56 protein-coding genes and 2 pseudogenes (1 of these 58 running past the window's edge) are annotated in these 57,671 nt (G+C 42.4%); 36 read left to right on the top strand and 22 right to left on the bottom strand.

Annotation, left to right across the window (positions count from 1 at the left end):
• The 6 genes from ACX0G9_RS23315 to ACX0G9_RS23290 form a co-directional block, all read left to right on the top strand.
• Positions 1–660: the 3' portion of an alpha/beta fold hydrolase gene (locus ACX0G9_RS23315; RefSeq protein ID WP_459067375.1), read on the top strand. It extends 162 nt beyond the left edge of the window; the window shows 660 of its 822 coding nt (coding positions 163–822); its start codon lies off the left edge, out of view; the stop codon is at positions 658–660.
• 265 nt (positions 661–925) lie between these two features.
• Positions 926–1,372 (top strand): response regulator, encoded by a 447-nt coding sequence (locus ACX0G9_RS23310; protein WP_459067374.1) that lies wholly within the window; start codon positions 926–928, stop codon positions 1,370–1,372.
• 1 nt (position 1,373) lies between these two features.
• Positions 1,374–2,639 carry a sensor histidine kinase gene (locus ACX0G9_RS23305; protein ID WP_459067373.1) on the top strand — a complete coding sequence of 422 codons (1,266 nt, stop codon included), beginning with the start codon at positions 1,374–1,376 and terminating at the stop codon, positions 2,637–2,639.
• A gap of 172 nt (positions 2,640–2,811) precedes the next feature.
• Positions 2,812–3,816 (top strand): GlxA family transcriptional regulator, encoded by a 1,005-nt coding sequence (locus ACX0G9_RS23300; protein ID WP_459067372.1) that lies wholly within the window; start codon positions 2,812–2,814, stop codon positions 3,814–3,816.
• A 20-nt stretch (positions 3,817–3,836) separates the two neighbouring features.
• Entirely contained in the window at positions 3,837–4,841 is a 1,005-nt protein-coding gene (gap, locus tag ACX0G9_RS23295) for a type I glyceraldehyde-3-phosphate dehydrogenase (protein ID WP_459067371.1), read from the top strand.
• 41 nt (positions 4,842–4,882) lie between these two features.
• A complete protein-coding gene (locus tag ACX0G9_RS23290; protein WP_459067370.1) occupies positions 4,883–5,605 on the top strand; it encodes a class I SAM-dependent methyltransferase in 723 nt (240 codons plus the stop codon).
• A 44-nt stretch (positions 5,606–5,649) separates the two neighbouring features.
• Here the strand turns inward: ACX0G9_RS23290 and ACX0G9_RS23285 are convergent, their stop codons facing one another.
• Both ACX0G9_RS23285 and ACX0G9_RS23280 read right to left on the bottom strand, forming a co-directional pair.
• Positions 5,650–6,603, bottom strand: a complete 954-nt coding sequence (locus ACX0G9_RS23285) for an alpha/beta fold hydrolase (protein WP_459067369.1) — start codon at positions 6,601–6,603, stop codon at positions 5,650–5,652.
• Between the two features lie 34 nt (positions 6,604–6,637).
• Positions 6,638–6,928, bottom strand: coding sequence for a hypothetical protein (locus tag ACX0G9_RS23280; RefSeq protein WP_459067368.1), 291 nt, complete (start codon positions 6,926–6,928; stop codon positions 6,638–6,640).
• An 85-nt stretch (positions 6,929–7,013) separates the two neighbouring features.
• On the opposite strand from ACX0G9_RS23280, the gene ACX0G9_RS23275 reads away from it, so the two are divergent.
• The 3 genes from ACX0G9_RS23275 to ACX0G9_RS23265 all read left to right on the top strand — a co-directional run bounded on the left by ACX0G9_RS23275 (position 7,014) and on the right by ACX0G9_RS23265 (position 9,975).
• Entirely contained in the window at positions 7,014–7,502 is a 489-nt protein-coding gene (locus ACX0G9_RS23275; RefSeq protein ID WP_459067367.1) for a VOC family protein, read from the top strand.
• Positions 7,503–7,613: 111 nt separating this feature from the next.
• On the top strand, positions 7,614–8,654 hold the full coding sequence (locus ACX0G9_RS23270; protein WP_459067366.1) for a family 43 glycosylhydrolase: 1,041 nt from the start codon (positions 7,614–7,616) through the stop codon (positions 8,652–8,654).
• A gap of 130 nt (positions 8,655–8,784) precedes the next feature.
• Positions 8,785–9,975 (top strand): metallophosphoesterase, encoded by a 1,191-nt coding sequence (locus ACX0G9_RS23265; protein WP_459067365.1) that lies wholly within the window; start codon positions 8,785–8,787, stop codon positions 9,973–9,975.
• On the opposite strand, the gene ACX0G9_RS23260 is transcribed toward ACX0G9_RS23265, so the two are convergent.
• Positions 9,972–10,346, bottom strand: coding sequence for a winged helix-turn-helix transcriptional regulator (locus ACX0G9_RS23260; protein ID WP_459067364.1), 375 nt, complete (start codon positions 10,344–10,346; stop codon positions 9,972–9,974). The genes ACX0G9_RS23265 and ACX0G9_RS23260 overlap by 4 nt on opposite strands.
• 84 nt (positions 10,347–10,430) lie before the next feature.
• On the opposite strand from ACX0G9_RS23260, the gene ACX0G9_RS23255 reads away from it, so the two are divergent.
• From ACX0G9_RS23255 to ACX0G9_RS23220, 8 genes are all read left to right on the top strand, one after another.
• Positions 10,431–11,378 carry an NmrA/HSCARG family protein gene (locus ACX0G9_RS23255; RefSeq protein WP_459067363.1) on the top strand — a complete coding sequence of 316 codons (948 nt, stop codon included), beginning with the start codon at positions 10,431–10,433 and terminating at the stop codon, positions 11,376–11,378.
• A 163-nt stretch (positions 11,379–11,541) separates the two neighbouring features.
• Entirely contained in the window at positions 11,542–11,778 is a 237-nt protein-coding gene (locus ACX0G9_RS23250; RefSeq protein WP_459067362.1) for a hypothetical protein, read from the top strand.
• Complete coding sequence (locus tag ACX0G9_RS23245; RefSeq protein ID WP_459067361.1) at positions 11,778–12,578, top strand: Fic family protein; 801 nt, start codon at positions 11,778–11,780, stop codon at positions 12,576–12,578. Before ACX0G9_RS23250 ends, ACX0G9_RS23245 begins: the two co-directional genes overlap by 1 nt.
• A gap of 356 nt (positions 12,579–12,934) precedes the next feature.
• Positions 12,935–13,738 carry an SDR family NAD(P)-dependent oxidoreductase gene (locus ACX0G9_RS23240; protein WP_459067360.1) on the top strand — a complete coding sequence of 268 codons (804 nt, stop codon included), beginning with the start codon at positions 12,935–12,937 and terminating at the stop codon, positions 13,736–13,738.
• A 22-nt stretch (positions 13,739–13,760) separates the two neighbouring features.
• Positions 13,761–14,606 (top strand): RNA polymerase sigma factor, encoded by an 846-nt coding sequence (locus ACX0G9_RS23235; RefSeq protein WP_459067359.1) that lies wholly within the window; start codon positions 13,761–13,763, stop codon positions 14,604–14,606.
• A 52-nt stretch (positions 14,607–14,658) separates the two neighbouring features.
• Positions 14,659–15,186: a DUF3237 domain-containing protein gene (locus ACX0G9_RS23230; protein ID WP_459067358.1), complete on the top strand. Its 528-nt coding sequence runs from the start codon at positions 14,659–14,661 to the stop codon at positions 15,184–15,186.
• 102 nt (positions 15,187–15,288) lie between these two features.
• Entirely contained in the window at positions 15,289–16,146 is an 858-nt protein-coding gene (locus ACX0G9_RS23225; protein WP_459067357.1) for a hypothetical protein, read from the top strand.
• A gap of 137 nt (positions 16,147–16,283) precedes the next feature.
• Positions 16,284–17,108 (top strand): zinc-binding dehydrogenase, encoded by an 825-nt coding sequence (locus ACX0G9_RS23220; protein ID WP_459067356.1) that lies wholly within the window; start codon positions 16,284–16,286, stop codon positions 17,106–17,108.
• A gap of 11 nt (positions 17,109–17,119) precedes the next feature.
• Here ACX0G9_RS23220 and ACX0G9_RS23215 read toward each other — a convergent pair whose 3' ends face one another.
• Both ACX0G9_RS23215 and ACX0G9_RS23210 read right to left on the bottom strand, forming a co-directional pair.
• A complete protein-coding gene (locus tag ACX0G9_RS23215; RefSeq protein ID WP_459067355.1) occupies positions 17,120–19,309 on the bottom strand; it encodes a TonB-dependent receptor in 2,190 nt (729 codons plus the stop codon).
• A gap of 88 nt (positions 19,310–19,397) precedes the next feature.
• A complete protein-coding gene (locus ACX0G9_RS23210) occupies positions 19,398–19,859 on the bottom strand; it encodes a hypothetical protein (RefSeq protein WP_459067354.1) in 462 nt (153 codons plus the stop codon).
• A gap of 142 nt (positions 19,860–20,001) precedes the next feature.
• On the opposite strand from ACX0G9_RS23210, the gene ACX0G9_RS23205 reads away from it, so the two are divergent.
• Positions 20,002–20,145: a hypothetical protein gene (locus ACX0G9_RS23205; RefSeq protein ID WP_459067353.1), complete on the top strand. Its 144-nt coding sequence runs from the start codon at positions 20,002–20,004 to the stop codon at positions 20,143–20,145.
• Between the two features lie 105 nt (positions 20,146–20,250).
• A complete protein-coding gene (locus ACX0G9_RS23200) occupies positions 20,251–23,229 on the top strand; it encodes a T9SS type A sorting domain-containing protein (RefSeq protein ID WP_459067352.1) in 2,979 nt (992 codons plus the stop codon).
• Positions 23,230–24,220: 991 nt separating this feature from the next.
• Here the strand turns inward: ACX0G9_RS23200 and ACX0G9_RS23195 are convergent.
• The 5 genes from ACX0G9_RS23195 to tnpB form a co-directional block, all read right to left on the bottom strand.
• Positions 24,221–25,471, bottom strand: a complete 1,251-nt coding sequence (locus ACX0G9_RS23195) for a hypothetical protein (RefSeq protein ID WP_459067351.1) — start codon at positions 25,469–25,471, stop codon at positions 24,221–24,223.
• A gap of 464 nt (positions 25,472–25,935) precedes the next feature.
• The gene (locus ACX0G9_RS23190; RefSeq protein ID WP_459067350.1) at positions 25,936–30,003 is read right to left on the bottom strand and encodes a discoidin domain-containing protein; all 4,068 of its coding nucleotides are present in this window, start codon (positions 30,001–30,003) and stop codon (positions 25,936–25,938) included.
• A 461-nt stretch (positions 30,004–30,464) separates the two neighbouring features.
• Positions 30,465–31,028: a hypothetical protein gene (locus ACX0G9_RS23185; protein ID WP_459067349.1), complete on the bottom strand. Its 564-nt coding sequence runs from the start codon at positions 31,026–31,028 to the stop codon at positions 30,465–30,467.
• Entirely contained in the window at positions 30,998–31,480 is a 483-nt protein-coding gene (locus tag ACX0G9_RS23180; RefSeq protein WP_459067348.1) for a transposase domain-containing protein, read from the bottom strand. Before ACX0G9_RS23180 ends, ACX0G9_RS23185 begins: the two co-directional genes overlap by 31 nt.
• A gap of 64 nt (positions 31,481–31,544) precedes the next feature.
• Positions 31,545–31,739, bottom strand: coding sequence for an IS66 family insertion sequence element accessory protein TnpB (gene tnpB / locus ACX0G9_RS23175; RefSeq protein ID WP_459067394.1), 195 nt, complete (start codon positions 31,737–31,739; stop codon positions 31,545–31,547).
• 277 nt (positions 31,740–32,016) lie between these two features.
• On the opposite strand from tnpB, the gene ACX0G9_RS23170 reads away from it, so the two are divergent.
• From ACX0G9_RS23170 to ACX0G9_RS23145, 6 genes are all read left to right on the top strand, one after another.
• Positions 32,017–32,343 (top strand): ArsR/SmtB family transcription factor, encoded by a 327-nt coding sequence (locus ACX0G9_RS23170; RefSeq protein WP_459067347.1) that lies wholly within the window; start codon positions 32,017–32,019, stop codon positions 32,341–32,343.
• A gap of 4 nt (positions 32,344–32,347) precedes the next feature.
• Positions 32,348–32,833: an SRPBCC domain-containing protein gene (locus tag ACX0G9_RS23165; RefSeq protein ID WP_459067346.1), complete on the top strand. Its 486-nt coding sequence runs from the start codon at positions 32,348–32,350 to the stop codon at positions 32,831–32,833.
• On the top strand, positions 32,814–33,368 hold the full coding sequence (locus ACX0G9_RS23160; protein ID WP_459067345.1) for a hypothetical protein: 555 nt from the start codon (positions 32,814–32,816) through the stop codon (positions 33,366–33,368). Before ACX0G9_RS23165 ends, ACX0G9_RS23160 begins: the two co-directional genes overlap by 20 nt.
• A gap of 56 nt (positions 33,369–33,424) precedes the next feature.
• A complete protein-coding gene (locus tag ACX0G9_RS23155; protein ID WP_459067344.1) occupies positions 33,425–34,048 on the top strand; it encodes a dihydrofolate reductase family protein in 624 nt (207 codons plus the stop codon).
• Between the two features lie 590 nt (positions 34,049–34,638).
• Positions 34,639–35,208, top strand: coding sequence for a Crp/Fnr family transcriptional regulator (locus tag ACX0G9_RS23150; protein ID WP_459067343.1), 570 nt, complete (start codon positions 34,639–34,641; stop codon positions 35,206–35,208).
• Between the two features lie 77 nt (positions 35,209–35,285).
• The gene (locus ACX0G9_RS23145; RefSeq protein ID WP_459067342.1) at positions 35,286–36,023 is read left to right on the top strand and encodes an SDR family NAD(P)-dependent oxidoreductase; all 738 of its coding nucleotides are present in this window, start codon (positions 35,286–35,288) and stop codon (positions 36,021–36,023) included.
• A 351-nt stretch (positions 36,024–36,374) separates the two neighbouring features.
• Here ACX0G9_RS23145 and ACX0G9_RS23140 read toward each other — a convergent pair whose 3' ends face one another.
• The 4 genes and pseudogenes from ACX0G9_RS23140 to ACX0G9_RS23125 all read right to left on the bottom strand — a co-directional run.
• The gene (locus ACX0G9_RS23140) at positions 36,375–37,397 is read right to left on the bottom strand and encodes an LLM class flavin-dependent oxidoreductase (RefSeq protein WP_459067341.1); all 1,023 of its coding nucleotides are present in this window, start codon (positions 37,395–37,397) and stop codon (positions 36,375–36,377) included.
• Positions 37,398–37,604: 207 nt separating this feature from the next.
• The gene (locus ACX0G9_RS23135; protein ID WP_459067340.1) at positions 37,605–37,907 is read right to left on the bottom strand and encodes a HigA family addiction module antitoxin; all 303 of its coding nucleotides are present in this window, start codon (positions 37,905–37,907) and stop codon (positions 37,605–37,607) included.
• Between the two features lie 109 nt (positions 37,908–38,016).
• Positions 38,017–38,331 carry a type II toxin-antitoxin system RelE/ParE family toxin gene (locus ACX0G9_RS23130; RefSeq protein WP_459067339.1) on the bottom strand — a complete coding sequence of 105 codons (315 nt, stop codon included), beginning with the start codon at positions 38,329–38,331 and terminating at the stop codon, positions 38,017–38,019.
• Positions 38,332–38,733: 402 nt separating this feature from the next.
• A pseudogene (locus ACX0G9_RS23125) lies at positions 38,734–39,098 on the bottom strand (helix-turn-helix domain-containing protein); the annotation flags it as partial.
• Positions 39,099–39,421: 323 nt separating this feature from the next.
• On the opposite strand from ACX0G9_RS23125, the gene ACX0G9_RS23120 reads away from it, so the two are divergent.
• The 3 genes from ACX0G9_RS23120 (at position 39,422) to ACX0G9_RS23110 (ending at position 42,418) form a co-directional block, all read left to right on the top strand.
• A complete protein-coding gene (locus ACX0G9_RS23120) occupies positions 39,422–40,261 on the top strand; it encodes a chromate resistance protein ChrB domain-containing protein (protein WP_459067338.1) in 840 nt (279 codons plus the stop codon).
• A gap of 81 nt (positions 40,262–40,342) precedes the next feature.
• A complete protein-coding gene (locus ACX0G9_RS23115; protein WP_459067337.1) occupies positions 40,343–41,515 on the top strand; it encodes a chromate transporter in 1,173 nt (390 codons plus the stop codon).
• A 21-nt stretch (positions 41,516–41,536) separates the two neighbouring features.
• On the top strand, positions 41,537–42,418 hold the full coding sequence (locus ACX0G9_RS23110; RefSeq protein ID WP_459067336.1) for a DUF1259 domain-containing protein: 882 nt from the start codon (positions 41,537–41,539) through the stop codon (positions 42,416–42,418).
• Between the two features lie 738 nt (positions 42,419–43,156).
• On the opposite strand, the gene ACX0G9_RS23105 is transcribed toward ACX0G9_RS23110, so the two are convergent.
• From ACX0G9_RS23105 to ACX0G9_RS23090, 4 genes are read right to left on the bottom strand one after another with little or no spacing between them, the layout of a single operon-like run.
• Complete coding sequence (locus ACX0G9_RS23105; protein WP_459067335.1) at positions 43,157–44,626, bottom strand: class I SAM-dependent DNA methyltransferase; 1,470 nt, start codon at positions 44,624–44,626, stop codon at positions 43,157–43,159.
• 4 nt (positions 44,627–44,630) lie between these two features.
• Positions 44,631–45,497, bottom strand: a complete 867-nt coding sequence (locus ACX0G9_RS23100; RefSeq protein ID WP_459067334.1) for a hypothetical protein — start codon at positions 45,495–45,497, stop codon at positions 44,631–44,633.
• A gap of 4 nt (positions 45,498–45,501) precedes the next feature.
• Positions 45,502–47,076, bottom strand: a complete 1,575-nt coding sequence (locus tag ACX0G9_RS23095) for an AAA family ATPase (protein ID WP_459067333.1) — start codon at positions 47,074–47,076, stop codon at positions 45,502–45,504.
• A complete protein-coding gene (locus ACX0G9_RS23090; protein ID WP_459067332.1) occupies positions 47,063–48,772 on the bottom strand; it encodes a restriction endonuclease subunit S in 1,710 nt (569 codons plus the stop codon). Before ACX0G9_RS23090 ends, ACX0G9_RS23095 begins: the two co-directional genes overlap by 14 nt.
• Positions 48,773–49,642: 870 nt before the next feature.
• Here ACX0G9_RS23090 and ACX0G9_RS23085 point away from each other — a divergent pair.
• A complete protein-coding gene (locus ACX0G9_RS23085) occupies positions 49,643–50,605 on the top strand; it encodes a hypothetical protein (RefSeq protein WP_459067331.1) in 963 nt (320 codons plus the stop codon).
• 85 nt (positions 50,606–50,690) lie between these two features.
• Here ACX0G9_RS23085 and ACX0G9_RS23080 read toward each other — a convergent pair whose 3' ends face one another.
• Positions 50,691–50,843, bottom strand: coding sequence for a hypothetical protein (locus ACX0G9_RS23080; RefSeq protein ID WP_459067330.1), 153 nt, complete (start codon positions 50,841–50,843; stop codon positions 50,691–50,693).
• A gap of 190 nt (positions 50,844–51,033) precedes the next feature.
• Here ACX0G9_RS23080 and ACX0G9_RS23075 point away from each other — a divergent pair, with 190 nt between their 5' ends.
• The 5 genes from ACX0G9_RS23075 (at position 51,034) to ACX0G9_RS23055 (ending at position 54,191) form a co-directional block, all read left to right on the top strand.
• A complete protein-coding gene (locus tag ACX0G9_RS23075; RefSeq protein WP_459067329.1) occupies positions 51,034–51,381 on the top strand; it encodes a helix-turn-helix domain-containing protein in 348 nt (115 codons plus the stop codon).
• Between the two features lie 18 nt (positions 51,382–51,399).
• On the top strand, positions 51,400–51,708 hold the full coding sequence (locus ACX0G9_RS23070) for a hypothetical protein (RefSeq protein ID WP_459067328.1): 309 nt from the start codon (positions 51,400–51,402) through the stop codon (positions 51,706–51,708).
• A 450-nt stretch (positions 51,709–52,158) separates the two neighbouring features.
• Positions 52,159–52,512 (top strand): plasmid mobilization protein, encoded by a 354-nt coding sequence (locus ACX0G9_RS23065; RefSeq protein WP_459067327.1) that lies wholly within the window; start codon positions 52,159–52,161, stop codon positions 52,510–52,512.
• Positions 52,509–53,507 carry a relaxase/mobilization nuclease domain-containing protein gene (locus ACX0G9_RS23060; protein WP_459067326.1) on the top strand — a complete coding sequence of 333 codons (999 nt, stop codon included), beginning with the start codon at positions 52,509–52,511 and terminating at the stop codon, positions 53,505–53,507. The genes ACX0G9_RS23065 and ACX0G9_RS23060 overlap by 4 nt, the downstream gene beginning before the upstream one ends.
• Positions 53,508–53,537: 30 nt before the next feature.
• Positions 53,538–54,191 (top strand): hypothetical protein, encoded by a 654-nt coding sequence (locus ACX0G9_RS23055; RefSeq protein WP_459067325.1) that lies wholly within the window; start codon positions 53,538–53,540, stop codon positions 54,189–54,191.
• Positions 54,192–54,453: 262 nt separating this feature from the next.
• On the opposite strand, the gene ACX0G9_RS23050 is transcribed toward ACX0G9_RS23055, so the two are convergent.
• The 3 genes from ACX0G9_RS23050 to ACX0G9_RS23040 are packed head-to-tail and all read right to left on the bottom strand — an operon-like array spanning position 54,454 to position 55,451.
• Positions 54,454–54,678 carry a hypothetical protein gene (locus ACX0G9_RS23050; protein WP_459067324.1) on the bottom strand — a complete coding sequence of 75 codons (225 nt, stop codon included), beginning with the start codon at positions 54,676–54,678 and terminating at the stop codon, positions 54,454–54,456.
• 31 nt (positions 54,679–54,709) lie between these two features.
• On the bottom strand, positions 54,710–55,012 hold the full coding sequence (locus ACX0G9_RS23045; RefSeq protein ID WP_459067323.1) for a helix-turn-helix domain-containing protein: 303 nt from the start codon (positions 55,010–55,012) through the stop codon (positions 54,710–54,712).
• 31 nt (positions 55,013–55,043) lie between these two features.
• Positions 55,044–55,451 carry a hypothetical protein gene (locus ACX0G9_RS23040; RefSeq protein WP_459067322.1) on the bottom strand — a complete coding sequence of 136 codons (408 nt, stop codon included), beginning with the start codon at positions 55,449–55,451 and terminating at the stop codon, positions 55,044–55,046.
• Between the two features lie 412 nt (positions 55,452–55,863).
• On the opposite strand from ACX0G9_RS23040, the gene ACX0G9_RS23035 reads away from it, so the two are divergent.
• Both ACX0G9_RS23035 and ACX0G9_RS23030 read left to right on the top strand, forming a co-directional pair.
• Positions 55,864–56,187, top strand: coding sequence for a helix-turn-helix transcriptional regulator (locus ACX0G9_RS23035; protein ID WP_459067321.1), 324 nt, complete (start codon positions 55,864–55,866; stop codon positions 56,185–56,187).
• Positions 56,188–56,842: 655 nt separating this feature from the next.
• A pseudogene (locus ACX0G9_RS23030) lies at positions 56,843–57,671 on the top strand (hypothetical protein); the annotation flags it as partial.

Here is a 57,671-nt window from a genome sequence, read left to right as displayed (position 1 = left end):
CGCAGAGGACATGGAAGGTCTACCCAAGCTTCCAATGGACATGACATGGATACCTATGCAGCAGATGTTTCGGAGCTTACCAAAGCGCTCGATCTGAAAGAAGCCATCCATATTGGCCACTCGACCGGTGGGGGTGAAGTCATCCGATATGTTGCGAAACATGGGAAAGGCCGCGTAGCTAAAGCTGTATTGATAAGTGCGGTTACTCCGATCATGGTAAAAAACGAAAACAATCCGGAAGGTGTCCCTTTATCAATATTCGATGAAATACGTGAAGGTACAGCAACAAAACGCCCCCAATATTTTCAGGATTTTACTATTCCGTTTTATGGGTATAATCGTGAAGGGGCAAAAATATCACAGGGCATCAGGGATAACTGGTGGCGCCAGGGAATGATGGGCGGAATAAAAGCGCATCATGATGGAATTAAAGCTTTTTCAGAAACAGATTTTACAGAGGATCTTAAAAGTGTGGATTTGCCGGTACTCGTTCTCCATGGCGAAGATGACCAAATAGTTCCTTTTCAAATTTCTGCGGTAAAGGCTGTAAAACTTCTGAAAAATGGGAAACTTATATCCTATCCGGGTTTTCCTCATGGGATGCCAACCACGGAAGCGGCAACTATAAATGCAGACCTATTGGCATTTATTAAATCTTAACGAAATATACGTATTGGTTAATTAATTATATGTATTAGCCTATTAAGGATAAGAGATATAAAAGGCTGTCATCATTTTTGGTGGCAGCCTTTTTACTTACTACCATCCGGGGAATCATACATTATAAATGTGTGAATAATATAACCTTTTCATTTAATTATATAACATAAGAAGTTTAGTTCTGCGAAGGTGTTGTGATTGCGGTATTTTACACGGGAGTTATGTATATTTATAAGTTTTGCATAAGGGTTACTTAATTTTATATATGCCTTCCAACGAACTTCTGGTATTACTTGCCGATGACGACATAGATGATTGCCTCTTCTTCAAAGAAGCGCTGGAAGATCTGCCAATAGCCACAAGTCTTACCATTGTCAATGATGGGGATCAGTTAATGAAGTTGCTTATAAAAAATTCAAGCCAGCTTCCTCATGTCCTTTTTTTGGATATAAATATGCCTCGCAAAAATGGTTTTGAATGTTTAACTGAAATAAAGCGTAACGACAAATTAAAAGCGATTCCTGTAATAATGTATTCAACCTCCTCCCAGCAGGATGTAATGGACCGCTTATATCAGGAAGGTGCCCGGCATTTTATCCGAAAGCCGTTCGATTTCCAGGAATTCAAAAGAGTAATCCATAACTCACTTTCCCTTATAATGCAGGAGAACAGCTTGCCCGGAACAAAAAATAATTTTATTCTAACAGCATAAAATGGATAGAGTAAATAAATCATTTGAAGAGCAGTTAATGCAGGTTCGTGAAGAACTGTCCTTTGAAAAAGATGAGAAGGCGAAGTTATTCGTAGAGCTGATAGTGGCCCGAAATGAACTTTCCTTTCAAAAAGAAGAGAGAGGAAAAAGGGCAGCTGAGCTTGGCGTTGCTAATATAGAACTTGCTTTTGAAGATGGGGAAAAAGAAAAGCGGGCAGTGGAGCTAAGCATTGCGAACATAGAACTTGTCTTTCAAAACGGAGAAAAGGAAAAACGAGCCGCAGAATTAATTATTGCCAATAAAGAACTGGCTTTTCAAAACGAAGAGAAAGAAAAGCGGGCAGTGGAGTTAAGCATTGCGAACATAGAACTTGTCTTTCAAAACGGAGAAAAGGAAAAACGAGCCGCAGAGTTGATCATTGCTAACCAGGAACTGACTTTTCAGAACGGAGAGAAAGAAAAACGTGCAGCAGAATTAATTATTGCTAATGAAGAACTGGCCTTTCAAAACGAAGAGAAAGGAAAGCGGGCTGAGGAATTAGTCATTATTAACACTGAACTGCTTGCATTCAATTATATATCCAGCCATGATTTGCAGGAGCCCTTACGCAAAATACAGATTTTAGCGGGGCGAATTCTTGAGAAAGAGAATCAAAATCTGTCCGACACGGGAAAAGATTATTTCCATCGAATACAATCTGCCGCTGGAAGAATGCGCCAACTCATCGAAGATTTACTTGCTTACTCCCGTACGAATATTGCAGAACGAAAATTTGAAAAAATCGACTTGCATTTACTTTTAGAAGAAGTTAAAGCCGAACTTAAAGAAAATATTGAAGAAAAAAAGGCGATTATTGAAGCAATCGGGATGTGCGAGGTAAGCGTCATCCCTTTTCAGTTTCGCCAACTCATGCACAATCTTCTGCGTAATGCGCTCAAATTTTCAAGCCCCAACCGGCCGCCTCATATACGTATAAAGAGCCTGATTTTAAAAGGGAGTAAATTGAACAATGAAAAATTGGCGGGTTCGAAAAATTATTGCCATATCAGTGTTGCCGATAACGGCATTGGCTTCGAGCCGGAGTATAAAGATCGGATCTTTGAGGTATTTCAAAAACTTCATAATAAAGAAATATATGAAGGCACTGGCATAGGCCTTTCCATCGTAAAAAAAATAGCCGAAAATCACAACGGCATCGTCACGGCCACCAGTCAACTGGATGAGGGAGCTACTTTTAATATTTACATCCCGGCAATTGAAAATTAACTTAGTATAAGGAAAACTCTTTTCCTTTATTCCTGGCAACATATGGTTTGGCCTAAATTGTATAAAAAATGTCATTTGTGCCATCACCTTAAGGACTTACATTTGCCCTGTATAAGGAGTTTTGTATCCCATATACCTAAAGGGAATGGAGCAGATGTAATCTTTACCGGATATGCCAAAAGAAAAAAAGAAACTGATCGTAGTCATACCCATGCCGGGAATTTTCCTCCTGGATATAGCCGGACCCTGTGACGTATTCATGGCCGCCGACAGAACCCTGAGTGAAAATCCGGGAACCAGTAGTGCAGGATATGAACTTTTACTCGCATCACCGGTCGATACCAAAAAGATTGTTACCAGGAGTGGCATCGCCATAGATTGCCCGGTCCTGGTATCGGAGATCGACAGGTCCATCGATACGCTGATCGTCGCTGGTTTCTCCAGGGTGCAACTTCAAAGCGGGCATCCTTTCTTTTTATGGCTGAAGCATATATATCCAAAAGTCCGTCGCATCGGGTCTGTTTGTATAGGCACCTATGCATTGGCCGAAGCTGGTATCCTGAATGGCAAACAAGCGACGACTCACTGGGAGTTTAGCCAGGAGTTCCAGTTCAAATACCCTGAGGTCAAAGTGGACACTAATCCATTTTATACGCGGGACGGAAACGTATACACCTCCGGTGGAGTAGCGTCCGGCATCGACCTGGCGCTGGCCCTTGTGGAAGAAGACTATGGACGTGATGTGGCCTTGAACACGGCCCGTAAGCTGGTATTGCCTCTAAAACGTCCGGGTTATCAGTCACAGTTCAGCACATTACTACAGGTCCATAGCCTCGAAAACTCGATTGCAGGCAAACTTCATCCCTGGCTGATCCGGCGCCTGGCCGAAGAGTTAAGCGTAGAACACCTGGCGGAACACAGCAACATGAGCGTACGCAATTTTACCCGTGTATTTTTGAAGGAAACCGGGCTCACTCCTGCCAAATTTGTTGAAAAACTTCGTGTCGAAGTCGCCCGCAAATACCTGGAAGACAGCGACCTCACGATGGAGCAGATTGCGGTGAAATGCGGTCTCGGCGGTTTCGTATCCATGCGTCGGACTTTCATCCGGAATATGATGGTTTCACCCAGTGATTACCGTCGTTCTTTCAGGACATCCCTTCAAACCCTGGCATAAAAATTTTAAAACATATCATCATGAAAATAGCTATCAATGGATTCGGACGCATAGGAAGAATGACCCTAAGAGCGCTCCAGGATAAACAAGCAGTTGAAGTAGTCGCCATCAACGACCTCACTGAGATAGGTCTGCTCACGCATCTCTTTAAATATGACACTTCTCATGGGAAATTTCCCGGAACAGTAGTACAGAAAGATAACAACCTTGTTGTTAACGGAAAACCGATCCTTCTCCTGAGTGAAAAGGATCCTGAAAAATTACCCTGGGAAGAACTGGAGATTGACGTTGTGATAGAATCTACCGGCCGCTTCACGGAAAGGAGCAAAGCTCAGCTGCACCTTAAGGCCGGTGCTAAAAAAGTACTGATCACCGCCCCTGCCACCGGCAATGTAAAGACGATCGTAGCAGGGGTAAACAACGATTGGATAACTGAAGAGGATGAGATACTCTCTACCGCTTCCTGCACGACCAACTGTATTGCACCGTTATTATACCTGTTGGATAAAGAATACGGAATAGCTTCGGGCTTTATGAGCACCATCCATGCCTTTACCATGGACCAGATGCTGCAGGATGGCCCGCACAAGGATTATAGAAGAGCACGCGCAGCCACCCAATCCATCATTCCCACCACTACGGGCGCTGCAAAAGCTATCGGAGACGTGTTGCCCGGATTAAAAGGCAAGCTGGATGGGTTCTCTTATCGCGTACCGGTTATTGACGGCTCTCTGGCCGATATGTCCATCAACCTGGTAAAGGAGGCTTCCGCTGCTGAAATGAACGAGTTTTTCCGGTATCATGCATCCTCCTCGTTAAAAGGTATTTTGGAATACACCGAAGAACCTTTTGTTTCTGCCGATATATTAGGCAATACGCATTCCTCTATTATTGACGGTACTTTAACCCGCAACATCGGGAAGCTGGTAAAAGTAGTGGCCTGGTATGACAATGAAGTAGGGATCTCCAACAGGCTTGCCGAACTGACAGTGGATCTGGCAAGTATGAGCACTGTCCCGGCTTAAGGTTATTTCGGGCGTTTGTAGTAATTTGTCAAAATTTAAGTATGAAAACGGATTATTCAAAAAAAGCGACAAATCAAGAGATCAGGGAAAGGTTTGACAAGGACACCGTACGTTTTTCTAACCTGGAAACAGGCCAGCAAACTACCATTGACGCGCCGATAACTATGGAGTTATGCACGGAAGCTGCAAGATATACTAACTCCCATGCGACGGATCTGCTGGATATAGGTTGCGGAGCAGGTAATTACACCTTGAAGATGTTGAATAAGGTTCCAAATCTGAACTGTGTTCTGAATGATTTGAGCATGCCCATGTTACAAAAAGCCAAAGAAAGGGTTTTGCCGCAAACGGAGGGGACGGTTACTATAATTCAGGATGACATGCGAAACCTGGACCTGTTGGACAACCATTTTGATATTATTCTTGCTGCCGCCACCCTGCATCATTTACGGGATGATGACGACTGGGAATTGATGTTTAACAAAATTTATAGAACGCTAAAGCCAGGCGGTAGCTTTTGGGTGTCTGATCTGATCGCCCATCAGTCCAAATTTATCAATAAGTTATTTGAGGACAAGTATAGCCGCCATTTGGAGGGGCTGGGTGGCCCTGAATATCGACAGAAAGTATTGGATTATGTAAATTATGAGGATACTCCCCGTTCGCTGAATTATCAGCTTGGATTGCTTGCTAAGGTTGGATTTAGTACCATAGATGTCTTACATAAGAACTCCTGCTTTGCTGCGTTTGGCGCTATAAAATAAAGGGAAAAATTGGATAGGCGCAAGAGAATAGATTTAAAATGTGATCACCTCAGCCCCCGGGTAACGGCGCGCAGGATAATTTCCCGCGCTTGTCGGCCTTCCGGTGTCGGCATCACGGCATAGTTATGTACCTGGCCCCTTCGGAGATGAAGCTCGACCGCCACACCTGCCGCCCTTGCCTTTACAGCCAGATCGATGCTGTCGGGATGGAGAAGGTCGAGCGTACCGGAGAACACTATCATCGGTGCCAGCCCGCGTAAATCGCCATTCAACGGGCTGATATACGGATGGGCAAGACCCAGGTCACCCGCGTAGAGACGCGCCCCCTCAAGGGTACCCGGAATATCGAGAAGAGGGTCGCAGGCAGCAATCTCCATCCTGTCCGGGCGATTGATTAAGGCATTTATTCCGGGTGAGATCAGCACCAGCCCATTAGGTTGCGGGTATCCGGAATTTCGTAGCCATTGCGCTGCTGCAAGCCCTAGCCCTGCACCGGCCGAATTGCCGATCACTATGACCTTTGCCGGGCCGGCATCTTCCAGAACCTTCCGTAAAAGGTCGCCCATGGCCGGAACGACATCCTTTGCGGTGCCCCGGGGAGCCAGAGGAAATATGGGAACAACGCAACGGACACCGGCCTTACGGGTCAGGTAACCGATGAAGCGCCAATGGGCGCGAACGATCTCGTTGATGTAGCCGCCACCATGCAGGAAAAGTATATAATTGCCAGCTTCTGAATTTGCTGAAGGTGCGGTATAATAGACAGGCCACCCCGCCACGTTCTTCAAGGTCACTTGCACCTCACGACCCAGACCCTTCGGTTCATGGGAAGGCGGCCGCAAGGCTAATTTACGCACTTGCTCCTGCACTGCGGCAGCGGACGCCGTACGCTGCTTTATAGGAAGAAGTCTTAGCAGACTATTGATGCATCGGCTCTGCCAGCTTGGCCTGGCATCGTTTGGTTGCAACCCTGGAAGGATTAGTTTTTTGTCACCCATAATGTGGTTGGCGGTTTTAAAAATTACTGCACAACTATTTACTGACATAGGATTTCGGATTTTCACAGCACAAAAAGATTTCACTGATTCCAATTGCCCAATTTTCGTGAACCATATGTTTTGGTTGAGTTAAATAAAAGCCCAGCTTTTCATAAAATTGCTGTATATCCAGTGTGTCAGAAGTCTGTCCTCTTTCTGTATTCTTCATAATTAAAATTGATTCAGCAAAAGTATCTGGGAAAAAAAGCCCAAACATTGACAAATGATAAAAAATCAGGGGGATAAAAGCCGAAATGGAAAATGGACAAATATTCTTATATTGCATAAGGGCAATAGCAATATAAAAAGGCGGGATGAAAGGTATTTAAATAGCTTACCAGGCAACTTCACAGACAAAAATTTTTGACAAAATGAACAAGACATCCATATTCACTTTAGGTCTTGTCACTTCATTCTGTTTGGGTTTCGCCTTCAAGACAATATTTGTCAAACAAAATAATCCTAACACGACAAAAATGAAAAAGGTAACAGGAATAGGTGGTATCTTTTTTAAATGCAAAGACCCCCTTAAAATGAATGAATGGTACAAAACGCATTTAGGTTTTGACACCAACCAATATGGGGCGAATTTTGAGTGGCGACAAGATGCCGACCCGACAAAAAAAGGATCTACTCAATGGAGTCCATTTGCTGAAACAACAAAATATTTTGAGCCTTCAACAAAAGACTTTATGATAAACTATAGAGTTGAAAATTTAGAAGTTCTTGTAGAGCAACTTAAAAATGAAGGAGTAACAATCGTAGACAAAATTGAGGCTTTTGAATATGGCAAATTTATTCATATTATTGACCTTGAAGGCAATAAGGTTGAACTTTGGGAGCCTAAAGATGTTGAGTAGGATTATTGATACTATTTGTCCAAATTATGATATAAAGTGTAGCGTTAATCCGGTGGCATTCGAATAAATTTAAGTTCCAATCTGTAAAAAGATTAAAATTTTGAATGGCCAATGAAAAAACAACTGCTTTTTTGTTTAGTAGCCCTTGCGCTTTCCCGCGCCGGCCTGGCGCAGATCGAACCGCAAAATGTATCACAAACGGCTCCGCAAGTTCCCTTTAATTCAAAAAGCCCCTTTGTGCATGATCCGGTGATGGCAAAAGACGGCGATACGTACTATGTCTTTGGGACCGGCATTGGTATCAGCACTTTGTATTCAAAGGATCTGATTACCTGGCAAAAAGGCAAACCGTTATTTGACAAAATACCGGTTTGGGTAAAAGAAGCACTTCCGGATTTTACGAGCAACGATATCTGGGCGCCCGATATCATTTATTACAAAGGCCAGTTTCATCTCTTTTATGCCTGCAATGCCCTGCCGGGAAAGCCTCATGCTGCCATTGGCCACGCCACCAACCCCACGCTCAATCAAAATAGCCCACAGTACAGGTGGACAGACCAGGGTAAGATTGTGCAGTCTGTATTGAATCGTGATCTCTGGCAGGCTATTGATCCCAACCTGGTCGTAGATGAGCAGGGGACGCCATGGCTTTTCTTTGGTTCATTTTGGGATGGCATCAAAGCCGTGAAAATGACCGATGACCTGATGAGATTTGCCTGGCCGGAAGAATGGCATTCCATTGCCCGCCGACCCAGTACACAGAAACTCTATGCATACGGTTTGCAAGACAGCCAGATTGAAGGCGCTTTCGTCTATAAACACGGAGATTTTTACTATTTATTTGTATCGTTCGATATGTGCTGCCGTGGCTTGAACAGCAATTACCACATCGTGGCCGGTCGGTCCAAATCAGTGACTGGCCCTTATTTAGACAGAGCAGGCTATTCGATGCTGGACGGAGGAGGCACCGAGATAGCTATTGGAGATGGGAAGAAATGGGCGGCTCTTGGACACAATTCCGTATATAACATCAACGGCAAGGATTATCTTTTTGCACACGGCTATTCCATTCCGGACAGAGGTGCTTCCGAACTGATTGTAACGGAACTGAAATGGGATGGGAATGGGTGGCCGATCGTTGAGCTACGATAATTGAGGCTACCTTCGGGGAGGAGGGGAGGGAAATTTAAATAACAGATCTTTTTTTCATTCTATTAAAATATTTTCGGCACCCAATCGTCTACCTGTTAAGATAGATGATTTACGAATTTATTTAATATAAATGGCAAAAAGACTCCCTTTGATTATCCTGCTCTGGTTGGGCACGGATTTCTACTTTTATCAGGCTGTACAGCTCCTTGTAAATTCCGACGCCTTGTTATGGTACTATTGGCTCATTGACCTGGTGTTAATGGGTGGTATAGTTGCTGTAATTATTGTGCGGCGTGGCTCACGATCACAGCAAACATTGATTACCTGGCTGATGGGAATGATGCTGCTGGCATTTGTTCCCCGCCTGTTTTCGCTGCCAGTTTTATTAATTGAAGATATTACCCGGTTGTTTCGCGGTTTTCCGCCGAGGGCGTTTTGGGTAAGTGAACTGACTTTAGGCACTGCCGCTGTGCTGTTTCTTTTTGTACTATTTGGCATTACGCGCGGACGGCATTTTTATCGGGTAAGGCGTGAAACGATCTATTTCCCTGATCTGCCCGAAGCTTTTGATGGCTTCACTATAACACAGATAACAGACGTCCATTCAGGTAGTTTTACCAACGCTGCAGGCGTGCAAAAAGGCCTGGACCTGGTCAATGCCCAGCGTAGCGACGTCATACTGTTCACCGGCGATCTGGTCAATAACCAGGCGTCAGAAATGGACAGATGGATACCTGATTTTGCCGGGTTGAAAGCGCCGATGGGGAAATTTTCTGTGCTGGGGAACCATGATTATGGTGATTACATCCCGTGGGAGACTCCTGAGGCCAAACTTGCCAACCTGACCCGGTTGAAACAAGTACACGCCGAAATTGGTTTTCGTCTGCTGCTGGATGAGGCGATTACCCTTCAAAAGGGGGGCCAGTCTATTACCCTGTTAGGAGTGGAGAACTGGGGTAAGGGCGGGTTCCATCGATACGGCGATTTAAAGAAAGCCGCCGCCGGAGTTCCTGATGATGCATTTAAGATCCTGATGTCGCATGATCCCTCGCATTGGGAAGGAGAAACGCTCGATCACCACCAGCACATTCACCTCACCTTGTCGGGGCATACACATGGCATGCAGTTCGGCATCGAGTTGTTCGGCCTTAAGTGGAGCCCTATCAAATATATGTACAAACAATGGGCAGGACTTTACCGGCTGAAAGGGCGTTTTTTATATGTCAACCGGGGATTCGGCTTCCTGGGACTAAAGGGGAGAATTGGTATGTGGCCGGAAGTGGCATTGATTACCCTAAAATCCCAGATAGGTCGGAATTAGGAATTTTTGACAAATTCGCCTTTTTGTGTTGCTATCTGATTACCCCACCCAATAATTGCATCAAGTACAGGGGTGAAAGACTTGCCAAAATCAGTTAAACTGTAAACAACTTTAATGGGCGGCTTTACCCCATAGACTTGTCTTGAAATTAACTCATCTTCCTCTAATTGTTTTAATTGCAAGCTCAACGTCCTTTCCGTAACACCTGGCATTTCCTTTCTAAGCTCGCTATACCTTTTACGTGCATCCTTTAAATGGTATAGAATAACGGCTTTCCACTTTCCGCCGACCAAATCCATAGCTACACTCACCGTGCAAGGATATAATTTATTATTGACTTTTATAAAATCACTTTGGCATTCTATTCCCATAACATTTATTTTGTAAGGCTATCCAAATGGATAGGTATTGTAAATCTATTGAACTATAAATAGTTTTGCAATTATACTTTTTATATGACACAAAAAGAAAAACCACTCATTACTATCGTTGGTGTTCTGGGTAAGCAAGGCCGCAGTGCTGCACGCACCTTGTTACAGAGCGGGCGTTATCGCGTACGCGGTGTCACTCGCCGCATGGATTCACCTGAAGCGCTTCGTTTGGCAGAACAAGGGGCCGAACTTGTGAAACTACCACTTGATCTGGGGTATAAAAAAGAATTTGTAAAAGCATTCCGTGGCTCGGATGGTGTTTTCATGATGACGCCAAGCATTATCCCACCGGCCACCCATGAGATGGAGTTGGGCAAGCAGTTGGCGGATGCGGTAATTGAAGCAGGAGTACGGCATGTTATCTTCAGCAGTTTGGAAAATGTTGATATAATTACGGAAGGAAAAAAGTTTGCTCCTCATTTTACAGACAAGGCCAAAATCGAAGAATATATTCGTATGCTACCCATCACAAGCTCGTTTATTTACATGGCTTTTTTTTACACTAATCTGATTGAATTTTATCCGCCTAAAATGAAAGGCGATACGCTTGTATTTCCGATTTATTTACCAAATGACTTCCGTGCGCCATTTGTTGACCCTCTTACTGCCACAGGCCCTGCTGTTTTGGAGATTTTTTCGAATCCAAGCCAGTATGCGGGTAAGGTCTTGCCTGTTATCGGTGATATTATCTCACCCCAGGAGATGGTCGATACCTTCATCAGGGTCACAGGTAAGAAGGCTACATACAGTTCTGCATTCACGCGGGAGGAATTGCTTCATCATTTCCCGGAATTTAGTTCAAACGAGATTTTGGTGCGTGAGATTTTGGGGATGGCAGAGTATGCTGTTGAATATGGATATTTCAGAAAAGATCGCGACCTGCTGTGGAACCGACAAATAAACCCGAACACCCTAAGTTGGGAACAATTTCTGCGCACCACTGGTTGGAAAGGGCAAAAACTTTCCTATTGAATTTAGACCTATTTTATGAAAGATATATTGAAAATCAAGGGATTTTAGGTGATTCTAAAGCATTTTAGTTGCTTTTATCGGCTCATTCCGATAGCATATTAAATCAACGAACAAATTGATTATCTTTGATTTGTATTATTCAATGGTTTTTTAATCAGGTGATATGCAGGATCTTGAAATTATAACGGATAAGATAAATGCTTTACGGCGATTGTCGGAAAAGGATGGAATATACCTGGACGATCTCCGGGAGGAGTTCAGACAGGATTTGCAAAGTTTTATTGTAGGAGAGACCCTAACAATACGAAAAGGGCAATTATTCATTGGAAAGAATTTATATAAACAATGGCTTTATAAGATCGGGACCAAGGGGTTTGACTATGAAATAGACTTCAAGTAATGAAAATCTTCGAGAACTTAAAGACAATAAATACATTAAAGAATAAGGTTGATGAGCTGATGGCTCAAAAAAATTGGGATGATGCCTTTTTGGAAAAAGTGAAGGTCGAATTTACCTACAATACAAATAAGATTGAGGGGAATACAATTACCTACGGGCAAACGGTTAAACTACTACAAGAGTTAGTTACTCCAAAGCATGCCTCGACGGGAGAAGTACTGGATATTGTTAATCACCAGAAAGTATTGAATACTGTATTCAGGAATTATCATTTAAAGGATATTTCAGAAGAAAACATTAAAGAGCTTCATGGAGTGCTCATGAAAAACATTGAGCAATGGAGCGATGATGGGTTATACAGCCCGGGGCAGTATAAAACTTTTGAGAATGTGACCATGAGATCAACTGGCAAAATATATACCTATATGCAGCCAGCGGATGTTCCCCATGCTATGGAAGAGTTGGTAAAGGATATTAATAAACGAATCGAAGGTGCGGATATAAACGATCCGGCCAAACATCCCCTAACAATCGCTACTATATTCCACCAGAGATTTTTAAATGAAATACACCCTTTTAGCGACGGGAATGGCCGTATAGGTCGGATTTTCATAAATCTGATTCTTCTCAAAAAAGGATATCCCCCCATTTTTATTAAAGATGTAAATAGAGAAGATTATTTAAAATGCTTTGAAAGAGCAGCTCATGAGCCAGATGCTATGCTTGATTTTATGACAGAAAGATTGATTGAAAGTTTACAAATCAAACTTGATTTTATAAAAAAGCAGAAGGAAAGTTAATTTTTTTCAATAAAGCCAAATACTTGTTTTTCAAGGTTGGTAAAATTTGAATTACTCCACCTGATAGTATAAATTTACCCGTTAGACGAAGCTTAAGAATAATATTTAAAGTCTACTCAAGTGAGCCAAGCAACTGCCATTTCTATACAACTTGCAAGTTGTGAAGCGCTTAAAGTGCCAGGAGACTCACCGAAGCGAAGGAACCTGGCATAGGTCTGAACCAACTAAGTGGAGTTGATCAAAAACAGCCACCACAAATTGCCTATAATCAATTGATTATATAAAATATATTTTATTTTATAAAAACCTCGACCGTTTTAGATCGCCCATACGTCCAAATGATAAATACGATCAAAATGGAGACGTTAAAAAACAAAGTAGCTGTAGTATTCGCAGCATCCGGAGAAATTGCCGGAGAAGTGGCCCGGTCATTCGCAGAACACGGTGCAAAAGTGTATGTTACCGGCCGAAATCTAACCGCCGTAAAAGCCCTTGCTGAAGAGATCAAAGCAGAAGGCGGCCAGGCCGAAGCTGGAAAAGTGGACGCGTTGAACGAGACCGAGATCGAGACCTATTTAGAAAAGGTCGTTGCCGACAACGGAAAATTGGATGTTGTATTCAATGGCATCGGGAGCTACTACAGGGATGCAGGTAGCGGCACGCCCTCTACAATAGTCACTTTCGAGCAATTCCTTAACCCCCTGCAAAAGATCTGCGGTTCGCAGTTTCTTACCTCGAGGGTCGCTGCGAAGCATATGATCCAATCCGGGTCCGAAGGAACCATTTTACTATTCAATGCATCTATGTCGAGGACCAAGACCCCTAATATGGCTGGGTTCGGGTCCGCCTGTGCGGCTATTGAAGGATTGACGAGGGTACTGGCTGCCGAATTTGGCAAGCATGGGATCAAGGTGACCTGCATTTGCTCCAGCGCCATTTACGAGTCACATAAGATCTCAGAAATGATCAGTGATTTTTCCCAACACTTAGGGATTTCCACGGAAGAAATGACTGCGCAATACAAAAAATTTGATATCCTGAAATCAGGGATCACCTTGAAACAAGTAGCTGAGACGGCTGCTTTCCTGGCATCTGATAACGGGGTAGTGTTCAACAGTCATATTGTTGATGTCGATTGCGGGAAACTTAACTTATTGTAATATATTTCACTAAATTAAATAAATGGAAAGAGAAGAAATCCTTAAAAAAGCGTTAGCCGGCGATATCAATTCGTTTCAAAGATTGTTTGCTGAATTTCAAGACCAATTGAGATCATACCTCTATCGCCTGCTCACCGATCGGAATGATGTGCAGGACCTGACACATGACACTTTCATCAGGGCGTTTGACAAAATATCCACCTTCAACCAGGACTCTTCCCTCAAGACCTGGGTATTCAGAATAGCCACCAACCTGGCCTATGATCACCTGAGGAAATTAAAGAGATGGCCGGCCGGCGCCCAGGATCAGGGAGCGATCTTGGCTATCGGTACAGAAGAGATCGGACAGGCCTTCCGGGTTGTTCACCAGACTTCCAACGCCGGGGCCTACGAAATGAAGGAACATATCGATTTTTGTTTCACCTGTATTTCGAAGACTTTACCCATCGAAAACCAGGTAGCGCTGATTTTAAAAGACGTTTATGATTTCCCCGTCAAAGAGATCTGTCTCATTCTTGATAAAACGGAAGGAATAGTAAAACATCTCCTGATTCACGCCAGGGATACCATGACCAGTATTTTTGACAACAGGTGCGCCTTGGTAAACAAAAACGGCACCTGCGACCAATGCAGCCAGCTGAATGGAATTTTTAATCCCAAACAGGACCAACAAGAGCAGCGGATGAAACTGGAATTAGTAAAAGGATCGACAAAATTTGACCGGGCGGAGCTTTTTAAAATGAGAACCACCCTTGTAAAAGCCATTGATCCATTGCAAAGTTCGGGAACCGACTTGCATGATATTATTTTTAGGTGCACCAAGACGGCAATCGGTGAAATAAGTGATTTTTTTGAATTGCCCCAATAACAATAATCAGAACAATATTATTAACAGATTTACTCAATTAAAAAAATACAGTATGAAAAAGATTATCTTCTCCGTATTTATTTGTTCCCTTTTTTTTCACCAACGGATTTTTGCACAGGAATTAAAATCTGAATTTTTATTTGATTTGGAGATCGATGTCAATCTACCACAGGTAGTTGGACCTGTATTGAAGGGAACCCGACTAATTTTCCCATTCAAGGCTGGCTTTGTAAAAAGTGATAAAATTAACGGTAAAACATTAGCAGGTGGCGGAGACTGGGGGCTTGTTGTTGATTCCACAACTTTTAGAGTAGACGTTCGTGCCACTATTGAAACAGATGACGGCGCTCTAATATATATGACCTATTCCGGATATAACCACGCGAATGCAAAAAACTTTGCTATGATAAGTGCTGGTAAAGGTGGTGAGCTTTCCCCTTCTGACTATTATTTCAGGACAAGTGTATCATTTGAAACTAGCTCTTCCAAGTATGCCTGGCTTAATCAAACAGTTGCTATAGGTGTAGGTCGTTTCCCAGCTCCTGGCAAAGTCGCTTACCGGATTTATGCAATTAAGTAAATTCCTCAGGACCGAAATTGTAGCTAACGGTTATGAATTAAATGTATAGAATATTTCCCGGCTTTTGTATCTTAGATGGATTGTGTTTAAAATTTATTATATATGAAACTAACACCGTTTAAGCGGAAGGCAGGACAGCTATATCTTATACTCGTTCCTTTTTTAACCATCATTTTAGCTTTTGTAACAGGACACATCAGTTATAAAATATATTTACCGATCTGGATCATCAATGTGTTGTTAATGATAATTGCTGCATGGGTTCTCGGTGCCCACGTTGTCAGAAAGCCGGATGTAGAAAAGAAACATATTGCCATTATTGCCTTATTTCTGATTATTCCCTGGATGTTTATGTCCATTTTTTTTGGCATGGGACCACCACCCGAGACAGCCAAAGAATGGGTAGCAACTGCTACTGAACAACAAGCAAGATTTTCGATACTGATTTTTAGCGGAATATTAATAGCTCTTGGGCTCGCCATATTAAGAGACAAATTAAAAACAGCTGGTGAAAATTTTTATTCACAACTTGGTATTGCTTCCATCCTGATCGCCATTCCTATTTTCCTTCTTGCTATGGCTTTCTGGCACAGCTTTGCGCTGGAAGCATTCAGAGCCCAGGTGGCATCACCTTCAGACAAGATGCCTGAATGGTTCAAGCCGGTTCTAAGGCAAATTTGGGTATTAACCATGGTTGAAGTTATGCTTACTTATTTGGCAACGGCTGCTTTTGCAGCTTCACTGAGATCTCTCGGCTGGCTTAATAAAACCCCTTCCGGTATTTATATTATACTAAGTGTATTGTCAATTCTATGTATCGTATTATATCCCATTTATCCTGCATCGGTTACTTCTGCCGGTTTTCCGTATTATCCGTTCATGATTCCTGCTATAGCATTTCTTATGCTTTACTTTATAGGTATTAATTTATTGCGGCGGGTAGGGAATAAAACAGCCTGAAATGGAGAGATTTTGTCAGATAGGTTTTGTTGATTGAAATCATCGGTTTTCGGCAAGGCTGGGGATAGCTTTGCTGAAAATTTGAATTTATGGAAGGATCAACAAGAATGCAAGAACTGACCATGCGGGCCATTTCCTTGAATCAAGGAGAGACGCGCACGGCCCTAGCCTCGGCTGACAGTTACATCCCCGGCTGGGACTTCGCAGGCATAGTGACGAAAGCGGCTGTGGATGGCAGTACGCCAAAAGAAGGCACCCGGGTTTTTGGCTTCGTGTCCCGGGGCTCGTGGGCTGAGTATCTTGTAGCCCCAGGCTGGCTGATGGCAGAAATTCCGAAGGAAATTAGTAGTGTACAAGCTGCCGCCCTACCGATCGCCGGAGCCACCGCTTTAACCGCCCTGGAGATGGCCGGTCCTCTATCCGGTCGTCGTGTACTGGTAACGGGAGCGGCCGGAGGAGTAGGTCGTTTTGCCTGTCAGCTTGCTGCTTTGGGCGATGCCAGGGTATTTGCGATAAGCCTGCGGCCGGAATTGCTCCGGCAATTACAAGATGATCGTGTCGAACCAGCCGGTGTATTTACAACCATAAATGAAGCCAAAGCGTTAGGAGAATATGACGTAATTCTGGATTCTATAGGCGGCGAAACATTGGCCATGGCTCTTGCCGCACTCGCCCGCGACGGTATCTGTATCAACTTTGGCAACTCTTCCCGTCAACCGACGACTTTCGATGTCCGGGCCGGAACCTGGCCCTACCACAGCATCAAATGTATCTGGATGGGGCGCGGGACTCTTACTTCTAATTGTACTCCTTTACTGAACCACCTTGCGGATCTGGTAAAGCAGGGGCATCTTCATGTACCTATCGACACTGAATTACCTTGGACCAGCATTGTAGAAGCGGCCGAACGGCTTATAGAACAGCGTGTAAATGGTAAAATCATACTGAAGGTGATGGAGTAAAATCTACTAATTCATATGATTTTTATTTTGATAGCCAAATTTGCCATAAAACCTTCGAGTGGCGCAAATATTTCCCGGAAGTCAGGATTGGAGACCGGGGGAATGACAACCGGGCCGAATCTCGTCTGCCGGGTATCCGTCAGGTCTTCAAAATTTAATACCAGAGTGATCCATTTAAAGCTTTTCTCAATTAATAGGCCCGTTACCCAGTAATCCCTGGTTTTGGTACCATCGTACAGGTATTGTGTTCCTGTATAAAATGCTTCGAGTGCTATCCGGTAATCATTTTCCTTTTCCTTACTGAGGTCAAAGACGACCTTTTCGCGGGGAGCCAGGGCAATATGAGGAAGGGCCGGATCGCTTGTACGGGCGTCTATATAAGTAAAGCCTGCAAACAAGGACCAATCGTCTTGTCTTAGCCTGATGCTGGTTTCAAACCCCTTGGTAGTATATGGTTTTTGTGCATTGATGAAATAAAAATAGAAGGGGCCTCCGGTTGTTGCGGCCAAGGAATCAAGCACCAGGGGATTGTTAATCCGGGTATAGAAAAAAGAATGATCAAACACCAGCCTGGTATCCTCTTCGAGTATTCCGGTGTAGTTAAGGTTGAGATTTACGCCTGCTGAGCGTTCAGCTTTGACGGTATTTGAGATGGGCAATATATTCCTGTAGGCAGTTTCCTCCGTTTGGGCGTCAAAAATGGTGGCGGATTTATAACCCATCCCTCCCCCTGTCCGAAAGCTCCAATGGTCATTGGCCTTGTATAACAGGGACAGCCTGGGAAGCAGAAAGTTGCCGAACCGGTTCTGGTAATCATTCCTTATGCCCATTTCCAGGGTGAAATGTTTGTTTAGTTTCCAGTCATCCTGAATAAAAATACCGCTTGTTATAAAATTGTAATCCCGAATCAGGCTATCGGTCTGTTTGTTTTCTATGAACCTGTCGCTCGTAAAATTGATCCCCGCCACGGTTGTATGCTGATCCCATTTGTGCAGGTAGCTGATTTCACTGAAGGTGGTCGTTTGTTTTCCCGAAAATGTATAGTCCATGATCCCAATATCCCGGTTAAATAAGGAGGTGCTGTTTCGTGCGGTCAATACGCTTCCGCCGGCTAGTTTTTGTTCGTATTCCAACTGGTAGTAATATCGGTTGCTTTTATTTTTCTCCATATAAGGATGAACTGCAGTCGGCCCGTGTTCTACTGCCTGCAGGTCTCCCCCGGTTCTGTCATCATAGGTGGAATTGAGGGCCAGACTGACTGAAACGCTATCGGATGGGTACCAGAATAGCTTCGGATTGACCGTAAAAGCTGTCAGTCGCGGGAGCACTGTAAAACCGTTATTATGAATATCAACCGGGACCTGGTGGGTGAAGGAGTTAAGGAGTGTCGCTCCCCAGCGCTTGTTCCTGGAGGCATAGAAACTACCCATATCTGTTCCGCCCCTGTTGGTTTGGTTCGCCAGGAAATTCCATTCAGGCTTGAACCCTGGCTTTTTAGAAATGAAATTGATGATGCCTGCAATCGCATCCCCGCCATACAGAGTAGATGAGCTGCCTTTGATCAGCTCTACCTGCCGAAGGTCGAGGGGTGGAATTTGCATAATGCTCAGGCCATTGCTAAAACCGCTGTACATAGGGAAGCCGTCTTTCAGCAATTGCGTGTATTTTCCATCCAATCCCAGGATACGGATCTGGACATTACCGGAAGAAGCAGATGTTTGTTGCGTTTGTATGCCGGATGCCTCACTTAGCAGCATGGCTACGTTGGATGGGTGCATAGAAGTCTCTTCTTCCATGTCTTCCGTACCCAATACTTCCACCCTTACCGGTAAATCTTTGATTCGGCTATTGGTACGGGTCGAGCTAACGATAACGTCCTGAAGTAAGGCAGGGGCAGGTTCCAGAGTGATTTCGAGGGTTTCCCTGCCTTCGATTGGCCAATCGAGCTGCACTACTTTTTGCTCATATCCGGAACAGGAGATGATGAAATTATACTTTCCTTTCAACAGGATCGGTACAATGACAGCACCAGCACTATCGCTCAATACCCCTTTGGTCAATCCTTTATCCGGCCCTTTAATAATGGCTGAGGCTCCCGAAATGGGTAAGTGTGTTGATTCATCCTTTATATATATAGTAAAATGGTATTGAGCTACCGCCATTTTGCAGAATAGAAGTAATAATCCAATGATACCTTTCATTTTTCTGGCTGATTTTATCGGTTGATTAAGGAACTTATATGTTGTTGCAATAAGAGGCTGGGTAAGATACTTTGCGGAGGATCAGCTATTATATGCGCAATTTTCGAAGGAGAAGATACCTTTTTGCATGTAAACCTGATAAAGAGAACAGGGGCCGAAGGACAGGTTTGAAGGTTGAAGCCTCAGTATTAGTGGCAAGATTTGAAAAATAGAGGGACGAGCAGTACAGCTTTGTACAGGAATATTCTTCGGGCCGGGCAGTATGTGTTTCCAGCTCTTCCTGTGGAGGAGTATTACCTGCAATAGTGGCTGATGTGCTGCTGGAACCAATCGCCTCGTAACCAGTGCCTGACCATTCAAAAGTGGACAGGATAAAAAGCCCCCATGCTATTGTCAGCACCCCCCATTTTAAGTAAGGCTGGCCAAAAACCCAGTACTTTTTAAAGAGCGCCTGATATTTTGGGCCAATTATCTGATAATTAATTTTCCTTAGCCGGGATGCTTCGTCAAGATGTCCCGCAAAGGTGATTCCCCGATCAGTAAATGCCACAAAAAACTGAAATAGGCTGAATAGAATATTTCCCTTGCGATGCTTGTTGGGAAAGATGATCTTTCGCAGAAATCGAAATACCATTATTCCGGTGTCCACGAACAAGCTGTAAATGATTTGAAAGTATAAAATAATTAGACGCATGGATTATACAGACACAAATATACCATTATTTATCGTCGAACTTTCCAATATGGTATGTGAACATCATTGGCCATCTCTGAAAAGACCTCCCATTATGGGAAAGGGTGCTGGAATATTGGCATCCGCTCACCGGATCATGTGAATTGCTCAATCCACTAACCCGGCTGTACGGAAAAGCGCAATTTTGCGTTCCCGCGCGATAAAAGATACCCGGCGGTTTTTTCCAGAAACAACAATGTAACCTTTTATGAAATTTTTTACCTTCGTCCTATCGCTGGCCGTGTTTGCGAGCACTTCATCCTTCGCCCAGTGGCTGGACACTTCCAACAAATTCAATGACAGCCTGCATATGCCGGTGAGTGTAGCACCAGGTAATCAGGCACGTCCGATCATCGTCAAAGGCGAAGACGGTGGGTATTTCCTGGTCTGGGAGGATGAGCGTGATCAGACTCCCACCAAGCGGGATATCTATGCCCAGAAATACGACAAGGATGGCCACCGGCTCTGGGCTGTCGACGGTGTGCCGGTAGCCTCCAGTGCGAATGACGAATTCTGGCAGACCGAGTCGTTTGGTAATTACCGCAGATTTAGCCTTGCCGCGCCGGACGGATCGGGAGGGCTCTATGTTTGTTGGAACTATCTTCTGCAGACGGGTTCATCCAATGCTTTTGGCGTGGCGGCCCAGCACCTGCATGCCGACGGATCAAGGGTATTCGGCGATGCAGGAACGATCCTGGCCGCACCCAGCCACGGTGCACAGTATGCCAATCCTCAAATGGTGCCCGATAGCAGGAATGGCTTTTTTATCGCCTACATGGGTTTCGGTAGTAGTACTAGCGGCAACGGTGTCGATCTGTTTGTCTACTGTTATAAGGACGAAGGCGGCACGCTGAAGTCGTATGGCGGCGGTCAGATGAACCAATACGGCAAGGAGGTGGAGTCGAACGGCCCCTGCGGTCCCCAATATTCGGTGAGTTACGATTATAATGCCAGCGTGCAGTCATTCATGTTGTATCCCGATCAGCAGGGCGGCTGTAACGTCGTGATGGCCCTAGGTATCGGCCCCAACCAGATGAGTATGGGTTATAACCGGCTTGCCCGTGTGAAAAAGGACTGTCATACGACGGTGCTGAAAAGAGCGGGTGGTGCGGACCCAGCGACGACGACAATCATGGAAAAGGATTATAAAAAAGACAGTGTCGTCCGAATCTATAATTTCACGACCTACTCCTATTCCATATCCTGTCATCCTGCTAATAATCCGAATGTTACGGACGTCGTCACCATCACAAAGGTCGAGAACGATGGAAACGGTTTTATAGCCTACAACATCGATAACCCGAAATATTATGTCGGCCTGCCGCAGGGGGTGATCCTGCAAACGGGCGGGAACATCAATGCGGAACTGCTGTCCTCTTTGGAACAAGGGCTGGACAGTAAAGGTGCACGTACCAACTATCACCTGCATGGCTATTACCGTCTCAATGAAATTTACGACAGCATTCCATATGAGTTGTGCAGTGACCTGGATCATCCTTACCAGGCTTACCGGCCTATTCTGCCGGATAATGCTATTCCAGCCGATACCCTGATCGCCGGGCCTGACAGCCTGATCTCCCATACCATCGACATGGGCCCCGAGAATTATACGATGGTGGGATCGGGCAATAAAGTATGGGTAACTACCCGGGGAGCAGATGCGGGTACTGAAAGCGTGTATCTGCAGGAGTTGAAGCTTATCCCCGCCGGCACGAAGAAATATACGTTCGCCATCAATACAACCGACAAGATGGGGCTAAAGATCGGACAGCAGATTTACACCGGAAGTACCCCAACAAATGTAGTTTATAATACCCCTGCCATCGCTACCGACAGCAACGGGCATGCGCTATTCTATGTAATGGAGACGAATCGTTTTGCCCGGGTGAGCCCGATCGGGGACGGGGGCATTCTCAGCTGGGGTGCGATGGGTAAACCTATCAGCAACGGCTATTGGGCCGGTGAGCTTAGTTGCAACAATCCCATGGCCGTGCTCAGCTATGACGGAAAAGGACTGGTGGCCTGGGACAACAACCGCCAGGTAGCTGCTGCTTCGTCGGAGAATATCTGGATGGAACGTATATCGGATGTCTTTACGCCGGCCTACCAGCCGCCGCTGAAAACGCTCGAGCTACTCACCACCACCGGCTATGAAAGCGCAGCCACCTATCTTACGGGCAACACGAATGTCTGGACTACTATAGACGGACTCGTCTTTAAAAGCGCGGGTTTCAACACTGCCACACCGCTGGTGTCGATCAAAGACAACTATCCGCTGGGTTTCGTGCATGTAAAAACATACGATAACAACCTGGCGGTGCGATTCACCAATGGCATACCCTATCTCAACCGCAACTTTACGATCACGGTGGATAATAATCCCAATGGAAGCGGTAATATCCCCATGCGCTTTTATATCCCGCAGGCGCAGTTCGATGCTCTGAAGGCGGCTGATCCGGGCATCTCCGGTCCCGGTGACCTTGGCCTGATCGAACAGCCGAATGCTACCGGCAATCTTCCATTTGCTTATGCCCCGGCGGCAGGGGAACAACCGCTTTCGATCACCGGATGGGGCGCCATCGACGGGGGATATTATATCGAGTTTATTGCCAAAGGCTTCAGCAATTTCTTTATCACCAAGGGGGTGGTGCCGCTGCCGCTGAAATGGCTGGATGTACAGGGGAAACTTACTGCGCCCACTACGGCGGCGATCGCCTGGACGGTGACGGAAGAAAAGGATGTAAAAGGGTATACCGTCCAATACAGTTCGAATGGGGTAAGTTTTGACGATGGATGTACGATGGGGTCTACCAATAGCGGAGTAACGACCTCTTATAGCTGTACTGTGCCTCTGCCTGCCGCCGGTACTTATTCTTTCCGTGTCAAACAGGAGGATATCGATGGGAAATTCAGCTTTAGCAAGATCGTCGTGCTGACGTCGACTGCACCGGCTGTCTTCTCCGTGAGCCCGAACCCGACCAGTTCGGCAGCGGTATTAAGAATATCCGGTGGAGCAGCGGTAAAGAAGCTGGTGCTGGTGAGCATCGACGGAAAAGCCGTTTGGCAAGCTACAGGCGTGTTCAGCGGGGCGGTGACGATACCGATGGAGCAGCTGCCTGCGGGAGTTTATCATCTGCAGGTGATGGGGAACAACAATGTACGCGTACTGAAGATCATTAAAAAATAAAATAAGAAAGCCAGCAACGACGAGCGTTTGCTGGCTTTCTTATTTTTAATTGTCTGACTTGACTAATGTCAGCGTAGAGAGAAGGATTACCTCCGCCCGCTGTATTATTTTAATTACAAACGCATCCGGGAATTTTTGGACACTTTGCATTTTTATGGCACTCTTTTGTGCTGTAACAGTCTGCTTTTACACAGAATGCGGATACCTTAGTAACCCTTTTTGGTGCGGGCTTGTTATCATTAGCAAACACAGAAACATTTGACATAATAAACGTGGCGAATAAGCCTAAAAATATATTTTTCATTTTTTTTAAGTTTGAATTTTTGAAATCTGTTACGTAATGATCTAATTAAATCCTATAATTTCGGAGGGTGCCAGCAAGGGGAATTATATCCTTTAATAAATGATTGAATTAGTTGATTGGGGTAATTATTCTTTCTTAATTCAATAAGTTTTATAATGTTCAATGGGAAAAGAAATATAATAACAACAGGAACAATAAACAAAAGGGTTGCATGTATTTGAATTGTCTTTCTGCTTTTGTTTAGTTTCCTTATCACATTTTTCATTTGCGCAGCACTGTCCTGCCTTATTGGCAAATACGGGTCGTACAGTCAGAAAGACAAAAAATGTCAATAATATAGACGCAATAATTTTCATTAATGTCATAAATGTACTTAAAAACGCAGCGGTTTGCTATAAGGAACACTCAAAATGGTGTTAAAATTAGTCATGAAATGAATTATCCTATCGGAAGAAGCAGGGCTTTACTCAAGATCTACGTTCATCCAGTAATCCGGGCTAACAGTGAAATTTTATAAACAGTTGCAATAACAGGCTTGTATGCTAATTGCGGGATTTTGTATCTAAAACGAGAAATGTTAATTATGTGGCGGATAATTGGCCTGTGTAGAGAGAGGGATTACTTTCAGGTCTTTTCGGATCTGATTTGTGCAAGGGTGGGGCTTTATGGACATGTATTGCCGGATTTTTATAAGGCTAGCTTTTTCGATACAGTAATGCCCGGCTGAGAAAGGATAATTGCATAAACGCCGTGGGCAAAATTTCCAGGAATAGTTATTGATGACCTTATTGTAAACTCGCCTTTCCAAACTACCTGCCCCGTCAAGGCAATTAGCCGAGCGCTTATTGGTATGTGTGCGGAAAAATCATTTATAGAAAGGAGGGCTGACTGCATCCCGTTTTCTGTAGGAAAATGTAAAAAGATTGTTTTCTGGGTATTATCGAACTTGACAGTCCGGATACCGGAGTAGCTGGATTTTCCATCAAGGTCGAGCTGGCGAAGCCGGTATAAATTAGTACCTGTAGCTGGGGATAGGTCTATGAAGGTGTAATTTTGTGTTGTATTGGATGTGCCGGAGCCTTTGACTTTTCCAATCTTGCTAAAATCTATTCCTGTTAAGGATCGCTGAATTTCAAAAAAATCATTGTTCTGCTCTGACGCTGTGGTCCAGTTCAATTGGACTTTTTCACCCTTCTCCATTGCAGTAAAACTTGATAATGTAATCGGCAGCACATTAAAAGTAAAACAAGTTGAGGGATTTGTAACCGTTCCCGGGGGGGCGTTGTATTCAATGTTGTTGATAGAAATGGCGGAAGGCCCTCCTGTAAAGCTTGCCCAAGCTACCCGGATCTGGAAAGCGTCAGGAAAGGGGACAGGGTTTCCTCCATTTTGTATAACTGCATAGTCATGCGCGGCTATCACCTGGTTGGCCATGGTGGGATTGCTGAGATCAAGTGTAAAGGTTATATTATTCCCTGCTCCTGCAACAAGCGTGGAGTCATAGAGCACATCTGCCTGAGAGGCCGATACTGGCATTGTAGAGATATCACAGGCTGCATCAATGACCCTGTATAGCCCCAGGCGAATGGATAGCTGCCCGAAGGCGGGCTGATTGACTATATGAAGAGAGATCTTTCCTCCCTGACTGATATTCAACGGCAACAAGTCATGAACTGTTACGAAGGTTATGGAAGTATCTGCCTGGAACATCATGCCTGTTTCGAAATTCCCGTGGACGGGATCGTTCTGCCCCAATATTGTTATAGCGGTTCCATTTGAGGATACATTGCCTGTCCCTGTGTTGTCATCAATTTTCTTCCAGTGTAGTGTATTGCTGCCATTGTCAAAAAAATAAATAAACTGAGCAGATAGGTTAAGGCGGGTAAAGAGAAAAAGAATAACGCATCCAAGCTGTCTAAGCACCTTTTTCATAATCAAGTTTTGTGGATATTTATAGAAACTTACTATATCCTGTTATTTAAACAGTCAAAGGATCAAAAAAATGGCAGGTTGGATATTAAGAAAGGTCGTAAAGCTACAATCAGAGCAGAAAAATCTTCGGTTAAACTCATCCGACAGAGAAGTATTTAAGGTGTGATTAACTAAAGATAATGTATTTTTTGTATATCAACATTAATTTACCGATAGAAATTGACGGCTGGTACCGACCTCAGCCGATAGTGAAGAAATTTCAATTGTTGCTATTCCCTGGCGGGATACAAAACTGTTTTATAAGGCGGTCTTCGGGTTTTGTACCGGCATCATATGGCCAGACCCTTGACCGCCTTAAATTAGATAGCCTGTTTAATACGTTGCAGGAAAACAACCTGGCGAAGGGTAGCATCGCCATTTCCAGGAATTGAAAATTGATCTTTCAGAAAATATTTGGTAGCCCATTGCCATCATTTTCCGGACACCTTTATTATTTTCTGCGTAAAGAATCCTGTAGACGTATGTATCACCAGCACATATACTCCATCATGCAGGAAGGAGATGTCCACTGTCACCGCTCTTTGTGCATTCATGTGCAGAGAGCGGATTGTCTGTCCGTTCAGGCTCATGATCTCCATTGAAGTAATCGATGCATCCGCGGATGTTACGTTTATCGTATTGGCTGATGGATTTGGATAGACAGTGATGTTCGTCATGTTCGTCATTTCCTTCATGCCGACTGCTGATTTCACCATCGACGCGGCTGCAGCTACTGCTCCCGCAGCACCATATACCTCCATCTCATAAATGGAATATCCGGCAAATGTTCCTCTCCGCGTTCCGTACATCCGCACATAACGACCTGTTCCGCTAACGGCAAGCACATTGGAATAGAACGTATTTCCGGTTACCGTTCTGATAGTCCTCCAGGTCAGGGCGTCATTGGATACCTGTATCTGGAAGTCGGCCCCCAGGGAAGCTTCCCAATCCAGCACGACACTGGAAATAGCATAGGCATTGCCGAGATCGACATAGATCCAGGAAGGATCCCTCGAGGTACTTGCCCAACGGGTATTGCCTAAGCCATCCAGGGCGGCCGCAGGGACCAGGATATTATCCTCATTGCCGGAGGAGAAACCGGGGCGGTTAAGAGCCAGATTGACCGGCTGGCCTGGAACGACCGTTCCATTGATCGTCATTTCGTAAATGGAATACCCTAGACTGGTTCCCCGCAGGAGACCTAGCATACGTACGAAACGGCCGGTACCATTTACCGGTAAGGTATTTATCAGAGCGGTATTACCGGTCATCGTATAGATGGTATTCCAGTTCACGGCATCGTTCGATACCTGGATCTGGTAATTCTTACCATATTCGCTGGCCCAGTTGATGCTCACCTGGCAAATCGTGTATTGTTTACCAAGATCAACATAGATCCAGGCATTGTCCGAACCCTGACGGCTGGCCCAGCGGGTTGTTAATTTTCCATCGAAGGCCTGGAACTCATAAATCGATTTATTCGTACTGAGATTTCCTGAACTGGCCGCCGGCCGGTTTAGGGCAATGTTGGTAACCGGGCAATTTCCCGGTAAACCGGTATTTACAGTCGTATCGGCACTGAAAATAATAGGCACCTGGCTGAAACGCGAAGTCGACAGCCTGGTGTTATCATGTGAAGTCGCTGCCAATCCTGCGTAGCAGGAGACGCCTGCCCCGAAGCCCAGATCGACCGTCGCACCTATCTGTTTCCAGGTAACGCTGTCCGGGGAGATATACCCGGAATACCGCGTACCGGCTTTTATCAGCTTGACATAATACGGCAATGCATACCCGGTAATATTGATATTGTTGCTGGGCCCGGCGCTCGTACTCCGGTACTGGAAGGTTATCCCGTTGCCGCTGGTATAGGCGATAAAGGCATTTCTCGCCCCGGAGTCTGTGGATTCCCGGAACATCACGCCTGCCTTGTTAAAAACATTCACCTTGTCCAGGCTATCCACTCTGGCAGTCACCTGTCCGTCGTTACTAAAGGTCTTATACGCAAAATGGAACTGATCCCTATTATTCCAGATATCGGATCCCGAAGCCTGGATCTTCCAAGTATTATTATTATAACAGGCCTGACCGGCGAGTCCCACCGCCCCGATATCCAGTTGGGACCAGCGGGTAGGCAGTATACCGCAGCTATTATCACAGGCACCGGTGCTAAAAGCCACTGTCTGTGAAAAATCGCTTTGGGATATGCTGCTGCAGACGGCCTGCACCTTGAATAAATAATCGGTACTGCAAGCAAGGGTGGCTAAGGACAGGCTATTACCGGCAGAAGTGGCAGAAGTGAATCCTGCTGCATTTACCGTTTTATATTGAATAGTATAGGAAGACACGCCAGGTATGGCATTCCAGGAAAGGGTAGCGCTATTAGGTGTTATATTCGATGTTGCGAGACCGGAAGGGGTGGTACAGGTATTGGCCGGCGTTCCATACACCTCAAAACTATACAGGGAATATCCCCAATTAGTGCCCCTTGCCGTGCCCAGCATGCGCACATACCGGCCTGTGCCGGTCAGGAAAATAGAGTTAACAAAAGCAGTATTCCCGGTAATGGTCGTGACTGAATTCCAATGAGCGGTATCGTCGGCGATCTGTATCTGATAATTGCTGGCCAGCGCCGCTTCCCAGGTTAGATTGACCCGACAGATATTGTATCGGGTACCGAGATCGACGTAGATCCATTGGGGATCTTTGCCTTGTAAACTGGCCCAGCGCGTTCCGGCATTGCCGTCGAAGGCATTCGATGGGGGATAGGTCCCGCTTTCCACCGAAGAGGATACGGCAGGTTTGTTCAACGCCAGATCGGTGTTTCCCGAACAGCTACCGCCGTGTGTAGTGGTGTCCGTAATCCCGTAAACGATCAATTGGTTGGAAAAGGTAGCCGCATATACTTTACCGTTAGCGATCACCGGGCAGACGAATTTGGCATAGGTCGGTAAATTGTCTTTTGCATTTTGATTGGAATTCCATAACTCCTTCGTAACATTACTCGCATCGATGGCGCGGAGGATGCCCGGCCGTACGCTTTGATTCGCGTCGCCGTTGGCCGCATGGGAGGCCCATAGAATGCCTGTGCTATCTTTTGTGCCATTCGAGGACACGGACATGAACACGCCGTTATTGGCGGAATTGGGACCCTGAATCCCGCTGGTAATTACATTCGGCGAATCCAGCTTGTTCGTGGTCCGGCTATAAGGGAATGCCTTTAGCGCTGCATTTTCGGACCAGGTATAAATAAATTCTTTGGAGGAATTCTGAAAATAGGCCAGCGAGGAACGCAGGGTCCTTCCTCTTCCCAGCGTTATCGTTTGCAATACGTTGTTCGAACCGGCGTTAAAGCCGCCCATATTATCACGGTTGGCCAGATATAGGGTGCCATCCTTACAACCGGTAAAAACCTGGGTTGTATTGGGGATCAGCAGCATTTCGGTTACGCCGAAATCAAGATCGGAATTTTCCAGTTCCTGGAAATTGGAGGGTGTGAAAAAACTTTTAAGATCCAGGGTGCCGGTAGCCAGGTTAGGCGATAGTTTAAGCATGCTTTCAGATCGCTGGCGGCTATTCCCGTTCGTAGCTACTGAGCCATTTCCTGAACCTAGATATAGATTGCCGTTCTCGTCCACAGCAGGAGCAGCGGCGCTCATCCAAATACCGCCATTATATCCATCGGGGGTATCATTATATACGATTTTCTGCGCCAGGGTTGCCGCATCATAACCGAAAATCCAACCATGATAGGGACCATTATCGCAATGAGAAGCATAGGCGATATACACAATTCCCTGGGAAAGCACCAAACCGGTTCGTTGATTATGCCGGGCAGGGTCGAAAGGCAGGGATCCATTGCTGGAACCTGATCCATTTCCGGGAATGGTAGCGGTGATCTGGATAGGGCTTCCGGATCTTTCCGCCCCAGTGGTAATATCGATTCCATGCAGGAACTGCTGGTAAACGGAGCCATTGGTATTCCTGGTTACGAAATACATGGTTTGGCTAAGGGTGTCGATGACCGGGGAGCCCACGATGCCGATATTGGCCGCTGACCCGTCAGTGTGGGAGAAATCATTGTATCCACCCCCGCAGGCGCCAAGGTTCCGCATATCAAAATTGGTAGGAGGTCTTTGACCGGCAGGAGTATAGTTTTTTTTCCATAGAAAATTGCCGCCATTTGACGAATCGGCATCGAAAGCATATACCGTATTATTGGTGGTGGCGGCGAAAACAACATTTCTTTTCTTGCCCCCGATGCTCAGACCAGATACGACCAGTGGCTGGGCATATAACTGGTCATCGACTGCCTGCGTAAACAGCTTGCCAAAGGAAGCCGCATTGACATTGGTCTTATTAAGCAAGGTTTCCCGATTGTTCCAACCCGTCCCGCGCTGGTCTCCGTGCTGCATCACTACGGAAACATTTTGGGCATGCCCCGCATGGGAGAAGAATGCTATAACTATAACAAAAATGAAAATGGTAAAAAATGGCTTCATAAATGCTAATTAAAGGAATGAATGCACCTGTAATGGGATTATTGCTAATGCAAAAACGTAAACAGTTTACCTGGGATAAGGGATTCTATTAGGTTTATAATATGATATGGATAATCATTTGGACATTTTCCAAAGAGGAATTTATCAACTCAAATAAACAGGGGGGAGATTGGAGTATACAGGATTTTAAACAAAACCCTTTGAAGGATTTGGCCGCAATATACAAAAAATAATAAATATATTAGTGGTTTTGATTTTTTCGGAAAACATTCGAAACTAAAGACCTGGAAGGGAAAATAGCAAGAGCGGAACCTTTTTGGATCCGATTTGGGAAAGGTTGAGAAATTTATTGAAAAGTACAGAAGGGATAGGTCGGATTAGAACTGGTGATGCCCTTATTTCCGACTTATTTCGTATCCCTCTGGTAAAGCACCCAAATTCATCTGATAGTTAATCTGCTTTTACCCCCCCTCCTGGTCTAGCGCTTTCTCAATTAAATAGAAACCTGCGAACAGGGCAGGAAGGTTATTGCTCATGCAATGAATTGATCCATCAAAAGGAAGTGTTGGCGTAATATTCCCGAGACTTATTCCTCGTGGATAGTTAATTTTAAAATTATAAATAATTTCTTCCGTATCGTTGAACAGGCTGAATTTATAGTGTCCATGTGTGCTTAATTTGAATAGCAAAAATTTGCTGTCTGGCTTGAGCTTCTTGAACGAATAGGTCACGCTTCCCATTATCAGTTCATCGGTCGTCCGGAGATAGGGAAGATTGAATTTGCCGATTTTCTCTCCGGATAATCGATTAATGACAGAAACTTTTGGCATCAGCATAAACCTTTTTCGAATCTCCAGTTTGATTTCTTTTTCTTCACAAAAAAACAAGCCTTCTCTTGAATTATAGAAAAATTCTCCTAACGACTTTTCATGATCAAAAACCTTATACTTTGATTGCTCTTTCGAAGAATAAAGCGCGTCAAAAAGCCCTGTAGTTATAATTTGCTTTGAAAAAGTAAATTCCATTTGGTAGCATTTAAGAAAGACAAGGATACAGCAATAGGCAAGATTAACTTGAATTTTAATTTGCAATTATATTCCAGTTCTTCGGTCACTTCCTGGCCAATCTCCAGGCATCCCTGCTTACCCTCCACATCGAGCAGGATTTCTTTACGTTCCAGGTGATCAGGCAATCTCATGCTGCCTTGATGGGTAATGGCCGGGCTGGTAAGGATCGCCTGGTTCCGGGTGTATTCAATCTTTTTAGCCATGATCAGGGAGGTGGCGACCACTTGTTCGGCTCGCAATCCAATTGCAATTTGTGTTGGATCAGTAGCGGCACCTGGAATAAAACGTTCCTGTTTGGCGCCAAAGATCATTTTTTTGAGTTGATCCAACTCATGCAGCAATAGGGTAGTGATGAGTTTTTGCTCCTCAAATAACTGCTTGTAATCGATATGTTCTGCGACGACTGCCATGGGCGTTGAAAATATATTACAATGTAGTCATAGCAGGCATTGGTGAGCGGTTGTTATCAACAATTTAGCCTCGATGTTGATATCTTTTTCGTTTACGAATGTGGCGCAGGGAAATACCCTTTTCCAATCGTTTATGATACAGAGAAAAGCCAACGCCTTCCAATAGCAGCAATTTTACCTGGTTACGGCGACGATTCAGGAAAATGAATACGGCAGCACTTAGAGGTCTTTCTTTAACTCGCTTTGAACGATACCGGATAGACCGTCAAAACTTTTTCGCTTATTGACCGGGTTACGATACAAATAATACCTACAAGAGGCAGATAGGTGTAACACAATTTAAAAGAGAAGTCTTTTCAGATAAGATACGGGTACTGACTCATGAAAGATGATCGGGGGGCCATCTGGTTCACCTGGGGTATACGCGATAAACGAGTTCCTGTATTACGTGGAAGCTTCTGAAATTACCCGTGTTAAAAATAAATTTGCGCAAGTCTAGCCTTGCGCATATATTTGCAAGAAATCACTTGCGCATTATGACACAAACAAGAGACATCTTTCAGGCAATAGCAGATCCAACCCGTAGGCAAATTATAGGTATGCTGGCTCGGAAATCACTCAATGTTAATGCTATTGCCAAGGAGTTTGATATAACCCGACAAGCAGTTTCATTGCATGTCCAATTCCTTAACGATTGTGGTCTTATTGAAGTCAAACAACAAGGCAGGGAAAGATATTGCGAAGCAAAACTCGAAAAATTAAATGAGGTGACTGATTGGGTAAATCAATACCGAAAATATTGGGACAATAAATTTGACTCATTGGAAAGTTATCTGGCTAAAGTTCAAAAAAAGAGGAAATAGAAAAATGGAGAAATACAATACATTCAAACAAGAAGAGAACATTCTTATACATACAAGAATTCTTGATGCTCCAAGGGATTTAGTTTGGGAAATATGGACCACCCCAACACATATAAAAGAATGGTGGGGGCCAAATGGTTTTTCACTAACTGTAAAATCAATGCAGGTAGAGCCAGGAAAAATTTGGGATTCTATTATGCACGGGATGGGACGGGATTTTGATAGCATAGTTGAATATGTTGAAGTGAAAAAGCCTTCCCTGTTATCCTATAAACATTTTGGTGAAAGTGAAGATTATAACTTTACAGTTTCAATATTATTTGCAGAGGTTGAAGGGAAAACATTACTGACAATGAAGTCAATATTTAAGTCAAAAGAAATTATTGAAGAATTAAATAGACGGGTAAATGCCATTGAAGGCGGTAAGCAAACTTTAAATCGACTTGAAAACTATCTTAAACTATTATTAAATGAAAAAGCAAATGGGTAAAATGTTTTTAGCAACGGGGATTGCTTTTGGATTGTTTTTATTTACAGGATTTCGGGGGGTCGAAAAAACTCCTGAAACAATAGAAAACAAAGTTATTCCTAAAGAAAAAAAGGAGCTTTTGAAAAAAATTGTGGGGCGTTGGATAACACAAACGAACATCCATGCACGGAATGGTAAGTCAGCCTCAAAAGTAATTGGTAGTGATATATGGCAATGGTCCCCAGATGGAAATTTTACCCTTCATATCGCTTATGGCATTCATGATAAAAGTGGTTTCGGTGCAATGGAAATTACTGGGTACAACTCAAAAACAGGCGACTTTGATAGTTACAATTTTAATCCGGATGGTAGTTTTGAGATGTTTACCCTTACCATTAATAACAATATTTGGATATGGAACGGTAAAGAAGTGAGGACAACAGGTGTAATGGATGAGGATGGTAAAATCCTAACCGTAAAACATGAAATTACAACTGATGGTAAAACTTATGAATTATTCATGGATGGAGTTCTAACTAAAGGTTCTGATTTTTAAATAACTTTCGGCTCAGGAATAAATAATTTAAAACTAAATATTAAACTAAAAGAAAAATGAGCAAAATTATCTTTGACAGCGGAATATCTCTTGATGGCTTTTTCGCAGGCGATAACAGAAGTCCAAGCAACCCAATGGGGGGCGACAATGCAAGAAGCATTCATAAATGGATGTTTAAACAAAAAGCATTTTGGAAAAATGTCAATATGGAAGGCGGTGAAGAATATGGAGCAGACAGTAAATTGATTGATGATGTGTTTGCAAGAACAGGCTCTTACATTATGGGAAAACGAATGTTTGAAGAAGGCGAAGTCCATTGGAAAGAAAATTTATACAAAACAGATGTTTATGTTCTGACACACGAAAAACGGGAACCCTGGGTTCAAAAGGGGACAACAACTTTTTATTTCATTAATGACGGAATACAAAGTGCATTGGAAAAAGCAAGGCAATCAGCCAAAGGAAAGGACATAAGAATACAAGGTGGTGCGGATACTATTCAACAATTCCTCAATGCAGGACTTATTGACGAATTTTTCATTCACATTGCCCCTCTTTTTTTAGGAAGCGGTATCCGACTATTTGACGGTATTGACAAAAACAAATTTGATATTCAAATTGTCGAAGTAATACCTTCAGACCTGACAACACACCTGAGATACAAATTGACTAAGAAATAAGAACAACTACCGCTAAAGCGAAATTATACAAAAAGCAAAGACTGCCAAGATTGCTTCGCCGGTTGCCTGGTGGGCTACGAGACACTGGCTGAATAACTATCCCTATCGCATTCAGTTGGGCCTTCCCCTATTTATTCTGGCAGGCCTTTGTGGCATACTGATCGGGGTGCTGACCGTCAGTTTCCAGGCTATCAGGGCTGCTCGCGTTAATCCTGTGGAGAGCTTAAGAAAAGAGTAACAGGATGATCAGTTTTTACTCATCTATTGCCTGTGCTGGCCGGGAATGGTCGGACCTCATTATTACTTAAAATTCTAATCGTCAGTGGACTGGATTTAAGGGGAGCTTCCACGTCCCATTTTGTTAAAGATGTATTGAATTTGTAAGTTTGGGGTGTTTTGTTAGATAAAAAATTCATCAAATGAGGTATATTTGATATGCAGTTATAAACGATAATATATACTCGTAACCGCTTGTTTATTGAGCCAAGCCGCTAATGTATGTGTAACTTTAACAGAATGTTTTGCAAGACCAACAGACTACTTTTTGCCAAATTAAGTACTATGAAAATGACATTGGCTAACTATCGAAAATGAAAGAATTAATTGACTACATCTTACAGTTTGGAAACTTAAACCAACAGCAAATTGACTTAATTTTGAAAAAAGCGAGAGAATTAGATCTTCCAAAAGATGCGTATTTCTCCGAAGTAGGAAAAATTGCCCGACAATTCGGCTTTTTGATGAAGGGAGTTATTAGGGTGTATTCCAATGATGATAAAGGTAAGGAGGTTACTAAATATTTCATTGAAGAACGAAGTATTGCTGCGGATTTAAATAGTTTTGACAATAAAATTCCTGCATCTGTTTATTTACAGGCAATAACCGATTGTAAAATCATTGTTTTTTCTAAGCAAGACTGGGAAGAACTTCGTAATACAATAACCGGATTGGACAACAGTGTAAATAAAATTATATCTAAAGTAATGTTTCAAAAGGTAGTAAGATTAAGCGCTTTAGTATCAGAAGATGGTTCCACCAGATATTTGAACTTTTTAGAACTGTACCCGAATCTTGTAAACCGTATTCCACTTTCTTACATAGCATCTTATTTGGGTGTTACACAATCCTCTCTCAGCAGAATAAGAAAAACCATGCGCTAAAGTAATTTTTGCCATTTGGCAAATGATTTCAATTTTAAAGAGTGCAAATTTACCGCACTAATTTAAAAGCAAGTAAAATGAAATCAGTATTAATTACAGGAGCAAACAGAAGTATTGGCTTAGAAACGGCAAAGCAACTTTCAAAAAAAGGATTATTTGTTTACTTAGGAACTCGAAATCTTGAAAAAGGAGAGGCAGTAGTGAAACAATTGTACGAAGACGGATTTAGAAACATCAAAACTATTGAAATTGATGTTACAAATCGGGATACAATTTTAGCTGCACAAAGTCTGGTTGAAAGCGAACAAGGCAAACTGGATATTTTAATAAATAATGCAGGGATAAGTAAAGGATTTCCCGATAGTGCTTTAACAACTCTTATTCAAGATATTCAAGAGGTATTTGATACTAACTTTTTTGGAGCGATTAATGTCACACAAATTTTTTTGGAATTACTCAAAAAGTCTGAAAATCCACGAATATGCAATGTTACCAGCGGTCTTGCATCTTTATCCCTACATGGTGATCCAAATTGGAAATACTATCCTTTTAAAATGGCAAGCTATGTATCCTCAAAAGCAGCGTTAAACGCATATACTGTTCTATTAGCTTATGAACTTAAAGATTTACCTTTCAAAGTAAACGCTGTTGATCCCGGTTATACTGCAACAGATTTCAATCGGTTTAATGGGCCTGGAACAGTAGAAAGTGCAGCAGCTTTTATAATTAAGCATACTATGACGGACAAAAATGCGCCAACTGGAAGATTTTTCAGCAATGACATAAAGGACGAAAGCGAAGAAAGCCCTTGGTGAACCAAAAGCACCACACAACATGGCATTGGCAAAGGAGAAGAAACAGGCACGGTATACCATTCCAGGGTGCAGTGAGCATATTCTTTCCCTACCAAATCGGCAATCTGCTCTCGGCTGTGATCATCTTATTCTGATCAATCAACCTTCTTTTGGTTTTGTAAACTTTCTGCTGTAAGGTCTCCAGGCAGGCATCCAGATATTAGTGCGTAAAATGGAGTAAAGTGGGCTACTACACGAATCACGCTTTTTTATACACCGAAAAGGGGAGTAAAACTGAGGAAGAGTAAAATGCAAAAAGTCAGCAAACGTGCGTAGTTGCTGGCTTTTTGCATTTTAGGTAATCTGACTTAACTAACGCCAACCTAATCCGGGTGCAACATGCTTCAAAATAGAAGACAGCATGTGTACATTGTAGTCAACTCCTAACGTATTGGGTATCGTCAAAAGGAGCGTATCCGCTTCCTGTATGGCTTCGTCCTGAGTCAACTCCCTGATGAGCTGATCGGGTTCTCCTGCATAGCTTTTTCCGAAAATGGCTCGTTTGTCATTTTCAATAATGCCGATTTTATCGACTCTATTGGTTTCCTGCCCAAACAAATATCTGTCTTGATCAGATATCAATGCAAAAATAGACCGGCTCACCGAAACCCTTGGCTCGCGCTGATGTCCTGCTTTTTTCCATGCTTCTTTGTACAACCTGATCTGTTCTGCTTGTTGTACATGGAAAGGCTTGCCGCTTTCGTCGAATTTCAAAGTAGAACTTTGCAAGTGCATTCCGTTTTCGGCGGCCCAAATTGCTGTAGCATTAGAGGCAGCTCCCCACCAAATACGTTCCCGCAATCCCTCGGAGTGGGGTTCCAATCGTAATAAGCCCGGTGGATTAGGAAACATTGGAGAAGGGTTAGGCTGGGCAAATCCAACACCTTTGAGTTTATCCAAAAATTGCAATGCTTTATTGCGTCCCATATCTGCGTCTGTTTCTCCTTCAGCAAGTTCATACTCAAAATAACGCCACCCATCGATTACTTGTTCCGGGGAACCTCTACTGATTCCCAATTGCAATCGCCCACCCGAAATTAGATCAGCGGCTCCGGCGTCTTCCACCATATAGAGGGGATTTTCATAACGCATGTCAATAACACCTGTTCCAATCTCTATGTTGCTTGTTTTGGCGCCGATAGCCGAAAGCAAAGGAAATGGAGACGCTAACTGAGCCGCAAAATGGTGTACCCGAAAATACGCACCATCTAAACCGATTTCTTCGGCAGCAACGGCCAAATCAATGGACTGAAGCAATGTGTCACTCGCCGTACGGGTTTTATAGGCTGGATGATTGGACCAATGTCCGAACGATAAAAATCCTATTTTCTTCATAAATCCCTTTTCGATTCTAAAATAGCCATTACAAAGATAGATATTATATCATCGTCCGGCACCAGGAGAAGATTTATGCAGTCTGGATAGCGTTTCAATATCAGCGAAGGCTTCATGACTGTTTTCGAACCTTTTTGCCTCCGAATTGGATAAGATTGAGGAATTTATAAGACCTCTCCGGAATTGGGTGAAGTATTCGTTACCTTTTTACGCAGCATTTTGCTCCTTGCTTCTTTCCATAAAAAGATCATAATAAACCTGTACACGCATCCAGTATTCCGCTGAGATACCCAGTAGTTTTTCCAGCTTTAAAGCAGTAGATGCGCTAACATGGCGCTTGGCATGTAACAGCTCGCTAAAGTGTCCGGGCTTGATACCCAAATATTCTGCAAAAACGGACTTGGCAATGTTCCGTGCTTCGAGTTCATCCATCAAAATGTCTCCGGGGTGTAAAGCAATATCCGAATGTATTTCTTTACCCTTTAAATTGGTCACTTTAAAATTATTCATGGCACTTATTTACCGAATTTATACTGTTGCCGCCAGTTTTAAGCATACACCAATGCTTTAGAAACCACAGATGCGTGCAAAAACATCTGTGGTGTTAATTTTGTCTTAGCTACTGGTAATGATTTGTCAGGTCATGTACCAAAATTACTTCTGTTAAAAGGATGTGTTCATTTTTATCCAGTGTCAAAATCAGACGGTAGTGATAATCTATCCTTACCGAATAATATCCCTTTAATTTCCCTTTTAAGGCTTCAAAATTTAACCCTTTTTGAGCCTTTATGTCCTGCAGACTTTCTGCCATCTGCATTTTAAGAACTGTTTTCTTAAACTTCGTAATAACCTCACTGTTAAACTGAGGCTTTCCTGGAACCGCTTTACCTTCAAATAACTTTCTCAGGTAGTCATTAGCAATTTGAACTTCCATCCTGTTGTTTTAATAGCTATTCGTAAAATCTTCCTTCTATTTTCCATATTTTCTTGGTATATCTTCATGATATTTACCGAAATTAGGTAAATTTTATGATTTCCCAAAAAAAGGTAATTTTTTAATATGGGCATCAGGCATTTCCATCAACTCCTGGGAAACCAAGGGGCCCAAGCATCCAGTAGTAATCGTTGTACTTCGTAATAAATGATCCAATCTCCAAATGTTTTGTTATCCATGCTTTTTTGCCTGTTTTATGGCATCGCAAAGTTGGATCTTTTAATAATGGATCATGCCCTTGCATGGCTGGGTCTTATCTGCTTCGCAGTACAAATGGGAAGAATCAAGCAATATTCAGCTCAATTCTTCCGATTTCGGCATAATGCGGAGAGAGAGGGATTACAGGCGCTTGTCAAAGACCTCCAGATCATGGCGTAGCCATACACTCCTGATTCCGCCGGCAGATATAAAACCCCCTGCTTACGAAGTTCATTGCAAGCTCTTTACTGGCCAAAGGCTGGAAAATCAAAGGCCATCTTTACAACGGCGGCCTCGATGGAGGGCTCTACCCGGTTCTTTATTATGGGTTTGCTTCGGCTGATTTCCTGCAGAGCTGCTTCGCCACCTGTATCGTACAGTTCTTTGATCCAGTAGAAGCTGTCGCGGCTGTAGCCGATCACTTTGCATGCCTGGGGGACATTCCCTAAATGTTCCGCCAAATGGAGTAATCCTAACTTGCTTTTGATTAACTTAGATGCTAATTTCATAATCAGACAATTTTGGGATTGATTAAAGTGTGGTAACTTAAAGTTAATCCCAATTGTCAGATTACACCGAGTATACAAACAGGAAATGTTTTTGGTTACCTTGATCATCATAAATACTTCCATAATCCGTATTCCAAGAAGAGGTCGATCCGCTTAGCCCTGTTACTGAATAAGAATCCTTAAACTTCAGAATGGTTGTATATGCCGGTTCCACAGTATAGCTAGTAGATTTATCTGAATTAATGATTGTCTTTGGCATGGCTGGAATGAGCTGTTCAATTATTATGCAGAATGTACTATCCCCTACCTTTACTGAAAAAAGCATGCGATGGATCACCCGTGAACGTCCGAAAATTGACAGGCTGGCTTGTCCCTGGCTGATCAAGCGGTTTATTGATCCGGGGGCGGAGATCATCTATGTACCCTATGACCTGGTGCTGTCAAAGGCGGCGGAGCTGGAAGCGACACCTTTTGACGTGCCGAACGTGGAGTATACGCATTACGGAGCGGACTGTACGTTTGATTATTTCGTGAAGAAGCATAAAGTAGATGATCCGGCGGTGCATACGCTGGCAAAGATCGTCCGGGGTGCGGATACCGATCACCATGAACTGGCGGCGCAGTGCGCGGGGTTTTGGGCTATTTCAGCGGGATTGGCCCATAACTATAGTCATGACCAGGACTTGCTGGAACAGGGGATGATCATGTACGATGCATTATATAGCTGGGCGGGTCATTTGCAGGAGGTCCGGCATACGCAACAGCCGTTCGAACACCTTCTTTTAAATGTTTTTCATACCTATTTGCAGAAAAAACCGGGGTCCCGGAAAAAGACACCGGCATGGGTACAGGAGCTAAAGGACCTGATCCAGGACCATATCGACGATAACCTGAGCCTCAAAGAATTGTCAAAAGGGCTGGAAATAAGCCCGTCTTATTTGTCCCGTGAGTTCTCCAAATATTTCGAGGACCTTTCTTTCGGGGAATACATCCGTAAACAGCGCATTGAAAGGGCTAAAGAGTTGATGCAAAACCGGGCTTATTCGCTGACGGAGATCGCCTATCTCACGGGCTTTTCGGATCAAAGCCATTTTACCCGGATTTTCAAGCAACATACCGGGCAGGGGCCGTCGGAGTACAGAAGAAAGTTGACGAAAAGGTAATTTCTATACTAAAGGGTCATTTCTATTCTATTTCAACAGTTTATAAGGGGGTACCATTGCTGGCTAAACTGGAAGTTATCCATGAGCACGTCACCGGTATATACTTTACGGCAATTGGCCTTATATTTCCTGAAGCTGGGTACCACGGGTTTTGGTGGCCCGGTAGCCCTCGTGGGATATATGCACTGTGATCTGGTAGAGGACCGTAAATGGATGACAGAAGAAGAGTATCGGGAGGGGCTGGCTTTGGCGCAGCTGGCTCCCGGGCCACTGGCTGCACAATTAAGTATTTATCTGGGGTTTGTCCACTACCGGTACCTGGGCGCTACACTGGTTGGGATCGCCTTTGTTATTCCGTCTTTTCTGATGGTTGTAGGGCTGGGATTCTGTTACAAGGCATTTGGTGGTATGCTTTGGATGCGCGCTGTTTTTTATGGGGTAGGTGCGGCAGTCATTGGCATTATAGCGATGAGTTCGTATAAACTAACCATCAAATCGGTCAGCAAGATAAATATGGGGTCGATACGCAGTAACGGGATATTATGGCTCCTGTATCTGACCGGTATTGCGGTAACTGTTATTACTCAATCTGAACAAGTGCTATTATTTGTAGGCGCAGGGCTACTGTATATGTTTATTAAATCTCCTCCATCCTGGCTGAGAAGCAGCGGCACGGTCAATAACGTATTCCTGCTTACGGGAACTGGCTTTTGGGAATATGAACCGGGTGTTTTACAGAAAATAGCCATTTTCTTTCTAAAAGCCGGAGCGTTTGTTTTTGGCAGCGGCTTAGCAATTGTCCCTTTTTTACATGGGGGTGTAGTTACCGAATTCCATTGGCTGACAGAGGAACAGTTTATAGACGCGGTGGCAGTGGCTATGATCACTCCGGGTCCGGTCGTCATTACGGTAGGTTTCATCGGATATCTGGTGGCTGGTTTTCCGGGAGCTTCAGTTGCTGCGCTGGCTACTTTTCTGCCTTGTTATCTGTTTGCCGTATTACCCGCCCCGTACTTTAAAAAGATCGCAAAAAATGCCTCAATTAAAGCCTTTGTGGACGGGATAACGGCGACCGTCGTTGGGGCACTGGTAGGATCGGTTATCGTGATCGCTATACGCAATATATATGATCTTTCCACGCTATTGATCGCGTTGGGGAGTTTGTTGGTAATGCTGTATGTAAAGAAATTGAAGGAGCCGAAAATCATACTAATGGCCGCTGCCATTGGGTTGTTGTTAAAACTGCTTATATAATATTAAATACCACCATTTAACATGAAAAATTTAAAAGTCAGTAAAAAAGGATTGTTATTTCTGCTAACCGCGTGTATGGCTACTTTTTCTTTTGCTCAAGTGGATTCTGTAGGATTGGAAAAGGTATTTGGGAAGAAGGGCATGGTTGTAGGAGATGTGTTTCGGATCACGTTTCCCCGCTCGGATCTGAAGGTGAGCATGGGAGATTTTCCCGTGGCTCCGGGGCTGGCGCTTACATCTTGGGTGGCCTTTCACAAGATGGGGGCAGGATCGATGATGATGGGAGACCTGGTAATGCTGGATACGGAAGAGCCGGGGGTAGTGGCCAAATTGGTAGGATTGGGCCTTGGGTTAACGGCCATCCATAACCATTTGGTTGGCGAAAAACCAGCCATTAAATTCCTTCATTTTTCGGGAAATGGCGATGCGATAAAACTGGCCGGGGAAATAAAGGAGGTACTGGCATTGACTGGCACTCTATTGGGAACCCCGGTTGCTGGTGGGGCTGCCGCACCTTCACCAGACTGGTCGGCAGTAGAGGCCGTTTTGGGGATGAAAGGCCGTAAAGCAGGAGCCGTGCTGTCATATGGCTTCCCGCGCAATGAGCGTTTGATGGAGAGCGGTATGGAAATGCCACCGGCGATGGGGATGGCAACAGGTATCAATTTACAAATGGATGGAACCCGTGTCGGGACGACAGGAGATTTTGTTCTGCAGGCAGACGAGGTAAATCCTGTAGTAAAAGAGCTGACTGCAAATGGGATTACGGTTACAGCCATACATAACCACATGCTGTATGACGAGCCTCGTCTTTTCATGCTGCATTTTTGGGGTGTAGGAGACCCGGAGAAGATAGCGATAGGTTTGAAGGCTGCGTTGGATAAAACTAATTCAAAACGCTAAATCCGCTGCCTGGAATTACAGAAAATTGCAACTTCTTGCGGATAATTCCAGTGTGGAGAGAGAGGGATTACCTTCGCCCGCTCCCGATGGACTCGGTGATCTCTTGAGGGGGACTAGAACAAAATGAATGCTCACGGCACTATCGTGCCTGGCATTTTACATTTTGTCCACTTAGGCGAATACGTTCGCCACGTTCCCAAATGCAAAATGCCCCGCATTTTCGGGGCAAGAATTAGTCTGGCGGAGAGAGAGGGATTACCTTCGCCCGCTCCCGCGGGACTCGGTGATCCCAGGATGGGGAGGCTAAATCAAAAAAAATGCATAAGGCACTATCGTGCCTGGCATTTTACATTTGTCCACTTAGGCGAACACGTTCGCCACGTTCCCAAATGCAAAATGCCCACGCTTTCAGCGTGAGCATTCATTTTGATCTGCGGAGAGAGAGGGATATGAACTATCTCCGGAATATTTTGATTGTCAGATAATTAAGATTTTTAAGCCAGACAACTACACGAAATACGCTTTATTCTCCTAGTCTTACTTAGGCTGTTTCCAGTTTCTTAACGTGCAAATATAATACTTATCTGGAGTTCTGTATTGATTTTTCAGGAATTTAAAGTTAACAAATGATTGAGGTATTCAAAGTCATACAATGGATGTTTTAGACTTATTTGAATTTATACGTGAGGGCTCTATCTTAATTCTAATAGAGGTAAAAAACCTCTTTTGTTTCGGAAATTATAATAATGAACTCCTAATGTTCCTGAAATTCACTAATGCACTTTCAAGGTCTTCAATAATTTCATTGATTAGTTGATCGGGATCGGGTAATTTATCTAAATCGATTAAATTATCATCCTTTAGCCAGAAAATGTCAAGATTAGTCTTATCTCTTGCTAGGACCTCCTTGTAAGTGAATTTTCTCCAACGTCCATTCGGGTCAGCTTCATTCCAATTTTCCTTTCGTTTTTTTAAATCCCCATCCATATAACATTTAACAAAATCCTTCAAACTTTCATATTGTAAAGGGTTTTTTCTTGGTGTATGGTGAATATTAGTCCTGTAATCATAATACCATATTTCCTTCGTTGCGGGTCCTCTACGATTCTTACTTATATTAAAAAACAAGACATTTGCTTTAACTCCTTGTGCGTAAAATATACCTGTTGGCAATCTCAAAATGGTATGTAGGTTTACTTCCTCTATCAATTTCTTTCGAATGATTTCTCCAGAACCACCTTCAAACAAAACATTGTCAGGAAGAACAACAGCAGCCCTACCATTTTCTGGATTTAACATTGTTATTATATGCTGCAAGAATGCTAATTGTTTATTCCCGGTTGTTACCCAAAAATCTTTGCGTAAATGGAAGCCTTCTTGTTTTGCTCTTTTTTCATCATTAGTTGCTATGTCGCTACTAGTCTTCCCAAATGGAGGGTTAGCTAACACAATATCCGATTTTTCTTTAAGAGATTCCTTTAAACTATCTGTAATTTCAATATCAGGAGTCTTTTGCAAATCTCCAATTCCGTGCAAAAATAAATTCATTAGGCATAATCTAGCTGTTGCAGGGACTATTTCCCATCCATGAAATGTTTTAAATTTCAAAAAATTGCTTTGCTTAAGCGAAAGCTTTTTGTTATTCGCATGAATGTAATTTAAAGCTCCTAAAAAGAAACCACCGGTACCGCATGAAGGATCCGCTATTGTCTCTTCTGGTTGCGGCCTTATACATTCTACCATGGCCTCAATAACAGGGCGTGGGGTAAAATATTGGCCGGCGCCGCTGCTTTCAGCATTTTTTTGCAATAAAGACTCATAAATCTCCCCTTTAATGTCAACAGATTCATTTATCCAATTTTCTTCATTAATTAGCTCAATAAGTTTCCTTAATTTATAGCGATCGTTAATTTTATTTTGTGCGCCGTCAAATATTTTTGATAACATTCCACCAACCTTTCCCAATTTCTTCAAAATGTCGCTGTAGGTACTTATGAGAAAATCATCCTTGGATTTCAATAAGATTTGCCAATTACAGTCTATTGGAATCTTAAATTGATTTTTATATTGAACATCTTCGTATTCATCTGCCATTTTTAAGAAAAGCAAGTACGTAATTTGTTCAAGATAATCTCCGTAACTAACACCGTCGTCCCTGAGTGTATCGCAAAATGACCATATCTTTGCAACCAATGTATTTGTAGACATTTTATTAATTTAAGTGTGGTAACATGCTAATTATCCAGGGATTGTCATTTTGATTTGCAGAAAGACAATTTAGTGCCACTGAAGAATATGGCTTTTTCCGGGAAGTTAATTGTTTCAGTTTTATAAATGAATCGTTATAAATTTTATTTCGCAACGCTTGGTTCGTCGAACTCTTAAGTTTCTTGCTTACCTCGATTATCTCTTTTTCTGTATTTTCCCAAACTTCTTTTCGGTTTCTATTCAACACAGTTGTATCGAGATTTAAGAAATCAATTGACACAACAACCTTTCTTTCCTCGAAAGTGCCTGGGGGGTAATTAGGAATAGGCTTACCATCCTTGTCGAAGGAAATAAGAGTGGTATCTCGAAATGAAGTTGGATCTAACAAGTATATGACTTCGTCATCCAAATCGCCGTCAACACTACACGCGATACATGAAGATAAATCAATTGGAAAATAATCACCCTTTCCGTGTATTTCTTCGCTTGGATTAAATTTATCTTTCCGCCTTTTATTTATGAAACTACCAGCCAAACGATAATTTAACCATTCGTAAGCCAGCCACCAATAGCCATCCGGCAAATAAATGGTTCCATCAAGATTTTTAGCTCTGTTCTTGGGTCTAAAATGGTCTATTTCCCACTCACCAGAATTCTCAGGAGCCTCGGTGTACCAACATTTATGCTCAGATAGAAAAGATAAGTATTTATATAGCTCAGTCCAGTCTCCATGTTTAGAAAGATACTGAGATCGCTCTTTTTTGTCCAGAATTCTTAGTTCTGAAAGATGCATCTTAGCTTTCTTTGTCCAAGTGGAATACTTTTGTGTTCCCATAAAGTCTTTTAATCGGCTAATGTCGATGAATCTCATGCAATTATTGTTTTTTTGCTTTTAAGATAGTTTCAATTGCCAACTTACTTTCATCTTCAATTTGCCTTTTCTCTTCCTTTGAGAATTCAACTTTTTGGAATAATTTATTTTTAGATACTTCTTCTAGAAACATATTATACAGCTCATCATTTGTCTGGTCATAAAACCCTAAATTATCTAAAACTTTTTTTAAAGTTTGATACTCTTCATGCTCTTTTTTTAAAAGACCATCTCTGTTTAATTTTCCTTGCAAATATCGTTTCCTGTTTAGCTTCTCTTGAGTTTCTTTGTCCAACGTTGTTGCTAATCCGAATAATTCACTTGTTAATATGCCCGCAACACCTAACCCTTTTGGGCTAATGTCTGGCTCAATAACTGAAGTAATTCCTTTTTTATCTTTTGAAAAAATTCTTACCTGTGATTTTTCCATGCTGCCTATCACTAGTGGATCATGGGTGCAAAAAATTATTTGAGTGGATTCAGGTCGTTTTACAACTTGATCGATATACTCGAGATATTTCCATTTCCATAATGGATTTAAATGTGTATCTGGTTCATCCAAAAGGATAAGTGATTCTTCATCTTTTGTGAATTTCAATAATCCTAAAACCGTCAGTAATTGCTTTTCACCTTCACTTAATTCACCCATTGCCAGTTCGCCTTGTACATTTTCTTTCCAAACTTTTATTTTTACATCAAATAAAAGATCTGAAATGTGAATACTTTCTAAAGCATTGAACAACTGAATTTTATCAGAATATTTTAAATCTACTAGACTTTGAAAACTTTCTTTATCGCTTAAAAATAAATATAATAAATGAAGTGTTTCTGCTTTTTTATAGTTAGTACTTACCCTTTGCTCATGGTAAATTGGTGCCAAAGAAAACAACCACAAATCTTCAATAAATCGTCTTACCAATCCTTTAGCATTCCAAAACTGGTCAGCCTCTTTCTTGACTTTAGACCATTCAGGTTGTTTTAATATGAAGAGAGCAGATCCAAAATCGTAGATTTTCAGTTCCTTCTTTAGAAAATCAATCGTTTCTTGTTCGCGATCTCTAAACATGTAAAAAGCAATAAGAGCAAAATTTGCATGTATATTTTGAACTAAAAAAATTCTCCTAATGCGATCAAATTTTTCGTACTTGGCATCATCTTTAATAATTTCAGAATAATATCTTTTTTCATGTTCTGAATACAAATCTTTTAGCCTTTCGCTAATGCCAGAGTAATAAATAAAAATGTGCCTTGGTAAATATTCATCTTTATTTTTAAAGAAATCTGCTTTCCCTCGCAGTTTATTTTCGTTAATTACAAAGGTGTACCCATCATTTTGAGTGTACAGGATTTCAATCTTATTACCTTTACATGTATATTTTATGAAATAGTCAAAGGCTGGTTCCGGTTCACGATCTAAGTCAAGATCCCTAAATATAATTATCAATGCCTCAAAGAAATTAGACTTTCCGGTTGCATTCAATCCAATAAGAACGGTTTCCATTGATTTTTCGTCAATGTCAATTTTGAAATCTTTGAGGTTCTTGAATTGAGATTGTATATGAATTTTATCTATTCTCATTTTTTAAGGATAAAAGTGATTGAGTGCCTTTTTTTACTGCTGTTACTTCATTCTGAATTTGTTTTAGGGCTGCATAAAAGTTTTCAATATTATCTTTATGCTCGGACTGAAGCCATACTTCATCTGCAGGTAGAGGTGAAGATGCATTTTTTAAAATATCCATTATACTTATATTGTCTTTAATTACCTTTTTTTTATTTGGCTTCTTTTTTGGAGTAATTTTTTGAATCGACATATAAAAATCTTTTTCTATTGTAATTTTTTCAAGTAACGAATGAGCAGATTCGGATGATGTGTGCCGTTCAATCAATTTCCCTTTGAAGGCATTCTTTAAAATTATTTGTCGAAAGGTTTGTGCTCGTTGTTGATTTATTTTTATTGTATTTTCTAAATTATCTGCAATCGTAAACCGATATTCAATTTCTTGAACAATTTGTTGCTGCTCAACAATCGGTGGAATATTTAAAATAAATTCTTTAATATCCTTTTGAAATAAATGCGGTATAGCACTCCCCGAAATTCTCTCACTTACAATTGCTTGCAATTGAGGCCCCTTGAAAAGGTAATATAAAAAGTCAGGAATAAAAATTTCATTCCCCCTGATAATTAATAACGATGAGTTTACAGTTGCTTTATACGGCAATTGCCTAATCATCCCTATTTTACCGATACCTGCTCCGTCTTTACATAGCAAAATATCGTTATTTTTTAATTGTATTTCAGGACTTTCTTCATATCGCATTTCATTAATATGGTATGCATCCTTAAATGCTACATACTTTCCATAATTTAAGCAATGGACAGAAAGAAATAAAGGGCCTTTTTTTGTATATTCTTCCTTTTTTAATCCTTTCCACCCTATACGTGCAGCAATTGTAATAAGCCCATCTAATTTTGCTGTTGCCCAAGTAGGAATTTTATCATTTTGATTGTAACTAAAATCATAATGTTTTTTTTCAACTCTGGTTTTTTTTTTGTCTTTAATTAATTTTTCATAATCATGCTTACGTTTATCTAAGACTTTTTTTAAATAATCAGTTGATGAGATAATTGAATTATTTGCATTTCTCCAATCTTCTGTTAAATCGCCACTAAAGGCACTATTTAATACTGACTGTCTATATACTTTTAGCTGACTTAAAATTTTTAAATAGGCCAATTCTGCTTGATCTAAATCGCTAAATATTTCTTCAATTTTTTCTACAATTTTTTTTTGTTCATTATTTGAAGCGAGAGGTAACGTTATATTAGCTAAAAGCTTACCATTTACGTTTGGCTGGCCGATTCCCACGGCTTTTACCCCGATTTGTTTCCAATAATCCGCAGATTGAAAAAAATAAAAAACATATTTTGAATAAATATGTTTTGATAATATTATTCTTATTAGATAAGATGCAAAAATGGATTTAGGGATTTTTCCTTGGATTAAGAAACTTTTACCAACAGTAGCACCGGTACGAGCAAATAATAAATCGCCCTCTTCCAATAGATATTTATTAGCATCGGAAGGATCAATTTTGCAATAAGGAACTTCACTCCAATTCACTTTATAATCCTGAATATCAGTAATTCTTAAAAATTTAATACCAGTATTTGTCTTGGTAGAACTTTCTGTGTATCCATAATGTATTTTTAAAGCTATATCTTCAATTTTGACTGTTTCCCAATTATCTGGTATGAGATTGTCATCTTTCATATTTGGTCTGATACTCTATTTAAAAATTTTAATGATAGTCTTGTCTAAAATTTAGTTTTTAATTCTAAATATACACTTCTAGTTGCGCACCGTCAGTTTCTCAGCACTCTACTGTAAATGAAACAGGGCTATTTTTTAATATTAGTACGAAAAAAAAATAGCAGAAATAGCTGCTAATTTTTTTTTGGAAACATATTATAAGGGTGATCTATGACTTTTAAATATTTTCTTGAAAATCTTACTAAATTCTTAAAACAGGTAGATTGGTTTCAAGTATATGCTTTTGCAAAAAGACCCTAAACCATGCCCTATTTTCCAGGGGTTAATAAAATTACATTTTTTGTGGTTCCCATAAACAGACAATTCCACTTCATTGAAATTCTTGTATTTCTTAATAATATAATATGATATTATTTTCCTGATTCTCCAATCTCGTGTAATAATTGGTAAACTAGCATCATTTTGATGCCCTTTTCGGAAAAGAAATTTATTTCTAGTATATTCATGACTGAAAAAGTTCATAGCTGTTCCTACACTAATTGTAGCAAATGGCTTTGTTTCAAAAGAATTTCCTTTTTGACGGCTAAGATAATATATTTTAGTAAATTGTAATGTTGTTGTGGGTGTAAAACAATAGCTTTTTGCCAATTGCACGAAAATTTGGCGATAAGAGCTTAGATTGATTCAATTATTATATTCTTGCTTTTTGTTAGTCTTCTTTAACTTAGTTTAACCTATTTTAATACGCTTAATTTTCTACCCAAGCCCAGACTAAATTAAATAAAGATAATAGAGCTAATATGCTTATTTTCAATTCTCCTAGTTCCTGCTTTTCATTAAAAGTCGTAAATTTAAAGAAAACTAAACGTGATGAAAGACACTGTGAAAAAGATACAAACTTATCTCGCCTTTGATCGGCCGTTAGAAATCGGTTGCATCCGAACAACCTTTGCGAGTACGCATAGCCAGCAACAAAAAATCATTCTTGGGTGGGGTACGGATTCCACCCGGCAAAAATTAATCTCCGCGTATTGGTTTAAGCATGTAGTAGGTCACTTTATGGCCATGTTTGGAATAGCCATGTTTGTCGCCCTATTATTTCACCACCGGATTGATCGCTTTTTTTTGTTGCCGGTTCTTATTGTAGGGATGTTTAGCTTTCTGGTCTTGCTTATTTCTCATTACCTTCCTAATTTTACGGCTGATTTTCTCCCTAAATTAAATGCGATTCGCACGGGCTATGAAGCTCTACAACAACAGGAATTAATTGCACACCTACGCGAACAAATATCTTCTCAACAGGAACAGATCGCCCTACAGCAGCAAATGTTTCAGCGCGATTTGCATGAGCAATCCGTAAAACAACAAGAGGTATTTCACGTAGAGTTGCAACACAAATTGGCCGACCAGGAAACGCGCATGATGAAGCAGCAGGAGAGAACGCAAAGACATTTTCAGGATCAGGTTGCGGTGCAAAAAGCGTTAGTTGAGCAGCAACAGGAGGAAATACGGAAATGCCGTCAGATGCAATTGTCCAATTTCGCCCTAACCCTTGTTTATTACGCATGGGCTAAAGTTTCCGGATTAAATATAGAGGGTAGCGACCAAACCGCTCAGTTATTGCAAAGGTTGTATGGAGTTGACCGGGGAAGTTTACGGAATAATCTGGAAATGATCTCCGGAACCAGCAGCAAACGGAAAAACCTGGGCGACCGCAAAATAACGGAAATGCGCAACAGGTTTGAAGAGGCCATTCATTTTTGTAAGGATATGGAATACCCTAAGGGTATTTCAGTGCTTAAAGAGTTGGAAATTAAAATATTGGGCAATTAAAACATAACCTTTTACCATTCTGGGTGAAGGTATATTATTGATAACACCTCTTTTAGGTCGGAGCTTTCCGGCCTATTCTTTTGTTTCACCAGCAAATAATGACCAGACCTATTTTTGGAAGCCTCCCGGAATAACGGAGCTTAGTCCTGCTAACCGTTAGCCTTTTGCCATCCTCTTCTATTATTTCCGGCTTGCTTTTATCTCCATTCACTACCAGTTCCGAGCCATCCTTAGCCAATTGAAGGTTTTTACCTTTCCGATTCCCGTATTTTAAGCCGTTATAAATCATGGACCAAAAGGAAAATGGGATAAGAATTGTTGGCTTTAATCGGCTGGAATGCCCTTCTAATAAGGCTCCTTAGATTAACTATACTTAGCTTAAAAACCCCTGTTTTCGAGGGTATATTACATCCCTAAAATAGTAAAATATGAAAGAAACAATCAGCAGCGGGGTACCTGTTACCCCTATGCTCTTCCCTTATGAACCGGAACAGTTTTGGCGATCCATGCGGGAAATGATCCGGGAAGAGGTCGGAAATTTGGAAAAGGAAAGGCCGCTTTCTCAACCTTACGAAACCCCAGGACTGACCTATAAACCTCTTTACAAGATCGCTGAGGTATGCCGCCTGTTCCAGGTAACAAAGCCAACCATTTATGACTGGATTCGGAATGGGAAACTTAAACCCTTCAAAATTCAATCCAGAGTCTTTTTCCTCTGGCAAGACATTCAGCAACTCTTACGACCTGCCCTGGACGAAACAAAACCTAATCAGTAACTATTAAAAAGACAAATCATGGCAGATTTCAAAAGAAGAACCCTGCTTTTAAGCAGTGGGAAACAAATCCGGTTATTCGGTAACAGTATGGCGATCGGCAAATCGTTGGAAATAGGCGAAGGGTCAGCGCCGAATATTTTTTCCTACCTGGAAGAGCAAGCTGATACCAAATCTCCGGCAGGGGTGTCAAATCCCCATCGACTGACCCCGGAAGAGATCACCGAGCTGGCCGATTACAATATCCAATTGTGGATGGATCTGAAGGACAGTATTCGCCGGTATGGGTTGAACAGCCCAAAGATTTTTAACCAGGAGGCCATTCGATAGCGTGGATTTATCACTATCCTAAACCTGTAGTAGGCCGGAACCAGGATACCCCACTGCCAAATTTTCCGATGCTTTATTGCTGCCTTTTAACCGAAAGGTCAGGGATATACGCAAGGGATCAACCGCCGGGAACCTGCTTTCAGCCAAAAAACAGCCGGATTAACGGATAGAGACAATTTACAACCCTAAAGCAGTTGATCCCATAACAGAACCCCTTTCTAAAGGCCAAGGCTAAGAAGGGCAGTATGGAGTACACCAACGCGACAGGGTAAAAATTTAAAGACCAAAAAAATCGCCCCTAACCAGGCCGGTTATTCCTTAAAATCTTGGAGGATTTTAAGGCGAGCGGTGTTGTTGTCGGCCAAAAATGGCCCGACAACAACGCTCTTGCTCTGCTCCCGTTGGTCGCAGAGACAAAATACAAATACAAAAACCAAAAAAGGAGGAGTCATGGAAACCGTGAGCAAACGAAAAAGGAAAGCTGGCCGACCAGCTAAGACGATCAAAAAGGAGGTCCGGGCCTGCATACGATTTACCCGCCCCGAGTATTTTATTATCAAAGAAAAGGCGGCTAAAGCCGGGGCAAAGACTTCTGCCTATATCCGGCAAATCGCCATACATGCCGCCATAAAACCCCGCCTAACGGACGAGGAAAGGCATTTTGTCAGGCAGTTGATCGGTATGGCCAACAACCTAAACCAGTTGGCGAAAAGCTGCCACCAGGAAGGGGTACTCCGGGCGATGGTCTATTTTGAAGGTTACCGGAAACAAGTAGATGAGATCCTGAAAATGTTACAACCATGATCAGTAAACCCGTTCAGGCCCATTCTTTTTACCACACCTGCCGGTATATCGCTAACAAACCAGGATCCGAATTACTGATCGCGGTAGGGGTCCGGGCTCATGATTTTATGGTCATGGCGGAAGATTTTTTGAATCAACAGCAACTCAGGCCCACCAAAGAAAAGGCTTGTTTTCATGGAATCCTGAGTTTTTACCCCGGAGAAAACCCATCCGATGACCTGCTAAAGGAGATCGCCTTGAAATATTTAGCCAAACAGGGAATTGTCAACACACAGTTTGCCATTAGCAAACATACGGACAAGGCCCACCTGCATTTACATATTGTGGCCAACATGGTGGACAATAACGGAAACGCGATTTCGGATAGTTGGATAGGACTCCGGGGTAAAAAGATTGCTCAAAAGCTAACTGACGAGTACCAACTCATTCCGGCAGTGAAGAAAGATTTAAAGCTGACCCACCTGGAAGCCCTCAGCCAATCGGAGGCGGACAAGTACAGGATCTATCAGGCTATTGCCGAGAGCTTACCGTATTGCCGGGCCCTCCGGGAGCTGGAGGCCCGCCTGCTGAAACAGGGAATTGAAACCCAATACAAGTACAAAGGGCAGACCCAGGAAAAGCAGGGGGTCAGTTTTAAGATCGGTACGATCTGTTTTAAGGGTAGCCAGGTAGACCGAAGTTTCTCCCTGGCCGGGCTGGAAAAGATCCTTTCCCAACAGCAGAAGCAGGGTCAGACCCAGGAGCATACACTCAGGCAGAAGCCGGAGCAGCAGGATAAAACAGCGACCCAAAAGCAGCCGATGGCTATACGACCCCGATCCCTTACTAAATCGGAAGAGGTGAACCATTCCCCAGGTATTCCCTTGTCTTCCGGAATGGAAAAGATCGCGCAAATTCTAATGCGGTCGGAAGAAATGGGCGGCCCAGGAGGCGGAGAGTCAAACGCGGATTACCTCCGGCGCAAGAAGAAAAAGAAAAAACGGCCTCGTCATTAATCATCTCTTAAATTTTAAAAATCTATTTATATGAACCAGGAAGCCCAACAATCCCATGAAGTATTCATGGAATTGCTTGTAAAAAAGCAAGAACAGCAGGATCACACCATCCAGGACCAAGGCCAAAAAATTACCGGAATCCGGGAATTGATCAACGATATCCCTAATTATTCAGAGGATATTCGCCGGATCAGCACAGGCCAGAAGGATATAAAAACCGCATTGGATAAACTCCAATTCCCGACCGGTAACCTACAGGAATTTTCCAATAAATTGACAGTAGGAATAAACCTGCTCCGCCAACCGGTAGCAGCTACAACTATACATCAGCATCATGTACCGAAAATTATGTGGATTTCCGCCGGATTGTTTCTTGCGCTATGCCTGGCTTGTTCGGGATGGTTAATGACTGCTTCGAAATTAGACCAGTATAAAGCGAACGACACCAAATACAGGTACCTAAAATTAAAAAGTAATCCTGCCCTGTTGGAAGCTTTATCTCAACTGGATAGCCTATATCGAAGTCCGTTTGCCCTAAAGGATAGCGTAATTCAGGGGGAGGAAGATGTTCAAAAAGAAATAGAACTAAACCGGCGGTTGAAGCAAAAACAGGGGGAAGGCGAAGCTTTAAATGAAGAACGGAAGGCCATGGAAAACAAAAACAAGGCAAGGAAGAACCAATAGAAAGTGGCGGGTGAAGGGGGAAGACCTAACCCGGCAGTAGCTACACGGCCGCAGCCGAGGGGCCGGGAATGGATCCCGGCCCCGGCAACGGCTTTGGCAATTCACAGGGTGTATATCATTGCCCGGGCTTTTGTTCCCGGATGAGCTTTTGGGTTAATTCGGCAGGAGTTTCGTGTTCGTCTTTTGAAGGGGGCAATAATATACTCCCCGTGAATTCCTTTTCCCTACCTTCTTTTCTCTCAAGCAACGATTTTTTTTCTGATTAAGAAAGTTCAGCTTGATCGCAATGTTGTTCGATGCTGTCCAAAAATTCAAACAGACCATAAAGGTCGTCCACCATATCGCCAAAAGAGCTTTCCACCCCCACGGACAGCTCATGTTTGAGATAGACCATTAGCAATACCCGAAGCCCCGTTTTCATCCGGCTAGCAGGTACAATTTCTAGAAAGTATTCAAAATGACTGAGCAATTTATTATTGATTTCCATTTTCGGTAAGTTGATGGGTAACAGGATACGTTCATTCCTCTATGATGATGCCAACTTGTTTCAGTTGGCGTTTCAAACGGTCATTATCTTTTTTTAGAATTTTTGCCTGTTCTATTTTTGCCAGCAAAAAATCAAGCTGCCCGGCTGATTTAGAAAAATAGGAAGAATGGGCATGGTACAACTCCCCCAATTGACTTGCCTGTTTGGCCGTTAATAATATTTTGCCACACTCTATTTCTTGGTAAAAGTGGGTACTAACGCCCAACTTTTCCGCTACAGCTTTTTGCGTGAAGCCCCTTGATTCCCGAAGGAATCGCATAAGTATATTGTACATGGTAGTTACAGTTTTATACATCTTTCAATAATTAAGCGGATTTTTCATTTTTTGCCAGCGAAATAAATTCTTTACGGACCGGATTAAACAAATTCTCGAAAGTAGCCGTATTAAAATCATTGGTTTTATAATAGTCAAAGATTTCCTCTTCCATCGCATTAAATAAGGTTTCAACTAAATATCTTTTGGGGAGCAAGAATCCTAATCGATTATCGTAAATACGGGTAAAAATTTTTTGCGTAAGGGCATACAATTTTTCAGGATTGTCGAGGTCAGTTAACTTGGCAACCTGATGATAAAAAAAGTAGAAGGACGAATCTAAGAAAATAACAAATTGGACACGATCACCTCTGCCCACTTCCTTTAAGAAATCCGGATCAACAAGGATTTTTTTGATCTTAGCAGTGGCGGCAGAAATATCGATGGGCTTACCTATCATACAGCGTTGAATTAAAAGTTAAAAATGCTGTTGAATACTGGTAAGGATACCCGAGGAGAAATAAAAAAGACGTGGGTTAGTCCTTACCGTCTTGAGGGCTGCGACACCCAGACCACGAATAAGAACGCCCACGCCTGAACGTGAGCGATTTACCTTATTTCTCGTGGTCTTTGAAGGTCGCAGTTTCAAGACGAGAATTAAAGCAAACGCGCTTAAATGTTTTTATAGCGGTTGCAAAATAATGTTTATTAAGTCATAGCTAAAAATTTAGTTTATTTATTTTTAAAATGCTACTAAAGATAGATAAATAGCTTTACAAGAGCAATTAATATTTTAATGGGAGCATTTTTGATTAAAAATCAATGATTTGAGTATTTATAAATTTGTCTACAAGAGCAAATTAATATTCTCAATGGCTAAATCAATACGATCTAAGAGCAAGTCTGGGCAACTAATTATTAACCGATTAGCCGCCGTTTTGAAAGAAGAAGGAATAAGCAACAAATCTCTTGCTGCTACTCTTGGCTATAAGGAGACAACCATTTCAAAATGGGCAACAAATACGATTCAGCCGTCACCCTCAACCTTTCTCCGGATAGCGTTGACCGTAAACAGAGATTTAAAAGATTTTTTCATTTCTACTATTGGAATAGAGGAGGCAGAAAAAAAGAAAAATCTTAAGATTCTGGCGGAACTGGCAGAGAAATCAAAAAGGACGGGAAAGAATAAAAGATAATTATTTAAAGGCAGATATTTTTTTAGAGTCCTTAACTAGAACTAAATGATCTGGATCATTTCCATAGAATGGATGGTAGCTATTATTATTAATTTTTATTGTGGATTTTTGTATTTCCGATTATATAATAATTGGTTGACAAATGAAACTGGCAGAATCAGTTTAAGGAAACTGAATCGCGCTATGCTAAATGTAAAAAAAGTAGATGAAAAAGATGCCATTAAATATTGTAAGCAATTATACATTGTTTCTCTTTTCCTATTTTACATTGGAATTTTTAGGCATAATTGTAGAAATATTTCATTCTGCAAATGTTGCTACTGCTAAATGAAAGTGACGCAGTTTAATTGGCATTGTCAATAAGAGGTATGCCTTTTTTTGATAAAGAAATAAAAAAAACAAGAATTTAAAAAACTTTTCTACATTTGAACTATCGAAGCCCTACAAACTTTTTTCGTAATCATTATTCCTAATCTTCCAAGACACCTTTATCATGACCTTGAACCTATTCGAGCACACTGTTTGCTATATGGCAGATTATTCTCCACCTTTTAAGTTATGTCCGACCGGACGCCTATTTCTTTTCAATGTTGTGTTTTATTCTCTACCTGTAAGTAAATAAACAGATTTCATTTGTATCGGTAAAGTTATATCTATGCAGTACAGAATACCCATCTGCCTGTTTATTGGGCTGCTACTTTGCCAGGTCTTTTCCTATGGACAAGCTGCTGAAGAATCTTCATCTGGCAAGATTCTCAATTTCCCTTCCTTGTTATTTAATAGGGTAAAGCACAAGACAGTTGACCTGAACCAGCAACTAACGAAGCAAACGGAGAAATACCTGGCGCGATTAGCCAAACGGGAGGCCCGCATTCAAAAGAAATTAATTAAGGTTGACTCGACGGCGGCAAAGAATCTATTTGCTGATGCTGGCCACCGATATGCTGCACTGGCCCAAAAGCTCCGGCAAGATACGGGCAGCAATTCCATGTCAGTCAGCGGTGAATACCAACCCTATACGGACTCTCTGAAAGGAACTCTTTCATTTTTACAGCAGAATCTCCAACTGTTGGGCGCATCGGATACAATGGCGGGAAGTAGGTTTGGTATTCAAGGTGACTCCGGTGCCAATATTGACAGCAAAGTCCTTTCTCGGTTAAAACAGGAACAACTTCAAAGCGCTGTTAGCGAGTTACAGGCTTTACAAGCAAAGCTCCAGGATGCCGACCAAGTCAAACAATATATTCGGGAACGAAAAGAGCAAATTAGTCAAACCCTTAGTAAGTATAGTAACCTCCCTGGAAGTCTGACCAAAGAGTTGCAGGGCATGGGCAAAGAAATTGCCTATTATAGTCTACAGGTCAGGGAGTATCGGGATCTATTAAATTCTCCTGATAAATTGGAACATAAAGCCTTATCCCTGCTGAATCAACTGCCAGCCTTTCAGAATTTTATGAAGTCTAACGGAGCTCTGGCCGGGCTCT

It is taken from the genome of Flavitalea flava, assembly GCF_054461575.1.
The sequence above is the reverse complement of the archived record's forward strand: the minus strand, read 5'-3'. Positions and strand labels throughout refer to the sequence as shown.

Excerpts from the sequence above, each read along its gene's own strand:
- ACX0G9_RS23310 (WP_459067374.1), top strand. The coding sequence starts at position 926 with ATGCCTTCCAACGAACTTCTGGTATTACTTGCCGATGACGACATAGAT.
- ACX0G9_RS23305 (WP_459067373.1), top strand. The coding sequence starts at position 1,374 with ATGGATAGAGTAAATAAATCATTTGAAGAGCAGTTAATGCAGGTTCGT.
- ACX0G9_RS23300 (WP_459067372.1), top strand. The coding sequence starts at position 2,812 with ATGCCAAAAGAAAAAAAGAAACTGATCGTAGTCATACCCATGCCGGGA.
- gap (WP_459067371.1), top strand. The coding sequence starts at position 3,837 with ATGAAAATAGCTATCAATGGATTCGGACGCATAGGAAGAATGACCCTA.
- ACX0G9_RS23290 (WP_459067370.1), top strand. The coding sequence starts at position 4,883 with ATGAAAACGGATTATTCAAAAAAAGCGACAAATCAAGAGATCAGGGAA.
- ACX0G9_RS23285 (WP_459067369.1), bottom strand. The coding sequence starts at position 6,603 with ATGGGTGACAAAAAACTAATCCTTCCAGGGTTGCAACCAAACGATGCC.
- ACX0G9_RS23280 (WP_459067368.1), bottom strand. The coding sequence starts at position 6,928 with ATGCAATATAAGAATATTTGTCCATTTTCCATTTCGGCTTTTATCCCC.
- ACX0G9_RS23275 (WP_459067367.1), top strand. The coding sequence starts at position 7,014 with ATGAACAAGACATCCATATTCACTTTAGGTCTTGTCACTTCATTCTGT.
- ACX0G9_RS23270 (WP_459067366.1), top strand. The coding sequence starts at position 7,614 with ATGAAAAAACAACTGCTTTTTTGTTTAGTAGCCCTTGCGCTTTCCCGC.
- ACX0G9_RS23265 (WP_459067365.1), top strand. The coding sequence starts at position 8,785 with ATGGCAAAAAGACTCCCTTTGATTATCCTGCTCTGGTTGGGCACGGAT.
- ACX0G9_RS23260 (WP_459067364.1), bottom strand. The coding sequence starts at position 10,346 with ATGGGAATAGAATGCCAAAGTGATTTTATAAAAGTCAATAATAAATTA.
- ACX0G9_RS23255 (WP_459067363.1), top strand. The coding sequence starts at position 10,431 with ATGACACAAAAAGAAAAACCACTCATTACTATCGTTGGTGTTCTGGGT.
- ACX0G9_RS23250 (WP_459067362.1), top strand. The coding sequence starts at position 11,542 with ATGCAGGATCTTGAAATTATAACGGATAAGATAAATGCTTTACGGCGA.
- ACX0G9_RS23245 (WP_459067361.1), top strand. The coding sequence starts at position 11,778 with ATGAAAATCTTCGAGAACTTAAAGACAATAAATACATTAAAGAATAAG.
- ACX0G9_RS23240 (WP_459067360.1), top strand. The coding sequence starts at position 12,935 with ATGGAGACGTTAAAAAACAAAGTAGCTGTAGTATTCGCAGCATCCGGA.
- ACX0G9_RS23235 (WP_459067359.1), top strand. The coding sequence starts at position 13,761 with ATGGAAAGAGAAGAAATCCTTAAAAAAGCGTTAGCCGGCGATATCAAT.
- ACX0G9_RS23230 (WP_459067358.1), top strand. The coding sequence starts at position 14,659 with ATGAAAAAGATTATCTTCTCCGTATTTATTTGTTCCCTTTTTTTTCAC.
- ACX0G9_RS23225 (WP_459067357.1), top strand. The coding sequence starts at position 15,289 with ATGAAACTAACACCGTTTAAGCGGAAGGCAGGACAGCTATATCTTATA.
- ACX0G9_RS23215 (WP_459067355.1), bottom strand. The coding sequence starts at position 19,309 with ATGAAAGGTATCATTGGATTATTACTTCTATTCTGCAAAATGGCGGTA.
- ACX0G9_RS23205 (WP_459067353.1), top strand. The coding sequence starts at position 20,002 with ATGGATTATACAGACACAAATATACCATTATTTATCGTCGAACTTTCC.
- ACX0G9_RS23200 (WP_459067352.1), top strand. The coding sequence starts at position 20,251 with ATGAAATTTTTTACCTTCGTCCTATCGCTGGCCGTGTTTGCGAGCACT.
- ACX0G9_RS23190 (WP_459067350.1), bottom strand. The coding sequence starts at position 30,003 with ATGAAGCCATTTTTTACCATTTTCATTTTTGTTATAGTTATAGCATTC.
- ACX0G9_RS23185 (WP_459067349.1), bottom strand. The coding sequence starts at position 31,028 with ATGGAATTTACTTTTTCAAAGCAAATTATAACTACAGGGCTTTTTGAC.
- ACX0G9_RS23180 (WP_459067348.1), bottom strand. The coding sequence starts at position 31,480 with ATGGCAGTCGTCGCAGAACATATCGATTACAAGCAGTTATTTGAGGAG.
- ACX0G9_RS23170 (WP_459067347.1), top strand. The coding sequence starts at position 32,017 with ATGACACAAACAAGAGACATCTTTCAGGCAATAGCAGATCCAACCCGT.
- ACX0G9_RS23165 (WP_459067346.1), top strand. The coding sequence starts at position 32,348 with ATGGAGAAATACAATACATTCAAACAAGAAGAGAACATTCTTATACAT.
- ACX0G9_RS23160 (WP_459067345.1), top strand. The coding sequence starts at position 32,814 with ATGAAAAAGCAAATGGGTAAAATGTTTTTAGCAACGGGGATTGCTTTT.
- ACX0G9_RS23155 (WP_459067344.1), top strand. The coding sequence starts at position 33,425 with ATGAGCAAAATTATCTTTGACAGCGGAATATCTCTTGATGGCTTTTTC.
- ACX0G9_RS23150 (WP_459067343.1), top strand. The coding sequence starts at position 34,639 with ATGAAAGAATTAATTGACTACATCTTACAGTTTGGAAACTTAAACCAA.
- ACX0G9_RS23145 (WP_459067342.1), top strand. The coding sequence starts at position 35,286 with ATGAAATCAGTATTAATTACAGGAGCAAACAGAAGTATTGGCTTAGAA.
- ACX0G9_RS23140 (WP_459067341.1), bottom strand. The coding sequence starts at position 37,397 with ATGAAGAAAATAGGATTTTTATCGTTCGGACATTGGTCCAATCATCCA.
- ACX0G9_RS23135 (WP_459067340.1), bottom strand. The coding sequence starts at position 37,907 with ATGAATAATTTTAAAGTGACCAATTTAAAGGGTAAAGAAATACATTCG.
- ACX0G9_RS23130 (WP_459067339.1), bottom strand. The coding sequence starts at position 38,331 with ATGGAAGTTCAAATTGCTAATGACTACCTGAGAAAGTTATTTGAAGGT.
- ACX0G9_RS23120 (WP_459067338.1), top strand. The coding sequence starts at position 39,422 with ATGCGATGGATCACCCGTGAACGTCCGAAAATTGACAGGCTGGCTTGT.
- ACX0G9_RS23115 (WP_459067337.1), top strand. The coding sequence starts at position 40,343 with ATGAGCACGTCACCGGTATATACTTTACGGCAATTGGCCTTATATTTC.
- ACX0G9_RS23110 (WP_459067336.1), top strand. The coding sequence starts at position 41,537 with ATGAAAAATTTAAAAGTCAGTAAAAAAGGATTGTTATTTCTGCTAACC.
- ACX0G9_RS23105 (WP_459067335.1), bottom strand. The coding sequence starts at position 44,626 with ATGTCTACAAATACATTGGTTGCAAAGATATGGTCATTTTGCGATACA.
- ACX0G9_RS23100 (WP_459067334.1), bottom strand. The coding sequence starts at position 45,497 with ATGAGATTCATCGACATTAGCCGATTAAAAGACTTTATGGGAACACAA.
- ACX0G9_RS23095 (WP_459067333.1), bottom strand. The coding sequence starts at position 47,076 with ATGAGAATAGATAAAATTCATATACAATCTCAATTCAAGAACCTCAAA.
- ACX0G9_RS23090 (WP_459067332.1), bottom strand. The coding sequence starts at position 48,772 with ATGAAAGATGACAATCTCATACCAGATAATTGGGAAACAGTCAAAATT.
- ACX0G9_RS23085 (WP_459067331.1), top strand. The coding sequence starts at position 49,643 with ATGAAAGACACTGTGAAAAAGATACAAACTTATCTCGCCTTTGATCGG.
- ACX0G9_RS23075 (WP_459067329.1), top strand. The coding sequence starts at position 51,034 with ATGAAAGAAACAATCAGCAGCGGGGTACCTGTTACCCCTATGCTCTTC.
- ACX0G9_RS23070 (WP_459067328.1), top strand. The coding sequence starts at position 51,400 with ATGGCAGATTTCAAAAGAAGAACCCTGCTTTTAAGCAGTGGGAAACAA.
- ACX0G9_RS23065 (WP_459067327.1), top strand. The coding sequence starts at position 52,159 with ATGGAAACCGTGAGCAAACGAAAAAGGAAAGCTGGCCGACCAGCTAAG.
- ACX0G9_RS23060 (WP_459067326.1), top strand. The coding sequence starts at position 52,509 with ATGATCAGTAAACCCGTTCAGGCCCATTCTTTTTACCACACCTGCCGG.
- ACX0G9_RS23055 (WP_459067325.1), top strand. The coding sequence starts at position 53,538 with ATGAACCAGGAAGCCCAACAATCCCATGAAGTATTCATGGAATTGCTT.
- ACX0G9_RS23050 (WP_459067324.1), bottom strand. The coding sequence starts at position 54,678 with ATGGAAATCAATAATAAATTGCTCAGTCATTTTGAATACTTTCTAGAA.
- ACX0G9_RS23045 (WP_459067323.1), bottom strand. The coding sequence starts at position 55,012 with ATGTACAATATACTTATGCGATTCCTTCGGGAATCAAGGGGCTTCACG.
- ACX0G9_RS23040 (WP_459067322.1), bottom strand. The coding sequence starts at position 55,451 with ATGATAGGTAAGCCCATCGATATTTCTGCCGCCACTGCTAAGATCAAA.
- ACX0G9_RS23035 (WP_459067321.1), top strand. The coding sequence starts at position 55,864 with ATGGCTAAATCAATACGATCTAAGAGCAAGTCTGGGCAACTAATTATT.